Consider the following 56,284-nt stretch of genomic DNA (forward strand, 5'->3'; position numbering starts at 1 on the left):
CGTACCTCCGGGGCTTCGTCCGCCGCGCGGGCGGCGTCCCACACCAGGGCGCGGGCCGGTGGTCGCGGCCACGGCCACTGCCGTGCCGCCGACCAATTGCGCGGCATTCATCCGGCCGATGCCGCCGAGATCACCCTGTACACCGTTCGGCGCGATCGCCGTGGAGCCGGGGGTAGAGGCGGAGATCGCGAGATCGATCTCCGCCGTGGAGGTCGGCGATGTATTGCAAATGAACGACACTTCATAGGAAGCGCCGGGTTTTGCATCCCAGTCGACCGTGGCCGAGGCGCTGCCTCCTCTGGGAATAGTGACGCTGTCGAAGATGCCCGAGCTGGCCGTTGCTGTTGTTAGGCACCCCCGTGCGGCCAGGGTGACCTGGCCGCCCGGCGCGATCACCGACGGAGCAACGGTGTATCCGGTCGCGCGCGGCGCGCCCCCCGACGTCACGGCGTACGCGGTCGCAGCCGGAGCGGTCAGGGCGAGAGTGGCGGCGCCGAGCAGGGCGACGGGTGCGACACCTATGGTGCGCATGATGAATCCTCCAGTTCCCCGAGGAGCAACTGCGGAACGAATATCCACAAAGCATCAAATATGCACCTCGATGGAGGAAACGTTAGAAGTGCTGTATATCGCTCGCGATCGGGGACAGGCGAATGGGGCACCGGTGTCCCCCGGGCGGCGCACCAACGGGACGTCAGGCCGTCAGGGCGCCGGTCAGCCCGACACGTTGGGAAAGAGGTCGAGGAACGGCGCGGCTGTGGCCGAGATGCCGCGGCCGAAGGGGGAGTCGAAGTCCCAGATCAGGAAGAGCAGGAAGGCGATGAGCACACTGAACAGCCCGGCCAGCAGGAGTTCCCGGAATGTTCGGCGGATCTGCAGGGTGAAGATCAGCCCGACGGTCACCAGCGCCCCGGTGATCAGACCGAACCAGACCACGCCCGGCATCGTGGCGCCGGCGCTCTGGGCGCGGGCACTGCGTGCATCGTCGGCCGCGGCGACCTGGTCGACCAGTGGCTGATACGCCTGCCCTTCGTGGTCGTTCCTCGGCCGGTAGTCGGTGACGTCGGCACGTACCCGGCCGAGGAGTTCGGCACCCTTGTCGGTGAGGCTTCCGTGCTCCGTCATCGCCCTCCACTCGTCGTGGACGACATGACCGACGTACGCGTCGACGTCGGCGCGGATCCGGGTACGCACCTCGGCGGGGTAGACCGACGAGCGGGCGTTCACCTCGTGCAAGGCCTGGGCCTCCTGGCGGACGTACTCCTGGGCGGCGCTGCGCCCCTCCCAGACGCCCGCGATGGCGAGGCCGAGCACGATGGCGTACACCACGCCGATCATCATCGTCATGTATTCGATGACGTCAGGGGTTTCGGACGGGTCGTCGTCCTCCCCGACACGGCGATTCTTGAGGACGGCGATGGTGAGCACGACGGCGCAGGCCGCGGCCATGGCGAGGGTGAGAACGAGCCATTCCGACATGGGCTTCTCCGTAGGTCATCGGGAGCGGGGACGTAGCACGGCGACGGCGAACACTGCGGGAGCGGTGATCAGCAAGGTGAGGGTGACCAGGGAGGGACCTCGCTGGGGGACCTTGCGGGGCGGCTTGCGGTAGGTGGGGATCGCCACTGGCTTGGGCGGGGGTGGCGTGGGGCGTACGGAGGGCGTGGGCTCCGGAGGAGGCGGTGTGGGCGCCGGTGGTGGTGGCGGCGGGGGCGCCGGTGCCCGGGGTGGTGGCGGAGGGGGAGGTGGAGGCGGCGGGGGTGGTGGTGGCGGAGGAGGCGGGGGAGGGGGAGTCGGCGGTGGGGGTGTCGGCCGCGGGGTCGGTCTGGGCGCCGGGCCCGCCTGGCAATGACCGTCGTCCGATGTGGCGACCGCCGAGTTCCCGCCGCCGTCCCCGATCGAGGCGTACGAGCAGTTGTCGGCCACCGCGGGCACCGGGGCGGTCAGGAGCCAGCTGAGTGCGACGGCTGCGGTGAGCCGCCCGAAGAGGGATCCGTACACGACGGGGAGCATGTTCCGGCCGGTCGGACGGCACGCGGACCACGGTCCTGATTCCCCTGATGGAGGGGACCTGGGGCGCTGAGGGTTTGCGGATCGGGAAAATTCTGCGAACGCGTTGAACAAAGAAGCTCCGACCGCCCGTACCTGGTGCCGTGACCGGCAATGTTTGCCCGATGAGGAGCGTCGTCCGGAGTGTGCGTGCTGGCCGGGCGACGGGGCAAAGCTTGCCGGGAGGGGCACTGGGCCATGAACGACGCGGTCTCGCGTCACAACGGGCGTTAGAAGCACGGAAGTTGGCGTGCCCGCCTGGCGGAACGCCTCGCGTGCGGTCACCGCGGCAGCCCTGTTGGCGCTGACGACGGCGTGCGGTCAGGAGCAGGGCACGGATTCACCCAACGGTCAGAACGTCGGCAATGCCAGCCCGGCCGGTCAGGCGGGCAGCGGCTACGGCGCGGGCAACGGATACGGCTCCGGCAGCGACTACGGATCCGATTCCGGGGCCCAGGCGGGCAAGTCCAAGCAGGCGGGACAGCTCGCGGTATGGGACAGCAAGAAACTCGGCAAGGTCGTGACGGACAGCGAGGGATTCACTCTCTACCGTTTCGACAAGGACACCGCGAGCCCGCCGAAGTCGAATTGTGAGGGCGACTGCGCGAAGACCTGGCCGGTCGTTCCCGCGGGCGATGTGACGGCCGCCGCCGGTATCGATGGAGCCCTGATCGGCAAAGTCATCCGTGCGGACGGCACCCGGCAACTCGCCATTGCGGGGTGGCCGATGTGCCGGTACGCCAAGGACACCAAGCCCGGAGACGCCCGTGGTCAGGGAGTGGGAGGCACGTGGTTCGCCTCTGCGCCGGACGGCAAGAAGGCCGCGTCGAACGCCGACGGTCCGAGCGGTGGTGAGCAGGCTGATCTCGCCGGGCTTTCGGTCCGCAAGGACCCGAAACTCGGAGGCATCGTCGTCGACAAGCGCGGCATGACGGTCTACCGGTTCAAGAAGGACACGGCATGGCCGATGAAGTCGGCCTGCATCGGAGCCTGCCTCTCGAAGTGGCCGGTTGTCGCCCCGTTGGCCAAGAATGATGTGAAGGGTGTGACTACCAAGGGCTTTGTCACTTTCCATCGCCCCGACGGTCTCAAGCAGCAGGCCGTCGACTGCTGGCCCCTCTATACCTTCTCCGGTGACGCGAAGCCGGGTGACACCAACGGCCAGGGTGTCGGGGGTACATGGTACGCGTGTCCCTCGACGCAAAGCTCGTCGGCGCCCCGAAGTAGCCCCACAACAGCCGTTCCTGACCGGCCCGTCGCTGAATGTCACCGATAGCGACGGGCCGGTTGCACATGCCACTGGTGTGTGACCAATAACGGACCGCTAATTTCCGTTTCCGCTCGCTCTCCTGGCGGTCGGTCAGTAGCCTCTGGTCAACACTGACCATGAACATGGCCGGATCGCCGTGGCGACTTGTTGGAGACATCGATGGAGCGTCCCGCCTGGGCACCGCAAGGCATTGACATTTCAGTGCCGAGCGTTTCACGCATGTATGACTTCTATCTGGGCGGATCGCACAATTTCGAGGTGGACCGGGAAGCGGCCCGCAAGGCCATGGAGTTCATGCCGGGACTCCCCAAGATCATGCAGGCCAATCGTGCCTTTATGCGCAGGGCAGTGCGCCATGCGGTGAGTGAAGGTGTCACTCAGTTCCTGGACATCGGTTCCGGCATACCGACCTTCGGCAATGTCCACGAAGTCGCCCAGGCCGCGGACCCGGAGGCGCGGGTGGCGTATGTCGACCACGACCCCGTTGCGGTCGCGCACAGCCAGGCGGTACTCGAAGGAAACGATCGCGCGGTCATCGCCACCGCCGATCTGCGTCGCCCGCAGGAGATTCTGAAGAGTCCCGAAGTCAGCGAACTCCTCGACCTGGAACGCCCGGTGGCGCTGCTGCTCGTCGCCGTCCTCCACTTCATCGAGGACGCCGACGACCCGCAGGCAGCCGTTGCCGCCCTGAGCGAGTCACTCGCCCCCGGCAGCCTGCTCGTCATCACCCACGCCTCGTACGAGGGCATCCCGCTCACCAGGGAGGAGGCGGGCGGTGCGGTCGGTGTCTACCGGAACATCCGCAACCCACTGATCATGCGGTCACGCGACGAGGTCAGCCGGTTCTTCGACGGGTACGAGATGGTCGAGCCCGGGCTCGTGGCCATGCCCAACTGGCGTCCCGAGACCCCCGCGGTGCATGAGCAGGAAGACCCGTATGCCTTCTCGGGCTTCGGCGGAGTGGGACGCAAGGCGTGAGCATTCCCGCCCAAGCGTCCGAAGCACCGGACGCGGAGCCCGACGACGCCGAGGACCGGCTCCGGAGATTCGCCACCATCTGGAGCCGGGCCATCTTCCCCTCGACGGCCACTTCCATGACCCGTCCGGAGTTCGAACAGCATCTGCTGCCGCTGGCCCGCAGGTTGAGCGACATCCTGCACGCGCGTCCCTTCGACCCGGCGCCCGCCAACAAGGTGGGAGCCGCGCTCGTCGCCGCGCACTGCACGGACCCGGACGCGCTCAGCTCCACGCTCGGCGTCGTCGACTCGTACCTGGTGCTCTACTGCGGCGGCAACGGCCCGGTGACCCTGTCGACTGAGGACAGCAGGGCCCGCTGTGCCCGCATGCAGCACGCCCTGGCGGCCGGCTTCACCCAGGCGCTGCGCGAGCGGACCCTGGCCGAACAGGAGGCCATCGCCCGCTCGGCGCTCACCGCCCGCTCCAACGCCGAGCAGGCCTTGCACGCCACCGAGGCGCGGTTCCGTGCCGTCTTCAAGGACGCGGCCATCGGCATCGGGATCGCCGACCTGGAAGGCAATGTGCTGGAGGTCAACGACACGCTGACCCGGATGTTCGGCGGCCTCGACCACCATGTCCGCAGCCACAAGGTCAACGAGTGGGTCCACCCCGAGGACTCGCCGCACGTGTGGAAGTACTACGAGGAGCTGGTACGCGGCGAACGCGAGCACTATCGCGTCGAGAAGCCGTACTACCGCAATGACGGCACCGTCCTGTGGACCAACCTCACGGTGTCGCTGCTCCGCGACCCCGAGGGCCGGCCGCAGTACCAGCTGGCGCTCATGGAGGACACCACGGAGCGCAGGCTGCTGAATCTGCGGCTGCGGTACGAGGCGACCCACGACGCGCTCACCGGCCTGCCCAACCGCACGCTGTTCTTCGAGCGGCTGGAGAAGGCGCTCTCCGCCGACGACGGCAGCCGCTTCGGGCTCTGCTACCTCGACCTCGACGGCTTCAAGGCGATCAACGACAGCCTGGGCCACGCGGCGGGCGACCGGCTGCTCGTCGAGGTCGCCGACCGGCTGCAGAGCTGTGCGACCGCGCCGGGCGAGATGGTGGCACGGCTCGGCGGCGACGAGTTCGTGGCGCTGACCACCGGCCCGCACACCGAGTCGGAGGTCGACGAACTGGCCTCCCGGATCCTCGGTGTGCTCGCCACGCCGATCCGGCTCGACGGCCGCGAACTGACCGTACGAGGCTCCATCGGCGTCGTCGAGGGACCGGCGGGCGAACGCAGCGCCGCCGAGGTGCTGCGCAGCGCCGACATCACGATGTACCGGGCCAAGTCGGCCGGCGGCAACCGCTTCGAATTCGCCGACGCCGAGGCGGACGCCCGCGCCATCACCCGGCACGGGCTGACCACCGCGCTGCCCGCCGCCCTGGAGCGCGGCGAGTTCTTCATCGAGTACCAGCCGCTCGTGCACCTCGGCGACGGCACGGTCCACGGCGCCGAGGCCCTGGTGCGCTGGTGCCATCCGCAGCACGGGGTGCTCGGGCCGGACCGATTCATTCCGCTCGCCGAGCACACCGGGCTGATCGTGCCGCTCGGGCGGTGGGTGCTGGAGGAGTCCGTACGGCAGGCCAACTTCTGGAAGGAGCGGCACAGCGACGGGGGTCCGCTGCGGATCAACGTCAACCTCTCGCCGACCCAGCTGCACCATCCGCGGCTGGTCACCGAGATCGTGGACGTGCTGGAATGCTCGGGTCTCGAGCCGGGAGCGCTGTGCCTGGAGGTCACCGAGTCCGCGCTCATCGGAGCCGACGACGACCTGCTCAAGCCGCTGCGGCAACTGGCCGAGATGGGTGTCGACATAGCGCTCGACGACTTCGGTACAGGCTACTCGAACCTGGCCAATCTGCGTCGGCTGCCGGTGAGCGTGCTGAAGCTGGACCGTTCCTTCACCCAGGGCATGCAGCAGCACCCGGCCGACCCGGTCGACCTGAAGATCGTCGAGGGGATCGTCTCGCTGGCGCACAGCCTGGACCTGGCGGTCACGGTGGAGGGTGTCGAGACGGGAGCGCAGGCGGAGCAGCTCCGGAAGCTCGGCTGCGACACGGCCCAGGGGTGGTACTACGCGCGGCCCGGGGCGCCTGACCGGATCCACTCCTTGCTGCTGGCCGACGCGGTCTGAGAGCCTGTCGGCCGCCCGATCAGAGGTCGCCCGACAGGCTCTGAGCGGGGCGGCCCGGCACCGGTTCCGTCCTCAGCTTCCGGACGGGCTCGATTTCCCGAGCCCGTCCGTCCGGCTGGCCAGCAGTACCCGCTGGAGCTCCCGAGCCGCCCGCGGAGGCGCCACGTCACTGCGGTGCGCCAGCGCGATGGTGCGCCGCAGCCCCGGCGGGGCCAGTCGTGTCGTCCGCAGGTCGTGCCCCGCCCGGGTCGCCACCATGCTGGGCACCACCGCCACTCCCAGTCCCGCCCGTACGAAACCGAGCACCGCGTCCATCTCGCCGCCCTCCACGGTGAACGACGGCTCGAAGCCCTCCGCCCGGCACGCGGCCACGGTCAGCTCCCGCAGGTCGTAGCCGTGCCGGAACATCACCAGCGGCTCGCCCTGCAGATCCGCGATCCGCACGCTTGTGCCCTTCCCCGGTCGTGGAGTTTCCGCCGCCGACACCACCACCAGGTCCTCCTGGAGCAGCTCCACCGTGGTCAGCGCAGGCGAGGCGGCCGGCAGCGGCAGGACCACCAGCGCGAGATCGAGCGCCCCCCGCGCCAGCTCCCGGACGAGGTCGTGCGAGCCGCCTTCCTCCAACAGCAGCTGGATTCCCGGGTGCTGGTCGTGGAACGTGCGCAGTACGTCGGGCAGCAGCCCCGTGCACAGGCTCGGCGTCGCTCCGAGCCTGACCCGGCCCCGGCGCAGCTGGGCCAGCTCCTGCACCTCGTGCCGGGCGGTATCGGCATCCGCCAGGATCCGGCGGGCCAGCGGCAGCAGGGCCTCGCCTGCGTCGGTCAGCGTGATGTTGCCGCGGGCCCGGCTGAACAGCTCCGCCCCCAGCTCGTTCTCCAGCGCCCTGATCTGCTGGGAGAGCGAGGGCTGCGAGACATGCACCTCCTCCGCGGCACGGGTGAAGTGCCGTGTCTCGGCGACGGCCACGAAGTACATGAGCTGCTGAAACTGCATACACCCAGCCTAGCTCGCACCATAGTCAGAGGCTATGGATATGAGCCACACCATGTCTTGGACCGATGGGCCCTGTGGTCGTAGCGTCGTGCCCATGGCACTGGCAACCCGGACGGACCGACGACCGTCCATGACGCGTACGCTCTGGGACTCGTCCGTCGGCAAGAAGACGGTCATGGCCGTGAGCGGCCTGATCATGCTCGGCTACCTGGTCGTCCACATGATCGGCAACCTGAAGATCTTCTTCGGGCCGGGGGAGTTCAACCACTACGCCCACTGGCTGCGGGTCATGGGCGAGCCCTTCCTGCACTACGAGTGGGCCCTGTGGATCGTCCGTGTGGTGCTCGTCGTCGCCGTCGTGGCGCACGCCACCTCCGCGTACCAGCTGAGCCGCCGGGACATCAGGGCGCGCCCCAGCAAGTACGTCCACAAGAAACCCCGCGCGAGCTACGCCACCCGCACCATGCGGTGGGGCGGGATCATCCTCGCCCTGTTCATCGTCTGGCACATCCTCGACCTGACCACCGGCACCGTCCACGCCGGCGGCTTCCAGTCCGGGCACCCGTATCAGAACGTCGTCGACACCTTCTCCACCTGGTACGGCAACGTCATCTACATCGTTGCCATGCTCGCTCTCGGACTCCACGTCCAGCACGGGTTCTGGAGCGCCGCTCAGACCCTCGGCGCGGGCAGGGCGAGCCGCGACCGTGTTCTCAAGACCATCGCCAACGCCCTCGCACTGGTGCTGACGGTGGGCTTCATCTCCGTACCCGTCGCCGTCATGACCGGAGTCGTGAGCTGACATGACCGATTACTCGCACTACGAGACCGGCGCACCCGTCCTCGACACCAAGGCGCCCGAGGGCCCCATCGCCGAACGCTGGGACACCCGCCGCTTCGAGGCCAAGCTCGTCAACCCGGCCAACCGTCGCAAGCACACCGTCATCGTCGTCGGCACCGGTCTGGCCGGCGGATCGGCCGGGGCCACGCTGGCCGAACAGGGCTACCACGTCGTCCAGTTCTGCTTTCAGGACTCTCCCCGCCGCGCCCACTCCGTCGCCGCCCAGGGCGGCATCAACGCCGCGAAGAACTACCGCAACGACGGCGACTCGATCCACCGGCTCTTCTACGACACCGTCAAGGGCGGCGACTTCCGCGCCCGCGAGTCCAATGTCCACCGGCTCGCCCAGATCTCCGTCGAAATCATCGACCAGTGCGTCGCGCAGGGCGTCCCGTTCGCCCGCGAGTACGGCGGCCTCCTCGACAACCGCTCCTTCGGCGGAGTCCAGGTCTCCCGCACGTTCTACGCCCGCGGCCAGACCGGCCAGCAGCTGCTCCTCGGCGCCTACCAGGCACTGTCCCGGCAGATCGCCGCGGGCAACGTCGAACTGCACGCCCGTACCGAGATGCTCGACCTGATCATCGTCGACGGCAAGGCCCGCGGTATCGTCGCGCGTGACCTCGTCACCGGGAAGATCGACACGTACTTCGCCGACGCGGTCGTCCTGGCCAGCGGCGGCTACGGCAACGTCTTCTACCTGTCGACGAATGCCATGAACTCCAACGCCACCGCCATCTGGCGCGCCCACCGGCGCGGAGCGTACTTCGCCAACCCGTGCTTCACCCAGATCCACCCCACCTGTATCCCGCGCACCGGCGACCACCAGTCCAAGCTGACGCTGATGAGCGAGTCGCTGCGCAACGACGGCCGGATCTGGGTGCCCAGGGCGAAGGGCGACACCCGCCCCGCCAACGAGATCCCCGAGGACGAGCGCGACTACTACCTGGAGCGCATCTACCCGGCCTTCGGCAACCTCGTGCCGCGCGACATCGCCTCGCGCGCCGCGAAGAACGTCTGCGACGAGGGCCGTGGCGTCGGCCCCGGCGGACAAGGTGTCTACCTCGACTTCGCTGAGGCCCTCCAGCGCATGGGCCGGGCGAAGGTCGAGGAGAAGTACGGCAACCTCTTCGACATGTACGCGCGGATCACCGCGGAGAACCCGTACGAGACCCCGATGCGCATCTACCCCGCCGTCCACTACACGATGGGCGGACTCTGGGTCGACTACGACCTCCAGACCACGATCCCCGGTCTGTTCGCGATCGGCGAGGCCAACTTCTCCGACCACGGGGCCAACCGGCTCGGCGCCTCGGCACTGATGCAGGGTCTCGCCGACGGTTATTTCGTTCTCCCGTCGACCATCAACGACTACCTGGCTCGCAACCCGCACCACGGCGAGGTCGACGCCTCGCACCCCGCTGTGGAAGAAGCCGTCGCGGAGACCGAGGACCGGCTGAACCTGCTGCTCGCCGTCGACGGCGACCGCACCCCCGACTCCTTCCACCGCGAAATCGGTGAACTCATGTGGGAGTACTGCGGGATGGCCCGCACCGAGGAGGGGCTGCGCAAGGCACTCGGCCGGATCCCGCAGATCCGCGAGGAGTTCTGGCGCCGCATCAAGGTTCCCGGATCCGGCGAGGAGTTCAACCAGTCGCTGGAGAAGGCCAACCGGATCGTCGACTACCTGGAGCTCGCCGAGCTCATGTGTCTCGACGCCCTGCACCGCGCCGAGTCCTGCGGAGGCCACTTCCGCGAGGAGTCGCAGACCCCGGACGGCGAAGCCGCCCGCCGGGACGAAGAGTTCTCGCACGCCGCCGCCTGGGAGTTCACGGCCACCGGCGACGCCCCCGTCCTGCACAAGGAAGACCTCGTCTTCGAATACGTCCACCCCACTCAGCGGAGCTACGCATGAAGCTCACCCTGCGCGTCTGGCGCCAGAAGAACGCCGACGCCCCCGGCGCCATGTCCACCTACCAGGTGGACGGCATCTCGCAGGACATGTCGTTCCTGGAGATGCTCGACACCCTCAACGAGGAGCTCATCCTCGCCGGCGACGATCCCGTCGCCTTCGACCACGACTGCCGCGAAGGCATCTGCGGCGCGTGCAGCCTCGTCATCAACGGCGACGCGCACGGCCCGGAGCGCACCACCACCTGCCAGCTCCACATGCGGTCCTTCGAGGACGGCGACACGATCGACATCGAACCGTGGCGCGCCTCGGCGTTCCCGGTCGTCAAGGACCTGGTCGTGGACCGGTCCGCCTTCGACCGGATCATCCAGGCGGGCGGCTACATCTCCGCCCCGACCGGCACCGCACCCGACGCCCACGCCACCCCCGTGCCCAAGCCCGACGCCGACTTCGCGTTCGAGCACGCCGAGTGCATCGGCTGCGGCGCCTGCGTAGCGGCCTGCCCCAACGGCTCGGCGATGCTCTTCACCTCGGCGAAGATCAACCACCTCAACGTCCTGCCGCAGGGCGCCCCCGAGCGCGAGACGCGGGTGCTCGACATGGTCGAGCAGATGGACAGCGAAGGGTTCGGCGGCTGCACGCTCACCGGAGAGTGCGCCACGGCCTGTCCGAAGGGCATTCCGCTGCCGTCGATCTCGGCGATGAACAAGGAGTGGCTGCGGGCGACCCGGAAGGTCCGACGCTGACGGCCTCCCCACGTGATTGACCGTCAGGTCGACCTGAGAGCGGCCGCCAGGTACGCCGCGGTCCGGCTGTCCGCCGCCCCCGCCACCTCAGCGGGCGTCCCCACCGCGACGATCCGGCCACCCCGGTCGCCGCCTCCGGGGCCGAGGTCGATCACCCAGTCGGCACCCGCGACCACGGCCATGTCGTGCTCCACGACCACCACCGTGCTGCCCGCATCGACCAGCCCGTGCAACTGCCGCATCAGCACCTCGACATCGGCCGGATGCAGTCCTGTCGTCGGTTCGTCGAGCAGATACAGGGTGTGGCCGCGACGGGTGCGCTGCAGCTCGGTGGCGAGCTTGATCCGCTGGGCCTCACCGCCGGACAGCTCCGTCGCCGGCTGGCCCAGCCGCAGGTAGCCGAGCCCCACATCGAGCAGTGTCCCCAGACTGCGCTCGGCGGCGGGTGTCCCGGCGAAGAAGCCGGCCGCCGACTCCACCGTCAGATCCAGCACCTGCGCGATGTTCAGCCCGCGCAGGGTGACCTCCAGCGTCTGCGGGTTGTACCGCGCACCATGGCAGTCCGGGCAGGGTGCGTACGTGCTCGGCAGGAAGAGCAGCTCGACGGAGACGAACCCCTCGCCCTGACAGGTCTCGCACCGCCCGCCCGCCACATTGAACGAGAACCGCCCCGCCCTGTAGCCGCGTTCGCGCGCCGTACCGGTCTCGGTGAACAATTTCCGCACGACATCGAAGAGCCCGGTGTACGTGGCCAGATTGGAGCGCGGGGTACGGCCGATCGGCTTCTGGTCGACCAGGACGAGACGGTCCACCGCCTCCAGCCCCTGCGCCGACGCGCAGCCGGCCGTGGGCCGCTCGACGGGAAGCTCGGTGGTGGCGGACGACTGTCGGTCGGCGAGGGCCCCGGCGAGTACCTGACCGACCAGAGTCGACTTCCCGGAGCCGGAGACCCCGGTGACCGCGGTGAACACCCCGAGCGGGAACGCGGCGTCCACCCCGCGCACATTGTGCCGGTCGACACCGATCAGGTTCAGCCACCCGGAGGGCGTACGCGGCTCCCGGGCAGAAACCGGACCCCCGTCGAAAAGGAACCGCCGCGTCGCCGACTCCACGACGTCCGCGAGTCCGGCCGGGGGACCGCTGTGCAGCACCCGCCCCCCGTGCTCACCGGCCAGCGGCCCCACGTCGACCAGCCAGTCCGCCTGTCGCACCACATCCATCTGGTGCTCCACGACGAAGACCGAGTTCCCGGCCTCCTTCAGCCGGCCGAGGACCGCCAGCAACGACGCGGTGTCCGCCGGGTGCAGACCGGCCGACGGCTCGTCCAGCACATAGACGACCCCGAAAAGCCCCGAGCGCAGCTGGGTGGCGAGCCGCAGCCGCTGCAGCTCGCCGGAGGAAAGCGTCGGAGCCGTGCGGTCGAGACTGAGATAGCCGAGCCCCAGCTCGGTCACCGTCCCGATCCGGGCCAGCAGATCCGTCGTCAGCAGCCGCGCGGTGTCATTGCCGCCCGCAGCCGACAGCACGTCGGCGAGGCGTGCGAGGGGCAGCGAGGCCAGCTCGGCGATCGTACGGCCGGCAAAGGTGACGGCCGTCGCCTCCGGACGTAGCCGAGTGCCGCCACAGACCGGACAGGGGGCGCTGGTCAGGAAGCGCTCGGCCTTGGCCCGCAGGGTGCGGCTCTTGGAGTCCGCGAAGGTGTGCATCACATAGCGCCGCGCACTCATGTACGTGCCCTGGTACGGGCGTTGGATCCGGCCCGCTTCCCGCACCGGGTGGACCGTCACCACCGGATGCTCGTCGGTGAAGAGGATCCACTCCCGGTCCTGCGCGTCCAGCTCTCGCCACGGCCGGTCGATGTCGTACCCCAGTGTGTCCAGCACGTCGCGCAGGTTCTTGCCCTGCCAGGCGCCCGGCCAGGCGGCGATCGCGCCGTCCCGGATCGACAGCGACGCGTCCGGGACGAGAAGTTCCTCGGTGGTGCGGTGGATACGCCCCAGACCGTGGCACTCGGGGCAGGCCCCGGCGGCGGTGTTCGGCGAGAACGCGTCGGAGTCCAGCCGCTCGGCCCCCGCCGGATACTCCCCGGCGCGCGAGAACAGCATCCGCAGCGAGTTGGACAGCGTGGTGACCGTACCGACCGAGGAGCGGGCACCGGGCGCCGAACGCCGCTGCTCCAGCGAGACGGCGGGCGGCAGACCGGTGATCTCGCCGACCTTCGGCGCGCCGACCTGGTGGATGAGCCGCCGTGCGTACGGGGCGACGGACTCGAAGTACCGGCGCTGGGCCTCGGCGTAGATCGTTCCGAAGGCGAGGGAGGACTTCCCGGAGCCCGAGACGCCCGTGAAGACGGTGAGGGTGTCGCGCGGGATGTCGACGTGGACGTCCTGCAGATTGTGCTCACGGGCGCCGCGCACTCGGACGTACGGATCGTGGGGGGTGGGCATGCGCGCGGGACTCCGTACGGATGGGGGCAGGGCCGACAGTTGAGGACAAGCAGTCGGATTCTAGGCGCCGGCGGTGCCTGGGTCTGCAACGCTGACGCCGTTGTTCCCCTCCATACACCCCCAGGTCAGGGAGGGGAACGCCGCCTCCGCTCGCCGGCGGGCGTTGCGCCGTGCCCGCTTGATGGGGCCGGGGACCACCCGGCGGGCGCGCTGGTACGGCCGTCGCCCGGGGCTCACCGGCTGAGAGCGGCTTCCTTGACGACCGTCGCCCGGCCCGCCACACCAAGCTGGAGATCCTGAAGCGGCTGGGCCGGGAGCGTCAGGTGCGGATGCTGGTCGATGACGACGAGCTGGTCTGCGACGCGGCCGAGCCGGCCGGTTTCACCGTGGTGCGAGCTCGCTGGGCAGTGGCCTCACCCGCGTTGAAGGACGCTCAGGAGCGTGCGGGGCGTACCTGACCGCGGCGTACCGCGTCAGGTGGTCTCGTCGAGCCGGAAGCCGACTTTCAGGCCGACCTGGTAGTGCTCGATCCGGCCGCCCTCGATCTGCCCACGCACCTGGGTGACCTCGAACCAGTCGAGATTGTGCAACGTTTCCGCCGCCCTTGCGATGCCCCGGCGGATGGCGTCGTCGACGCCCTCATGGGAGGTTCCTACGATTTCGGTGACCCGATACGTGTTGTTGGACATCATGCGTCCCCTTTCGTCCATACCACGGTGCCCCACTCGGCGCGGGTACGCGAGAGGTCGACGTGGAGAACGCGGCACGAACGGCCCTTGACCAAATGATTGGTCCATACCAAAATCCAGCCACGCCCGTGCGAGCACCGCCCGCATTCCCCCACACCGGGTCCTGATTTCGTCGTGCCCTTTCGCAGAAGGTGACCCAGTGAAGAACCGCGTACTCATAGGAGCCGTCACGCTCGTTTCCACCGTCGCGCTGGGCGGCTGCGGCTACCTCTCGGGCTCGGGCGGCCCCGGCGACAGGACGGTGACGATCTGGCTGATGAAGGACAGTGTTTCCGCCGATTTCCTGGACCGTTTCAAGAAGTCGTACGAAGAGGAACACCCCTCCATCCACCTGGAGTTCAAGATTCAGGGCTGGAGCGGAATCGGCCCCAAGGTGTCCGCGGCCCTGAAGGGCGACGACACCCCGGATGTCATCGAGGTCGGAAACACCCAGGTCGCCCAGTACGCGGAGAGCGGCGGGCTGCGCAATCTGACTCTCGAGTCGATGCGCGATCTCGGCAGCGAGGAATGGCTGCCCGGCCTCGCCGATCCCGGCAGCATCGACGGCGTCCAGTTCGGCATTCCCTGGTACGCGGCCAACCGTGTGGTGATCTACAACAAGGACCTCTTCGAGCAGGCAGGTATCAAGAGCCCGCCGAAGACCCGGAACGAGTGGATCGAGGACAGCCGGCTGCTCAACCGGAACGGCAATCAGGGCATGTATCTCGCGGGCCAGAACTGGTACGTACTCGCGGGATTCATCTGGGACGAGGGCGGCGAGCTGGCCGATGACAAGGGCGGCGACTGGGAGGGGGCTCTCGACACGCCGGCCGCGATCAGAGGCATGGACTTCTACAAGGAGATCCAGTCGTTCGGCGACGGCCCGAAGAACGCCGACGAAGAGCATCCTCCGCAGACCGATGTGTTCGCCAACGGCGATGTCGCGCAGATCATTTCCGTACCGGGCAGCGCCAAGCTCATCGAGCAGAAGAATCCCGAACTCAAGGGAAAGCTCGGCTACTTCCCGATACCGGGCAAGACCGCGAAGAATCCCGGGTCCGTTTTTATCGGCGGCTCCGATCTGATCGTTCCGGAGAAGGCGGACAACGGTGGCGCCGGTCTCGAGGTGATCAAGGCGCTGGCCGGCGCGACGTGGCAGGCGGACCTCGCCAGAACCATGAGCTATGTGCCGAACAAGGCGAGCCTCGCACATGCCATCGAGGGCCAGGAGGGCACCGCCGCGATGGCCGAGGGAGCCCGGCGAGGTCGCGCGACCCCCAACTCGCCGCAGTGGGCGGCGGTCGAGGCCGAGAACCCGATCAAGCCGTACATGTCGGCCGTTCTGCGCGGGGGTGACCCGCTGGCCGAGGCGAAGTCCGCTTCGGAACGGATCACCGCCCGGCTCGCGGGCAGCTGACCGGTCCGGGCCGCCGGGCGGCCCATCGGGTCCGCCCGATCCGCCACCCGACACCTCGGGATTCAGCCGTCGCACATCCAGGCTCTCCACGGCGGTCATGTCGAATCCAGCCGGTCACGGAAGAAGTAAGGGGCCGGGTCGTCGCAGCAGTGCGGCAGCCCGGCAGTCGCCCTTGCCGATCCGTCCCCGGAGACCGCCATGAACGCGCTGCCCACCTCTCCGCTCGTCGCCGGCCCTCTCACATCCACCTCCGTCGCGCCGGAGCAGCCCGCCCCGGCACGGTCCGCAGCTCCCGCGCCGCCGCTCTACCGCGTCTCCCTCGCCGTCACCCAGGACGAGGTGCGGGCCGCCCAGCGGCTGCGCCACCAGGTCTTCGCCGGTGAACTCGGCGCCCGGCTGGACGGGCCGGAACCCGGTCTGGACAGCGACGCCTTCGACGCGTACTGCGATCACCTGCTGGTACGGGAACTCGCGACCGGCGACGTCATCGCCACCTACCGTCTCCTGCCGCCCGACCGGGCCCGCGTCGCCGGACGTCTCTACGCGGAGAGCGAATTCGATCTCGGCCGGCTCGGACCGATCCGCGACGACATGATCGAGGTGGGCCGCTCCTGCGTCCACCCGGCCCACCGGGACGGCGCCGTCATCGCCCTCATCTGGGCGGGGCTCGCCCGCTACATGGAGCGCAGCGGGCGCAACTGGCTGGCCGGCTGCTGCTCGATACCCCTGGCCGACGGCGGCGTTCTGGCCGCAAACTCCTGGGACACCGTACGGGCGAAGTACCTGGCCCCCGAGGAGTACTGGGTCACCCCGCACCGCCTCTGGCAGCCCCATGCCACCACCCCTCCCGGCGGAGCCGCCGGGACCCGCGCGCGCACCGGACTCGCCGCCCTCCCGCCGCTGCTCCGTGGCTACCTCCGGCTCGGTGCCTGGGTCTGCGGGGCGCCCGCACACGACCCCGACTTCAACGTCGCCGACCTCTACGTCCTGCTCTCGCTGCGCCGCACCGACCCGCGCTACCTGCGCCACTTCCTGTCGCTCGCCCCGCTGACATGAGCGCCTGGCTGCCCACCGCGCCCTGTACGCCGCACGCCTGCGCCGGTCACGACGGCCCGGTGCGCGGCGCCCTCCCGGCCACGGCCCTGCTGCTCGCCGGGTGCACCCTCGTCCTCGCCGGCGCGGTGTGCGCCGCTCCCGTGCTGCTCCTCGGCGCGCGGCAGCGCGACCGGCTGATCCGGTGGTGGGCGTACGCCGTCGTGCGGGCGTTCGGAGTACGGGTTCAGGTGACCGGCGACCCTGCGCCGACGGCCGGGGCGGATCGCGCCGGTGCTCCCGGTGCGCTGGTCGTCGCCAACCACATCTCATGGCTGGACATCCCGCTCGTCGCCGCCGTGTTCCCAGGCCGGATGCTCGCCAAGAGCGAGATCCGGCGCTGGCCGGTACTCGGCCCGCTCGCCGCGCTCGGCGGCACGCTGTTCGTCGAGCGCGACCGGCTGCGGGCACTGCCCACGACCGTGCGCACCATCGCGGGGGCACTGCGCGGCGGGTCACGGGTGGTGGTCTTCCCCGAAGGCAGCACCTGGTGCGGCCGTGGATCCGGTGGCCGGTTCCGGCCCGCTGTGTTCCAGGCGGCGATCGACGCGGACGCCGCGGTCCGTCCGGTACGCATCACCTACCGCACCGCGCGGACGGACGGGCGGGTGGCCGGTGCCGCCGCGTTCGTCGGTGACGATCCACTCACCGCCTCGCTGTGGCGGGTGGTCACGGCGGCCGGGCTGACCGCCGAGATCCGCGTCCTGCCGCCGATCCCCGCGGGCACCCGTCCCGGCCGCCGTGCTCTTGCCCGTACCGCTCAGACCGCCGTGGCCAGCGACACCGCGAACCGGTCCGCTGAGTCCGTCCACCACTGAGTCAACGTGAGGCCGGCCGAGGCGAGTTCGCTCCGGATCCCCTCCTTGCGGAACTTCGCCGAGATCTCCGTACGCAGCTCCTCACCCGCCGTGAACGGCACCACCAGATCCAATTCCGGGATCTTCACCGTGAGCGTTCTGCGGGCCCGCAGACGCATCTCGATCCACTCCCGCTTCGGGTCCCACAGCGCCACATGGTCGAAGTCCGCCGGGTCGAAGTCAGCCCCCAACTCCCGGTCGACGACCGTCAGTACGTTCTTGTTGAACGCCGCGGTGACCCCGGCCGCGTCGTCGTACGCCGCGACGAGCGTCTCCTCGTCCTTCACCAGATCGGTGCCGAGCAGCAGCGAGTCGCCGGGCGAGAGTAGCGACCGTACCGACTTCAGGAACACCGCCCGCTCGTCCGGCAGCAGATTGCCGATCGTGCCGCCCAGGAACGCGACGAGCCGCGGGCCCGGCGTGTCCGGCAGGGTGAGCTCATCGGTGAAGTCGGCGATCAGCGCGTGGATCGACAGGTCCGGCCGCTCCGCGAGCAGGGTCCCGGCCGCGCCGCGCAGCGCGCTCTCGCTCACGTCGACCGGCACATAGCTGTGCAACGCGGGCAGCGCATCCAGCAGATGCCGGGTCTTGTCCGACGAGCCGGAACCCAGTTCGACCAGGGTTTGTGCCCCGGATGCCGTGGCGATCCCGGACGCGCGGGCGACCAGGATCTCCCGCTCGGCGCGGGTCGGGTAGTACTCGGGCAGCCGGGTGATCTCCTCGAACAGCTCACTGCCGTGTGCGTCGTAGAACCACTTGGGCGGCAGGGTCTTCGGGTGCCGGGTCAAGCCGTGCAGCACATCGGCGCGCAGCGCCGCGTCCGTCGCGTCCGCCGGCAGGGTGCGGGTCAGCTGAATGGGACTCACTCGGTTGGCTCCTTGAGCGGGGTGAGCAGGACGTCGGTGCAGGTCGCGACAAGCAGGGTGCGGTCGGGGACCGTGCGCCAGTGCGGATCGTCGTCGTACGGCTCCGAGGCCACGACCGCGCTGCGGCCCGGCTCGGTGAGGTACCAGAGGGTGTCTCCCCAGGCCGTCGCCACGATGGTGGTGCCGTCGGTGAGCAGCAGGTTCAGCCGCGAACCGGGCGCCGCCTCCGCGATCTCGCCCACGATGTCCGCGACGGCCTGCGGTATGTCGTCCCCCTGGGCGATCCGGTGCTGCACGAGTGCCCAGACCAGGGCGGAGTCGCAGCGGGCGGTGAGGGTGAGGAGATCGGCCGGGGGCAGCGCGGCGGCGAGCGGCGCCAGCGATCCGGGCCATCCCTTCACCGCACCGTTGTGGCTGAACAGCAGCCGGCCCGAGGCGAACGGCGCGGCCGCCGCCTCGCCGTCCGCCCCCGGCTCGGTGGCGTCGCGTACGGCGGCCAGCAGTGCCGTGCTCCGCACCACCCTGGCCAGATCGGCGAAGGACAAGTCGGCCCAGATGGGCCCCTGGCGCCGGTAGCGACCGGGCACCGGGTCGCCGTCCGCGTACCAGCCCACCCCGAAACCGTCCGCGTTGACGGTCCCGTACTTCTGCTGCCGGGGCTGCCAGGACTGCCGGACCAACGCGCGGGACGGCTGCGCCAGCACCGCTCCGAGCGCAACCGGTGGCCCGACATAAGCAATATGACGGCACATCAGAGACCCCTCGCGGTCCGGAATCCGGAGAAGATCTGGCGCCGCACCGGCAGATCCCAGTTGCGGAACGTGCCCCGGCAGGCCACCGCGTCCACGGCGAACGAACCACCGCGCAGGACCTTGTGGTCGGGCCCGAAGAACACCTCCGAGTACTCCCGGTACGGGAACGCCGCGAAGCCCGGATAGGAGAGGAAGTCGCTCGACGTCCACTCCCACACATCGCCGATCAACTGACGTACGCCGAGAGGCGATTCACCCGCCGCGTACGCGCCCGCCTGCGCCGGACGCAGATGGCGCTGGCCCAGATTGGCCCGGTCCGGGGTCGGGTCCTCGTCGCCCCACGGGTAGCGGCGCGAGCGGCCCGAGCCCGGGTCGTGGCGCGCCGCCTTCTCCCACTCGACTTCGGTGGGCAGTCTGCGCCCCGCCCAGCGGGCGTACGCGTCCGCCTCGTACCAGCTCACATGGAGCACCGGCTCGTCGGCGGGCACCGGCTCGGTCACCCCGAACCGGCGGCGCAGCCACTGCCCGGCGTCCCGGTGCCAGAAGAGTGGGGCGGTCAGCCCGTGCTCGCGGACCATGGCCCACCCCTCCGGCGCCCACCAGCGCCGTTCGGTGTAGCCGCCGTCCTCGATGAAACGCTCGTACGCGCCGCAGGTGACGGGTGTCGTGTCGATGAGGAAAGCGGGGACGTCGCGCACATGGGCGGGCCGTTCATTGTCGAGGGCCCAGGGTTCGGTGGACGTTCCCATGGTGAACGGGCCGCCGGCCACCAGGACCTCGGCGGGCAAGGCGGCCGCGTCGGTGGGCCGCGGCGGTTCCGGTGCGGTGAGTACGGCCGGACCCGACCTCAGCTGATGAGTGATCAGCATCGTCTCGTCGTGCTGCTGTTCGTGCTGGGCGATCATCCCGAAGGCGAAGCCCGCGTCCACGAGCGGGCGGCCGCCGGTCAGGGCGGTGCTGTCGAGGATGTCCAGGGCCCGGCCCCGTACCTCCGCCGCGTAGGAGCGGGCCTCGGCGGGCGGCAGCAGCGGCAGGGACGGACGGCTGGCCCGCGGATGTTCGAAGGCGTCGTACAGCCCGTCGATCTCGGGCCGCATCGGCTCCCGCCCGGCGACGCCCCGTAGCAGCCACAGCTCCTCCTGATTGCCGATGTGCGCGAGATCCCACACCAAGGGCGACATCAACGGTGAATGCTGGGCGGTCAGTTCATGGTCGTCCACGCTGTCGGTGAGGAGCGTGGTGCGTTCCCGCGCGGCGAGGAGCGCCGCAAGAGCGCGCCGGCGGAGCACCTCGGTGTCCAGGCCGGTGGCCGAGGGGGTGGGGGAGTGGGTCATGAGCCTGCCTTCCTTCCCGGTTCCGGACGGAGCGCCACCGCGGGCATCGCATGCACCGCCGGCCTCGACAGCAGTCCGGACAGATCATCGGCCGGACATCGTCCCCGGGCGACATAACGGTCGTGGAAATTCGCCACCGCCTCCTGCACGGCCTCGCTCGCGCCCATCCGGGGCAGCGCTTCGCGGGCCAGCTGGAAGCAGACGGCGGCCACCGCCCGCAGTTCGGGGTCGGCGAGGCCGTCACGGGCGGCGCCGGTCCAGAGCGGGTTGCGGGGTGCCGACTGCGGGCCCGCCGTCTCGGCCAGCGGCTTGACGGTGCGGTACACGGTCTCGGCGGCCCCCGGATCGTCGAACAGAGCGGTGGTGACGGCGAGCGGCACGAGCCATCCGTCGTCACCCGGCTGCGCGTCGATCATGCGCAGTTCGAGATGTCCGCGCGGGCGCACCGGCGGAAAGAGCGTGCTGATGTGGTAGTCGAGATCGGAGCGCACCGGCGGCCGTGGCGCGCCCGTACGGATCCAGTCGCGGAAGGTCAGATCCTCCGGGACGGCCCATGGCCCCTCGCCGCCCCGTATGCACATCACCGGGGTGTCGAGCACATGCGTGGCCCAGGCGTCGCGCGGGGCCAGATGGCCCGGCGGCGCCAGACTCCGTACCGGATCGAGATCCGCCCAGATCGACTGGCGGGTGGACCGCAGCCCCGTCGGCCGGCCGTGCCGGTACGGCGAGTTGGCGAACGCCGCCACCAGCACCGCACCCAGCAGATGCGACAGCTGCCAGCGCCGCCCGTAGCCGAGTGGCCCCGGCTCCTCCTCGCCGGCGTCCAGACAGACCTGGACGGACGCGGTGGTGCACATCATGGCGCGGCCGGCCGTACCCGACCGGTCGAGCGAGACCTCCATGGCGTCGTAGCGGGGCTCGTGCAGCAGACGGTGCGGCGGATGCCAGGGGTCGACGCCGACACCGACCGGCGCGAGGCCCTCCGCGTCGAGCGCGGCACGTACGGCGGCCAGATCGGTGGTCATGGCATCGACGCAGGCCGTCAGGGAGTCGGCGGGGCGCGAGCTGAGCTCCAGCTGGCCGCCGGGTTCGAAGGTGAGTGCCGCACTCAGCGGCAGCGCGCGTACAGCGGCGACAGCCGCGTGGAGACGGTCGTGCGGGACCGGGGTCCGGGGATGGTCACGGTCGTGGATGAGCCATTCGAGCTCGACACCGACCGCGCGGGGCGGGCCCGTCTTGAAGCAGATACATCGCAGCAAATCCTCCGCCTCCCCCTCGCCGAGGGGGAGGTCGTACTCGGCCGGACCGTGGCCGACAGGTGCGTCCGGTGACATTCCGGGGCCTCCTTCTTCGGTGCGTCCGTACCACCCAAACCCGTGCCGGGAGATCGCACAAGAGGGCCCTTGCGCGACAGGAATTCGGTTGCATCCGGGCCTCGGAAGCACCGACCATGCCCCGTATGCACCACACGGGGGAGTATTGATGAGCGCACGGCTTCGCGCCATCGCAAGAGAGACCGAGACCATCGTCGAGCAGGGGTTCTACCGCACACCCGCGGGGCGTGAGGTGAGTATCGAGCGTGCTCTGGCCGCCGCGCTCTCCGGGATCCGGCTGTACGGGCCCGAGCCGGTGCCCGTCGCCGTTCTGGACTCCGACCGCACCACGGTTGTCGAGGTCACCGGCGAGAGCAGCCTGCAGGCGGCGCGCCGGATGACGGGCGAAGGGCCCGACAAGGTCGCCGTGCTGAACTTCGGCTCCGCCCGCAACCCCGGCGGCGGCTATCTCAACGGCGCGCAGGCCCAGGAGGAAGCGCTCTGCCGCAGCTCGGCGCTCTATGCCACCCTGCTGCGCGCCCCCGGCCACTACGGCCACCACCGCTCCGAACGCAGCGCCTTCTACACCGACCGGGTCATCCACTCACCCGGCGTACCGGTGTTCCGCGACGACCGGGGGCGGCTGCTGGAGATCCCGTACACCGTGGGCTTCCTCACCTCGCCCGCACCCAACGCCGGAGTGATCCGCAGCCGGACCCCCGAGGACGCCCCTCGCATCCCCGCCGCGCTCGCGTCCCGCGCCGAACGGGTGCTGGAGGTCGCTGCGGTGCGCGGATACCGCAGGCTGGTGCTCGGTGCCTGGGGCTGCGGCGTGTTCCGCAACGATCCGGCGGAGGTGGCAGGTGCCTTCCGCGCGCTGCTCACCGACGGGGGCCGGTTCGCCGGGCACTTCGAGCAGATCGTCTTCGGTGTCCTCGACCGCGATCCCGAATCGGCCACGCGTACCGCATTCGCTCGCGCGTTCGAAAAAGGGCTGCGGCCGTCCGGCCCGGACACTCCCTGACCCTGCCGTTGAGCCAGAGGGGTGGACACCGACCGACACGGTGACGTTGAGCCAGTGGGGTCAACGTCAGCCGCAAGGGCCGCCTCCCGGCTCCGTTAGTCAGTTCCAGCCGTAACGCTCCCGCAGGCGGCCGGCGACCAGATCGAACCGGTCCCGGTCCAGCGCACACGCCTCGCGCCGCATCCCATCCTCATGCACCCGCAGCACCCGGTCCAGATCGACCCAGGACGGTCGGCCGGAGCTGTCCCACGGCCCGGCGCCGAGGGCCACCCACTCGCGGTCCCGGTCGTGCTGCTTGCTGGAGAGCTGCACGGCGAGCAGCGTTCCCGCCGCCTCCCGGGCCACCACCAGTACCGGGCGGTCCTTGCCGCGCCCGTCGTCCTCCTCGAAGGGCACCCAGGTCCAGACGATTTCGCCGGGGTCGGGATCGCCGTCGCGGTCGGGCGCGTACGAGGTGCGGACCGGGCCCACGTCGTGCGGGTTCGCCTCGGCGGTCGCGGCGGGGCCTGAGCGCCCAGGGAAGTCGGCCGGGCCGTCGGCGGCGCGGGTGGAGTCCGAGAGGTACGTGCTGTCTGAACGGTGAGGGATGGTCATCGGAACACCGTAGGGGCTGTCCGGCCCGTTCCGTGGACCGGGCCCGCCGCACGGGCAGCAGTATCGGACCGTGGTCGTCGGACACGCGCCCGCGGACGTGTGTGGCGCACCCCTCGGCACGCTCGCACGCCCGTGCCCGGCGTTCCGGGCGCAGGGCACGGTGTGCGGCCGCCGGACTGGTCGTGGCGCCGTTCTCCAGGCCGCGCCTGCCGGGGCGTCAGCGCCCTCATACTCACCGGTCTCGACGTCAACCGAAGGTTCAGGGCCGGCCCTCGTCGCCGCGTTCGTCCAGCTGCCCCACCGGAACAGGAGCGCGCCTGCCGGAGCGCCCTCTGCCACGCCGGCCACCCGCGGCGCCAGGGCCGGCGGCGCCGTCTGCCGGTGCTGCGTCGGCGCGGGGTGGCCGAAACGGAACTGTGGGCGCGGCATGTCGAGGGCCCGGAACAGCGGCCGGTCCTCGCCCGTGGCTGACGGACGAGGACCGGCCACACCTACCGGGAGCGGTCAGGAGGGTGTGCTCCCCTCTTGATCATCCGTCACCGGAATGCGCTCCTTGCGCGGCGACGGCGGCACGGCGGGCGTGACACCGTTGACCGGCGCCGAGGATCCTGCCGTCTCGCCCTTCTCGCTCATCGCGGACAGCAGCTGCCGGGCCAGACCCAGCCCCGTGCCACCCATCGTCAGCGCCTTCGCGAACATCTCCGACATCCCGTCGGCGCCGTTCAGCAGCACCATGTGGTCCACACTGCTGAAGGCACCCGCGCCCGCCTCGACGATCTCCGGCCACTTCTCTGCCAACTGCTGGGCGACAACGGCTTCCTGATTTTCGGCGAGGGCGGCGACACACCCCTTGATCGCTTCGGCCTCGGCCAGTCCCTTGGCCCGGGTCGACTCGGCCAGCGCCAGCCCAAAAGGAAAGAGTGAGGGAATCGGTCACCCCTGGCAATCGCGCCTGTGGGACGCCGACGCGTGGCCCGCCATCGTGGCGCACCTCAACAAGCGTGGCAGAGGAACCGTCGTGCCTCCGGCCCGAGTTGTGGTAGGCGTACGAGCCTCAACAGGCCGATCAACACAGTGATGGCAGCGAGTACGAGACCCGCCGTGACGCCGATGACCATCGGCATGCGCGCCCTTGTCGCAGTACCCCGTCGGTACTGCTGAACAGAGGGAGTCTTCTCCTGTGCGCGACGGCGGAGAAGAGGTGTGCGCAACCTTGCCGCAATCTTGACTGCCGCACCCGGAACGCCGGTCCTTCACACACCTCAACTGTCTTAAGCAGGAGCCACATAGACCGTGCGCGGCGGCAGATACTCGATCACCGTCACCACCGTCCCCGGCTCGATACGGGCCCCCGGCGAGGCGGGATGGGCGAGGAAGTGCTCGGCGCCCCCACGGATCGATACGATCACCTCACCGACCAGCCCGGCCCCACCGTCCCCGTCACCCTGCCGAGCAGCCCCACCATCGACGAGTCATCCATGCCCCGGAGCGTACCCACCTCCAAGCGGTCTGGAAGACTGCCCGACGCCATGAGCCAGTTACCCAAGCAGCCCACCGAAGGCCCCGTCCCGACCAGCGCCGACGTGGCGCGGCTCGCCGGGGTCTCACGGGCCACCGTGTCGTACGTACTCAACAACAACCCGACCGTCCAGATCAGCGAGCCCACTCGCCGCCGGGTCAGGGAGGCGGCCTCCGAACTCGGCTATGTGCCGCACGCGGCGGCCCGGAGCCTGCGCGCCGGACACACCCGGACGGTGCTGATGCCCACCGGGAACCACCCGATCGGTCCGCTCCACCACCGCTTCCTCCACGAACTCGAATCCGGGCTGCGCCGCCTCGACTACACCGTGGTCCAGCACGGAAGCCTCGGACTGGGCGCCGACGACGCCGCCCGGGCCTGGGCCGAACTCCGTCCCGTCGCCGTGATCGCACCCGGCGGGGTCGCGCTCACACCGCAGGGCATAGCCGTACTGCGGCGCTCCGGCGCCAAGGCGGTGATCACGCTCGGCCCGCAACCGGTGGACGACGCCCACGCCCTGGTCATGGACCAGCGAGAGGTCGGCAGTTGCGCGACCGGACATCTGCTGGAACGCGGACGACGCCGGATCGGCGTCGTCATGCCCGAGGAACCGGGCCTCGACCTGTTCGCCGAACCGAGGCTGTCCGGAGCCCGGCGGGTGGCGGCCGATGGCGGAGCCCTCATCGAACCGTTGCCCCTGCGGTACGACGAGGAGTCGGCCGGCGCGCTCGCCGCCCGGTGGCGCACGCTCGGACTCGACGCCGTGTTCGCGTACAACGACGCCTACGCGATGCTCCTGATGCGGGCCCTCCAGGACGCGGGCATCGAGATACCGGGCGAGACGGCCGTGGTGGGCGCCGATGACCTGCTGCTCGGCAGGCTGCTGAGGCCCCGGCTGAGCAGTGTGCGGATGGAACTGGCCACGTCGCAGCCGCTGGCGGACATTGTCGACCGGCTGGTGCGGCATCCGGGAGGCCAGCCGGAGCGCCATGACCTGCTGAGGGCGCGGGCGATCCCCCGCGAGTCCAGCTGAGGGGGTTCAGCGCGGCAACGTGCGCGTCGCGCGTCGCTTGCTTAGCGTCATGACCATGAACCATCCGCAGAGTTACGAGATCCTGCTGGTCCCCGAGTTCACCGAAGGCCCCACTGAGGCCCCGAAGGCCAAGGGCGCCTCGGAGGCCTCCGGAACCCCCGAGTCCGCCGGTGCCGGCGGTGTCCGGCCCGCCGGCGCCCCTATTCGCTCCGCCATCGTGACAGCCACCGGCGAGACGGGGGCGTCGGGCTACCCTCGGTACGCCGGGGAGGGCATGGTGGCGGACATCGATCCGGCGACCCGCACTGTGGAGGCCCTCCTTGTCGACGGTGCCGAACTGGACTACGGGCTCTCGGTCAGGATCTCGGAGCGGGCCGACGACAGCTGACCATCCGTGCTGACAACTGTCTTGCATAAGGCTGGAGTTGGGAAACCCGCTCGCGCGTGACATCCGTACCGTTCCGCGCATGCAAAAGGGAGCAGCAGTTCGATCAATTCCCTTTTCGATCGGTGCGGCGTGACTACGATGTTGCAGGTTCAACCGGGCGAGATCACGTTCGATGGCCGAACGCAGCTCGCACGGCTGCGCCGGATCGCGCGGTACCGCGAGGCCGCGGCCGCACACCCCGCGCGCCCCACCGCATGGGACCACCCCTCGAACCGATCGACTGGAGAGTCTTCATGTCCCTGCTCGACCCCAAAGCCTGGCAGTCCCGCACACTCGCGGGGGGTGAGTCGGATGTCGTCGAGCCCGCCACCGGAGAAGTCCTCGGACACGTCACCCTCGCCGCGCCCGAGGACATCGCGGCAGCCGCCGAGGCCGCGGCCGCCGCCCAGTCCGCCTGGGCCCGCACCCCGCACTTCGTGCGCGCGGCCGTCCTGCGCCGGGCCGGTGACCTGTTCACCGCCCACGCGGACGAGCTGCGCGAATGGCTCGTACGGGAGTCCGGATCGATCCCCGGCAAGGCCGACTTCGAGCTCCACGTCGCCGCCCAGGAGTGCTACGAAGCCGCCGCGCTCGCCTCCCGGCCGGCCGGTCAGGTCCTGCCCAGCGAGGACCAGCGGCTCTCCTACACCCGCAGGGTCCCGGTCGGGGTGGTCGGCGTCATCGCCCCGTTCAACGCGCCGTTGATCCTTTCCATCCGGTCCGTCGCGCCCGCACTGGCCCTCGGCAACGCGGTGCTTCTCAAGCCCGACCCGCGCACCGCGGTCTGCGGCGGGCTCTCACTCGCCGCAGTCTTCGCCGAGGCCGGACTCGGCGAGAACCTCCTGCATGTCCTGCCCGGCGGCGCCGAGGCCGGACAGGCGCTCGTCGCCGAACCTCGCGTCCCGGTCATCTCCTTCACCGGCTCCACCACGGCGGGCCGCGCCGTCGGCGAGGCTGCCGGGCGGCTCCTCAAGCGTGTGCACCTCGAACTCGGTGGCAACTCCGCCCTCGTCGTCCTGGAGGACGCCGACCTTGAGGGCGCTGTGGCGCAGGCGACCTGGGGCTCCTTCTTCCACCAGGGCCAGATCTGCATGACCACCGGTCGCCACCTCGTCCACGCCTCGCTGCACGACGAGTACGTCGAGCGGCTCGCCGCGAAGGCGGACGCGCTGGTTGTCGGCGACCCGCACCGTGAGCAGGTCCACCTCGGCCCGGTCATCGACCGCGGCCAACTCGGCAAGATCCACCGGCTGGTCGAGTCGAGCACCGCACGGGGCGCGAAGCTCGCGGCGGGCGGCACCCACCGCGACCTGTTCTACCGGCCCACCGTCCTCACCCACGTCGACGACCGGACACCCGCCTACGCGGAGGAGGTCTTCGGTCCGGTCGCCCCTGTGCGGTCCTTCGACACCCTGGATGAGGCCGCGGCACTGGCCGCCGACAGCCCGTACGGACTCTCGCTGGGCATCGTCACCCGCGACACCGCCCTCGGCCTGGAACTCGCCGACCGGATCCCGACGGGCATCGCGCACATCAACGACCAGACGGTGAACGACGAGGCGGTCGCACCCTTCGGTGGCATCGCCGCGTCAGGCACCGGGGCGCGCTTCGGGGGCGAGGCCAACCTCGAGGCCTTCACCGACCTGCGCTGGACGACGGTCCGCCGCGAACCGGCCGGCCACCCCTTCTAGGGCGTGTTTCGAAAGTAGCGTCGTCCGCCCGTAGGGCGGGCCTGGCGGCGTCTGGTGCGTGCGATCGCAAGGCGGAGGGTCGCCCCGATACTGGGCGTATCGGGGCGAGCCCGACAACGCAGCGAGCGTGCGTGCCAGGCGTCGCCTGGCAGGCGGGACGTTCGAAACACGCCCTAGTCCAGGTACTGACTGGTGGCGCGCGGGGTGTAGATGCCGTGGCCGGCGCGCCCGGTGAACTTCCGCCGGTCGATGACGACTTCGCCGCGCGAAAGAACGGTCTCGACCTGTCCGGTGATGCGCTTTCCCTCGTACGCCGAGTAGTCGACGTTCATGTGGTGCGTCTCGGCGGAGAGGGTCTGCTCGGCGTGCGGGTCGTAGATGACGACATCGGCGTCGGCGCCCGGGGCGATGGTGCCCTTCTTCGGGTAGAGGCCGAACATCCGGGCCGGGGAGGCGCAGGCGATCTCGATCCAGCGGCGGCGGGAGATGTGGCCGTCCACGACCGCCTGGTGGAGGAGGTCCATCCGGTTCTCCACGCCGGGCATGCCGTTCGGGATCTTCGAGAAGTCGCCGCGCCCCATCTCCTTCTGGCCGGAGAAGCAGAACGGGCAGTGGTCGGTGGAGACGACCTGGAGCTCGTTGTTCCGCAGGCCGCGCCAGAGCGCCTCCTGGTGCTCCTTGGGCCGCAGCGGGGTGGAGCAGACGTACTTCGCGCCCTCGAAGTCCGGCTCGGCAAGGTTGTCGGTGGAGAGGAAGAGGTACTGCGGGCAGGTCTCACCGAAGACCGGAAGTCCCTTGTGGCGGGCGGCCGCCAGCTCGGCGACGGCCTCGTCGGCGGAGACGTGCACGACGTACAGCGGGGATCCGGCGACCCGGGCGAGCTGGATGGCACGGTGAGTGGCCTCGGCCTCCAGTGCCACCTTGCGGACGTCGCCGTGGTAGCGCGGGTCGGTGCGGCCCGCGGCCAGTGCCTGTTCGACGAGGACATCGATCGCAATGCCGTTCTCGGCGTGCATCATGATCAGCCCGCCGTTCCCTGCGGCCCGTTGCATGGCGCGCAGGATCTGGCCGTCGTCGCTGTAGAAGACACCGGGGTACGCCATGAACAGCTTGAAGGACGTGACGCCCTCCGAGACGAGGAGGTCCATCTCCTTGAGCGAGGACTCGTTCACATCGGAGAGGATCATGTGGAAGGCATAGTCGATGGCGCAGTTGCCGTCGGCCTTCGCATACCAGGCGTCGAGTCCTTCGCGGACCGCGCGCCCCACGGTCTGGACGGCGAAGTCGACGATCGTGGTGGTGCCGCCCCAGGCGGCAGCCCTGGTCCCGGTCTCGAAGGTGTCGGCGGCGTAGGTGCCGCCGAACGGCATCTCCATGTGCGTGTGCGCGTCGACACCGCCCGGGATGACGTACTTGCCGGTGGCGTCGATGGTCCGGTCGGCGGTCCAGCCCGTGGCCGCGTCGGTGCCGTGCGCGGCGAGCGCGGCGACGCGGCCGCCCTCGATGAGTACGTCGGCGTGGAGTTCGTCGGACGCGGTGACGACGAGGCCGCCGTGGATGACGGTGCGGCTCATGTACCCCTCCTCACTCTGGCGGAATGGGTCTACGCACGTAGACGTGGTGCGTGGTGAAGAACGTAGAAGTGGGTTACCCACTGTGGCAATACCGCTGCGGCCAACCGCTGAAGACGTTTCCGTTTCCGGGCATGCCGTACACCGTCGGCCCAAAGCCGGCGCCGCGTCTCGTCGTATACATCGGTACAAACCGCAGGAAGGCCCCGCGCTCTCGCACTTTGAGCTGCCATCAGTATGTCCGCCCTGCGTGGAGCCGATGCAGGGTCAGCCGCGGCGCTTTCGAACGCGTACGGCAGGATGGGCGATCACGTCGGATCCCCGTCCGCACATCCGTGTCTCCCGACGCGAATCGCACACCCGAGAATCGAACAGGTAAAACGGTGACGAAGCATCCCGTCCGGCGCCCGGAAACGGCGGCGGTTCCCCCCATCAGTCGTGTTCCCCGGACCGCGGGGGTGCAGCGGTGAACCGGGCCCTCACTCTGCACGACTTGATCGTCGCCGGTATTGCGGTGGCTGCCGGCATCGCAGCGGGCCTCCTGCTGCGCGTGACGCTGCGATGGCTGGGAGAACGAGCCAGCAGGACGCGATGGAGCGGTGACGACGTCATCGTCGACGCCTTGCGGACCCTGGCCCCCTGGGCTGCGCTGGCCGCCGGCGCGGCGGCGGCAGCCACGGCGCTTCCGCTGACCGCCAGAGTCGGGCACCACGTCAATATGACGCTGACCGCTCTGCTCATCCTGGCCGCGACGCTCACGGCGGCCCGGGTGATCACCGGCCTGGTGCGGTCCGTGGCGCAGTCCAGGTCGGGGGTGGCCGGATCGGCCACGATCTTCGTCAACATCACGCGCGTCGTGGTGCTGGCGATGGGCTTCCTGGTCATGCTCCAGACGCTGGGCGTCTCCATCGCGCCTATGCTCACCGCGCTGGGCGTGGGCGGTCTGGCGGTCGCTCTGGCGCTGCAGGACACCCTGGCCAATCTGTTCGCGGGCGTGCACATCCTCGCTTCGAAGACGGTGCAGCCCGGCGACTACATCCGGCTCAGCAGCGGCGAGGAGGGCTATGTCGTCGACATCAACTGGCGGAACACCGTGGTGCGTCAGTTGTCGAACAACCTCGTGATCATCCCGAACGCCCGGCTCGCCGGCACCAACATGACCAACTTCAACCGGCCGGAACAGCAACTTTCGATCACGGTCCAGGTGGGTGTCGGCTACGACAGCGACCTCGAACACGTCGAGCGCGTCACGACCGAAGTCGTCGAGAACGTGATGACCGACATCACCGGCGCCGTCCCCGACCACGAACCGGCTGTCCGGTTCCACACGTTCGGGGACTCCAGGATCAACTTCACGGTCATTCTGGGGGTCGGCGAGTTCAGCGACCAATACCGGATCAAGCACGAGTTCATCAAGCGCCTGCACGAGCGATTCCGGGCCGAGGGCATCACGGTCCCCGCTCCGACGCGCACCGTGACCGTGCAGCCGGGAGCGACGCCGGTCACGATCCCCCACCAGCGCGAGGCGACGCGGTCGATGTCGTAGCCGCAGTCGCGTCGCCGTCATGCGGCCGATCGCGACTGCCTGGTCACACCACGCCCGCCCTCGGCTGCGGGTGGTGGATGACGACATCCACGTCGGCGCCGGGGGCGATGGTGCCCTCCTTCGGGTGGATGACGACATCCGGGCCGGGGAGGCGCAGGCGACCTCTCCACGGAGGTGGGAGCGCATCGCCGTCGCCGAAGGCGCCCCGTAGAAGGTCACCGCGGATGGCGTGGTGAGGACCGCGCAGGGCGTACCGGTGCGGGGTGCGAAGGTCGTCGCCGAGCTGCGGTACGGCAACCGGGTGCAGAAGCTGACCGGCACGACGAAGGAGGACGGCTCCGTCCGCTTCCGGACGACCGTGCAGCAGGGCAACGCCGAGGCCACCCTCACCGTCACCGACGTGCACTACCAGCACCTCGGGTACTACGGCGAGCTCGACCCGGTCCGCACCCTGGAGCTCACTCGCCCCACTGGTCACAAGGGCTGACCGGCCGGGAGCTGTGCGCCGCGCACCGGGCAGCCGGCCCGTCGGTGCGCGGCGCACTGGATCAGCTGGTGGGGCCCGCCTGCCGCACGTCCTCGTGCAGGTGGACGATCCGCCAGGACTCGCCGGTCCGGTGCAGGATCACGGTGTTCCGGACCAGCTCCGGGCGGTTCGGGGTGCCGTCGGCGGCAGGGGCGAAGCCGACCCGCAGCCAGTAACGCAGGACCGCGACGTCCTCGAACACGTCGACGGTCCAGTCGTACGCGGTCAGGCCGGTCTCCTGCGGGCCCTCACCGGCGGCGGGGCGGGCGTCACGGATCCGGTCGAGGTCGGTTCTGCCGAACAGCAGCGGATCGGCGGCGGAGTCCCAGATGGTCGCCTCGGGGTCAAGCACGGCGTCGATCCTGGCGCGATCGCCCGCGTCGTACGCCTCGTACATGCCGGTGACGACGGCCCATACGGCTTCGGTGTCGGCGAGCGAGACAACCGGGGCGGGCAGTGGACGGGAGGGGGTCTCAGACATGGTGGAGCTCCTGAGCCGGTGAACGGGGGTTGCGAACTGCTGCCGGTTTGCTGCACTGAAGTGGGTTGTGGTGAGCGGGAGTGAGTCCTGTCGGCGGGTTCGTGGGGTGGGAGCGGAAGTTCTGGGGCCGAATGGGTGACCTTGGCGGGCGTTGCTCGTTGGGCTGGGTGGCAGGTGCCCGGCCTGGTGGGAGGGGGTGATGTGGTGGGTGGTGTGCGGAAGTTGGCCGCATCCTTCGTGGTGCCCGGGCCTTGCGGGGTGGCGGTCCGGGACCGTCTCAAGCACCTCACGTCCCAGGACGAGAAGGTGCTGCGCGCGGTCGGTGAGCATCAGGGTGCGCTCGCTTCCCGTGACCTCAAGGCCCGCTGTGCGGACGGACACGATCACAGCACCGATACGTGGGCGGCACGCAAGCGGGACCTGACGGCACTGTCGTCGTCGCGGATCGCCGGTGCGATCACCAAGGCCACGCACGATCAATGGGCGCTCGCGCGCCGCTGCCAGGCGGCACATATCCAGACACTGGCAGCCGGGATCAACATGCTGCGGCACCGCCTGTCCCTCCCGCTCGGGGAGAAGGGCACCAAGCGCGCGGCGGGCGGCTACCGGTCCAAGGGCGAGTGGTTCCGCAAGTCCCGTCGCCTCGCGGCGCTGGAAGACCGGCACGCGGCTGCCGTCTCCGAGTGGCAGGCCGGGCGGGTGCGGGTGGTGCGGGGCGGTAGACGTCTCCTCAACACCCGCCACCACCTCACCCAGGCCCAGCTCACCGAGGAGCAGTGGCGGGAACGCTGGGAGGCGGGGCGCTGGTTCGTCGGTGCCGATGGCGAGTCGGGGAAGCGGTTCGGGAACGAGACGATCCGCGTCACCCCGGACGGCGAAGTGTCCATCAAACTGCCCGTCCCGCTCGCGCACCTGGCCAATGCCAAGCACGGCCGGTACATCCTCACCTCCCGTATAGCCTTCGCGCACCGGGGCGCGGAGTGGGCCGACCGCATCGAAGCGAACCGGGCCGTCGCCTACCGCATCCACCTCGACACCCGGCGTGGCCGCTGGTACCTCACCGCGTCCTGGCAGCGCCCCGTCGTGAAGACCATCCCGTTGGCCACCGCCCGTGCCCGGGGCATGATCGGTGTCGACACCAACGCCGACCACTTCGCCGCCTACCGGCTCGACCGGCACGGCAACCCGATCGGTGACCCGCACCGCTTCCCCTATGACCTGTCCGGAACCGCCGGCCACCGCGACGCACAGATCCGCCACGCGCTGACCCGGTTGATCCGCTGGGCGGGGCGTGTCGGTGTCGCCGCGATCGGGATCGAAGACCTCGACTTCACCGCCGAGAAGACCCGTGAGAAGCACGGCCGCCGGAAGCGGTTCCGGCGTCTCATCTCCGGCATGCCGACCGGCAGGCTCAAGGCCCGGCTCATCTCCATGGCCGCCGAACACGGCCTGAGCATTGTCGCGGTCGACCCCGCCTACACCTCCCTGTGGGGTGCCCAGCACTGGCAGAAGCCACTGGTCACCCCACGCCGAAAGATGTCCCGTCACGATGCCGCCGGTATCGCGATCGGACGACGCGCCCTCGGGCACCCGGTCCGGCGTCGGACGGCACCGCCCCCACACGACCGGAGTGATCGTGCGGGGCATCGGACCGCCCAGGCCGGACCAGGCACCCGGGGGCGTGAGGGAACCCGCCCACCCGCGACGGACCGGCCCCTTGGAGGGCCGTCGCCGAGCGGGACGCGAAAGCGGGAACCCAGTGCATCCAACACCGTTCGGGATGCGCCCAGTACACAGCAGTGGGTCCAGCACTCACTCATGCGCACTGGATAGGAACGGTGTGATGGCGGCCAAGCTACACAGGCACGACCGACCGGCCCGCACACCCCCGTCGCGTCACCCCACCGCCCGCAGTGCGGCGGCGAGGATCTCCGCGCCCTCCTCCGCCTCGGCGATGGACAGCGACAGCGGCGGGGCGATCCGGAGCACGCTGGTGTTGTGCGCGCCGCCCTTGCCGATGAGCAGCCCGCCCTCGCGGGCCGCTTCGAGCACAGCGGTTGCCGCCTCCGGGTTGGCCTCGTCGGTGCCGGGTTTCACCAGCTCGATGCCGATCATCAGGCCCCGGCCGCGCACCTCCCGCACGCACTCCGAGCCCGCGCCGATCGCCCGCAGCCGCTCGATGAGCAGCCCGCCGACGCGTCGGGCGTTGCCCTGGAGGTCGTGGTCCAGCAGGTACGACAGGTTGGCGAGGCCCGCCGCCATGGTGACCGGGGAGCCGCCGAACGTCGAAATGGAGTTGGCGTCCAGGCAGTTCATGACGTCGGCGCGGGCGACGACGCCACCGATCGACATGCCGTTGCCGATGCCCTTGGCGAAGGTGAGGATGTCCGGCGGGCCGTTCCGGGAGTGCGCCTGCCAGCCCCAGAAGTGTTCGCCGGTACGGCCCCAGCCGGTCTGCACCTCGTCGGAGATCCACAGGATGCCGTGCCGGTTCAGGACTTCGCGGAATGCCGCGAACAGGCCGTCGGGCGGGGAGGTGAACCCGCCGACACCCTGGATGGGTTCGGCGATCAGCGCGGCGGCGCCGCGGGTGTGCCCGAGCAGGTCCTCCAGATCGGCCACGCACGCCTTGATGAACTGTGCGTCGCCGAGTTCCGCGTACGGGCCCCGGGTCCGGACCCCGCCGTGGACATACAGCGTCTGCAGCGGGGACAGACTCGTCGGCGACCAGGCCTTGTTGCCGGTGATGGCGACGGCCGAGAACGACCTGCCGTGGTAGCTGTTGCGCATCGCGAGGATCTGGTTCGACCTGCGGTACGTGGTGGCGAGCAGCAGCGCCGTGTCGTTGGCCTCGGTGCCCGAGGTGGTGAAGAAGACCCGGGCGTCGGGGATGCCGGACAGCGTGGCGATGCGCTCGGCCAGTTCGACCATCGGCCGGTTGAGGTACAGCGTCGAGGTGTGGATGATCCGCCCGGCCTGCTCGGTGACCGCCTTCGTCACTTCGGGCAGCGCGTGAGCGGTCATCGTGGTGAGGATGCCGCCGAAGAAATCGAGGTAGCGCTTGCCGTCCGCGTCCCAGACGTGGCGGCCCTCACCGTGGGTGATCTCCAGCGGATGCCGGTAGTAGAGCGCGAGCCATTCGGGGCTGACGGCGAGGTGGCGGTGGTGCAGACTGCTCACGGCTCCACCAGTCCCTCGTACGCGTCGGGGCGGCGGTCCCGGTAGAACGCCCACTGCTGGCGCACTTCCTCGATGAGACCGAAGTCGAGGTCCCTGACGAGGAGTTCCTCCTCCTTGTCGCTGGCCACCTCCCCGACGAACTGGCCGCGCGGGTCGACGAAGTAGCTGGTGCCGTAGAAGTCGTTGTCGCCGTACTCCTCCTGGCCGACGCGGTTGATCGCGGCGACGAAGTACTCGTTGGCCACGGCGGACGCGGGCTGTTCCAGCTGCCAGAGGTAGCTGGAGAGGCCGCGCGAGGTCGCGGACGGGTTGTACACCAACTGGGCTCCGTTGAGTCCGAGTTGACGCCAGCCCTCGGGGAAGTGCCGGTCGTAGCAGATATAGACACCGACCTTGCCGACGGCGGTGTCGAAGACCGGCCAGCCGGCGTTTCCGGGCTTGAAGTAGTACTTCTCCCAGAACCCCTTGACCTGCGGGATGTGGTGCTTTCGGTACTTGCCGAGGTACGAACCGTCGGCGTCGATCACCGCGGCGGTGTTGAAGTAGAAGCCGGACTGCTCGATCTCGAAGACCGGTACGACGATCACCATGCCCGTCTCGCGGGCGAGCTCCTGCATCCGCCGGACGGTCGGCCCGTCCGGGACGGCCTCGGCCCAGCGGTAGTGCTCGGGCTCCTGCACCTGGCAGAAGTAGGGCGCGTTGAACACCTCCTGGAAGCCGATGATCTTCGCCCCCTGCCGGGCGGCCTCGCGAGCATGTTCCTCATGCTTGGCGATCATGGATTCGGTGTCGCCGGTCCAGGTCGCCTGGACGAGTGCGGCGCGTACGACGTGGGACATGAGCTGCTCCTTCGACGCGGCGTCAGAGAGCCTCTACGCGTTTTCTACGCACGTAGATTCGATGCACAGGAGGAGAACGTAAGCCCCGCCACACGGCGGGGCAAGACCGTCGCCGTGAACCGGTCGATTCGATCATGTTTCGTACCCGTGCGGTTCACACTCTCTCTTCCTTCCCCCGGGGAGAGCAGATGCCACGCCGACAGGCCAACCCGGCACGAAAGCAGGTTCGGGTGCCGGCTCGTGGACCGTGCTCCACACCGTGCCACCGGTGCTCGCCGTAGCGGCGTTCCAGGACAGCGCCCCGCCGGCCGTCGCCGCCGTTCAGAAGGTGACAGCGATCCCGGTGTGCGGCCGCCTGCCGAGGCGTACGACCATGGCCGGCCAGTCGACCAGCCAGAACTTCCAGGTGTACTTGCGGGCCAGCAACCCGCGTACGGCACGCGTCCCCGCCTCATCGAGCAGCCGCGCCGTACCCTCGGCGCTCGGCGCGCCGTCGGCGATCCGGCCACGCACGTCGCAGACGGTCACCGTGACCCGGCTGTTGTTCCGGATCCTTTTGACCTTCCACGAGTCGCTCCGGGTCCAGATGAACAACTCCTCGCCGTCGGCCGCCGCCCACACGGGCGTGGCGACGGGCGTGCCGTCCTTCCGGTACGTGGTCAGGCTGACGTACTCGCCACGGTCGAAGTCCTGGAGTGTCTGAGGAGTCACGGGCGTGACCCTACGCGTCCTGTCCACCGGACACGTACGCCGCACGCGCGCTCACCAGCTCCGGAAAATGCTCCCGGGTCCACGCGCAGGCCATGTCGAGCGGGCCGAGCAGGGAGCGGCCCAGCGCCGTCAGTTCGTACTCGACCCGCGGCGGCCGCTCGTCGTGGACGGTGCGGATGAGGAAGCCGTCCCGCTCCATGGCCCGCAGCGTCTCGGTGAGGACCTTCGGAGTGACCCGGTGCAGCGGGACTCGCAACTCCGAGAAACGGCGCGGGCCGTCCTGCAGGCAGCGCAGCACCATGCCGGTCCATTTGTCGCCGACCCGGAACGGTTGGACCCGTTGCACGCAGTCGGGGTCGTCGAACAGGTCGGCGGCCAGGGGTTCTCTCATCCTCCCGACGCTAACGCACTCCCCCGCGGGGAGGCCGTAACCGAGTTCCCTTGAAGTAACCGAGGGGTCAGGTCCTACGGTCGCTCCAGCACCGCAGAGACCGTACGCAGCAGCAGAGAACAGGGGACTTCCATGAGCAGCAGGATCGTCGTCTTCGGGGCCGGTGGCCGGGTCGGTCGCGCGGCGGTCGCGGAGGCCGTCCGTCGCGGGCACACCGTGACAGCCGTGGTCCGCGACCCGGCCCGCTGTCCGGACCTTGCCGGTCCGGGCATCGAGGTCGTACGGGGAGACGCCACCGATCCCGAGTCGGTGGCGGCCGTCGCAGCCGGCCACGACGCGGCGGTCAACGCGTCGGCGCGGCTGGACATCCCGTCCGACGAGTACTTCGTCGCCGCGGCCCAGGCACTGATCGTGGGACTCGGATCGGCCGGGGTGCGGCGACTGGTGGCCGTCGGAATCGGGTCGACGCTGGAGACCGCGCCAGGGGTACGGGTGATGGACGCGCCGGATTTCCCGGAGGCGTACCAGGTCTTCTCGCAGGGCCATGTCGCCGAGTTCGAGACCCTGGGCGCGGCGGGTGAGGAGCTGGACTGGGTCATGGTGGTGCCGCCGATGGACCTGGACGCGGCAGGCCCCCGCACCGGCAGATATCGCAGCGCGGTGGGCACCGTGCTCGACGGCACCGGACACATCTCGCACCCGGACCTGGCGATCGCACTGCTCGACGAGATCGACGCACCGCGCCACCACCGCATTCAGCTGGCGGTCGCCGACTGAGCTGCCCCGGGGCTGCCCGGCGCTACCCGGCCAGCCGGACGACCGTGCCCGGTTCCCCGGCGCAGCGGATCAGCAGATCGTCCATGGAGAGGCCGAGCGCGCCGGCCAGCGCCGCAATGGTGAAGAACGCGGGGGTCGGGGCGCGGCCGGTCTCGATCTTGCGCAGTGTCTCGGCGGAGATTCCGGCGTTCGCGGCGATCTCGACCATGCTGCGCGCACCTCGCGCCTCGCGGAGCAGGCGGCCGAGCCGTTCGCCGCGAAGGCGCTCTTCCGGGGTGAGAGGCGTTCGTACCATGCCCCCATCCTAGTGCCGCCGTTATTCTCGTACCGCCGTTATTCTCATACCGCTTCGACCGGTATAGTAATTGGCATGGTGCAACTCAAGACGGATACATCCATAGAGGCGATGCGCGAGACCGGGCGGGTCGTGGCCCAGGTCCTGACAGCCGTACGGGAAGCGGCGGCGGTCGGCGTGTCGCTGCGCGAACTCGACGAGGTGGCGCGCGGAGTACTGCGCGAGGCGGGCGCCGGGTCGCCGTTCCTGAACTACAGGCCACACTTCGCACCCACTCCCTTCCCCGCGGTGATCTGCACGTCCGTCAACGACGCGATCGTGCACGGCGTCCCGACCGACCAGCGGCTGCGCGACGGCGATCTGGTGAGCATCGACGCGGGCGCGACGCTCGACGGCTGGGTCGGCGATTCGGCCGTCAGCTTCACCGTCGGCCGCGCCCGGCCCGCGGACACCCGGCTGATCGACACGGCGTTCGCCGCACTGGACGCGGGGATCGCGGCGGCGGCCGTCGGCAACCGGATCGGAGACATCGCACACGCGATCGGAACGGTCTGCCGGACCGCCGGATACGGCATTCCGGAAGGGTTCGGCGGCCACGGTGTGGGCCGCTCCATGCATGAGGACCCGGCCGTCCCCAACGAGGGGCGACCGGGCCGTGGCATGCCGTTGCGGCACGGAATGGTGCTGGCGATCGAGCCGATGCTGATCGCCGGCGGGCACGACGCGTTCCATTCGGACCGGGACGGCTGGACGCTGCGCACCTCCGACGGCAGCCGGGCGGCGCACGCCGAGCACACGGTGGCGATCACGGACGAGGGGCCCCGCGTCCTCACCGCCCTCTGAACAACCCGTGCCCATGCCCCCGTCACGGCCACGGGGCCGGTCCATGGCCGCCGTCCGGCCACGAACCTGCCCCGTGGGTCACTTTATTGACGCATGATCACATTCAGTCGCTCGGCGTAACGACCATGGCGGATCCGCCGCCGCGCCGCACCTTCTCCGCCGCCGCGAGCCACCTCCCGTCCGGCAGCCGTTGCACACCGGTGGCAGCACCGATCTCCGGGTTCAGCTTGAAGGCATGGCCCAGCGACTCCAGTTCCGTCCGCAGCGGACTGTTCCACAGCGCGGGTTCGAGCTCGGTCGTCGGCGAGTTGCGCTGACTGGCGCGTGGCGCCGCGATCGCATCGACGAGCGGAAGACCGCGATCGACCGTGCCGATGAGCGACTGCAACACCGTGGTGATGATCGTCGCGCCGCCCGGCGAGCCCAGGGCCAGTACCGGCTGCCCGTGCTTCAGCACGATCGTCGGCGAGATCGACGACCGCGGCCGCTTGCCCGGACCGGGCAGATTCGGGTCGTGCACCGCCGGGTTGGCGGGCGCGAACGAGAAGTCCGTCAGCTCGTTGTTGAGCAGATAACCGCGCCCCGGAACCGTGATTGCGCTGCCGCCGGTCTGCTCGATGGTCAGGGTGTATGCGACGACGTTGCCCCATTTGTCGGCGGCCGTCAGATGGGTGGTGTTCTCCCCCTCGTACGTCGTCGGGGCGGCGGTTCCACGGTTCGCACAATCGGCCGGACGGCGCGGGTCGCCGGGGGCGAGCGGGCTGGCCAGCACCGCGTCGTCCTTGATCAGGCACTCCCTCGAGTCGGCGAACCGCCGGCTCAGCAGTCCGCGCGTCGGTACGTCCTCGAATGCCGGGTCGCCGACCCACCGCCCGCGGTCGGCGAACGCGATCCGGCTCGCCTCGATGTAGCGGTGCAGATACTGGGACTCGCTCGCCCGCGAAAGATCGGTGTTCTCAAGGATGTTGAGCGCCTCGCCCACGCTCGTACCACCGGACGAGGACGGCGCCATGCCGTACACGTCGAGCCCCCGGTAGCCGACCTTGGTCGGCGCCTGTCGCAGGGCACGGTAGGAGCGCAGGTCCTTCGCCGTGAGGTCGCCGGGACGCACCACCCGGCTCGCCTTCGGGTCGACGGGCGGGTTGCGGACGGTCCGGACGACGTCGTCGGCCAGGTCGCCGCGGTACAGCTCGTCGGTGCCGTCGCGGCCTACCTTCTCGTACGTACGCGCAAGGTCGAGGTTCTTGAAGACGGAGCCGACCACGGGCAGTTGCCCGCCCGGAAGAAAGAGCTTCGCGGAGTCCGGGAAGTCGGCGAACCGGGCCTGGTTCCCCTCGGTCTGCGAACGGAAGGTGGAGTCGACGACGAAGCCGTCCCTGGCAAGCCGCTCGGCCGGCTTCAGCAGCGTGCTCAGTGGCTTGCTGCCCCAGGCGTCGAGCGCGGTGGCCCAGGTGGCCGGGGTGCCGGGCGTGCCGACGGCCAGACCACTGGTGACGGCGTCCGCGAAGGCGAGGGGCTTGCCGTCCTCCAGGAAGAGGGAAGAGTCCGCGCTGCGCGGCGCGGTCTCGCGGCCGTCGATGGTCTCCACGGTGTGCTTCTTGGCGTTGTAGTAGACGAAGTAGCCGCCCCCGCCCAGGCCCGCCGAGTAGGGCTCCGTCACGCCGAGCGCGGCCGCGGTCGCCACGGCGGCGTCCACGGCGTTGCCGCCCTTGCGGAGCACCTCGATCCCGGCTGCCGTGGCGTCCGCGTCGACGCTGGCTACGGCGCCGCCGTAGCCCACGGCAACGGGCGACTTGGGGGGCGGCGATATCGGCGGTGCGGACGAGGGCGGTGCGGCCGCCCCGACCGAGACGACAGCGGCGAGAACACCCAACAACGACACATTCCGCGCGACGGAACGTCGCATGCGCACCTCCAGTGAAGGATCGTCCGCGCAGGTTAACTCCGCCTCCTACGTCTCGTCAGGACCGCGGTGAATATGGATCCGAATCACCGATCACATGCCCGCCCATGACCGACCCGGGCCCCGGCCGGGGGCACCCGGCCCGGCGGTCTCGTCCCGGAGTCCGCCCGCGAATGGTCAGACGGTGCAGTGAGTGGGCCCGACGGAGCCGTCGGTGCCGGACAGCGTCACCGCCGCACCCGGATCGGGCACGCCGGAGTGGACTGCCGTGCAGATCAGCTGCTGCTGGGCGAGTCCGGAAAGTCCGGTGACAGGGATGTCCAGTCGGACCAGCACCCCGCTCCGAGTCACGGTCATGCTCAACCCGACATGCCCCTGGGGTAGTTCCGTCGCCAGCCCGGCATCCATCTCCGCTCTGGAGGGGCCGCCGAACAACAGGACGAGCGGCTTGCCCGCCAAGCTCTTCAGATCCCCCGTGCCCGAGGACGGGGCCTCCATCGGTACGTCGAACTGCCGTACGACGGGCAGCAGCGTGCCCGGGGAGGACGAGGAGATGAAGTACAGCAGCGTGCCCTGCCGGCTCCCCGGGGCGTCCACGGTCGCCGGATCGCCGACCTCGACCACGTCCGAGGCCCGGATGCCGCACCCGGTCACCAACAGCACGAACGCCATCAGCGCGACCAGGGCGCGTTTCGAAAGTAGCGTCGTCCGCCCGCAGGGCGGGCCAGGCGGCGCCTGGTGCGTGCGATCGCAAGGCGGAGGGTCGCCCCGATACTCGGCGTATCGGGGCGAGCCCGACAACGCAGCGAGCGTGCGGGCCAGGCGGCGCCTGGCAGGCGGGACTTTCGAAACACGCCCTAGGGCGCGCAGCCGCCTCACACCCCCTCCCGTGGCAGCTCGACGGTGAACACCGCACCGCCGGACGGGTTGTTGGCGGCGTGGACCGTGCCACCATGCAGCCGTACGTTCTCCTGCGTGATCGCCAGGCCGAGTCCGCTCCCCGCCGACCGGGTACGTGCCGCGTCGGCCTTGTAGAACCGGTCGAAGATGTGCGGCAGCACGGCTGTGTCGATCCCGGGGCCGCTGTCCGCGACCTCGGTCACCAGCAGGTCCTTCCCGTCCCGCCGCTCGGTCCACATCCGCACGGCGACCGGCTCGGCGCCGTGCCGCAGTGCGTTGCCGACCAGGTTGGCGACGATCACGTCGAAACGGCGTGGATCGAGCACCGCCCGTATCCCGTGCGGGAGCTCGGTGTCGACCCGGTCCTCCCAGCGTCTGCTCTGCAAGGTCTTGCGGATCATCTCGGCGACATCGACCTCGTCGGGATGGAGATCCGCGGCCTTCGCGTCGAAGCGGGAGATCTCCATCAGGTCCTCGACCAGTGTGGCCAGCTTCCCGGTCTCCGCGCTGATCAGCCGCACGGCTGCCGCGGTGTCGGCGTTCAGGTGTGCGGCGTCCTCGTCCAGGACCTCGGTGACGGCAAGCATCCCGGCGAGCGGTGTGCGCATCTCGTGCGAGACATCGGAGGCGAAGCGTCTGGCCCGTTCCTCCGCCCGCCGGAGCTCCGCCACGGACTGCTGCAGCTTGGTGGACGACTCGTTGAACGTCCAGGCCAGATCGGCGAGTTCGTCCGAACCCTTCACCTCGATACGGGTGTCGAGCTCGCCGCGGCCGATACCTGCGGCGGCCCGCCGCAGATCACGCACCGGGCGCAGCACACTGCGGGCGGCAAGCAGTGCGGGCACCAGCGCGATGAGGAGGGCGGGCAGGGCTCCGTCGCGGGCCGCGGTGACCATGGCGCTGACATTGGCCTCCTCAGGGGCGAGCGGCATCACGGCGTAGAGGACGAGCCCGGTGGGCTGACGCCCCTGGCCCCGGTCGAACATCACGGGCATCCCGATCGTCAGCCAGGGCTTACCGTCCTTGACGACCCGCTGGAACGAGGCATGCTCGGTGTTCCGGGCCGCATCGCGCAGTTCGCTTGTGATCACGTTCGAGACGGGCCGGTCCGAGGACGAGACCTTCAGGTCCGCGTATTCGGCGAAGACGATCCAGGTGTGCGGCTTGCCTTCGCGGGCAAGGGCCTGGCACATCGTCCGCAGCCGGGTCGCGTCGACGGGCAGGGACACCGCCTGTGCGGTGATCCGGTCCCGGAACTGGGCGACGGCCGTGTCCTGCGCCTGCTGAAGGATCGCGGACCGGGCCTCGCGGTAGGTCAGGGTCGCGGTGGTGGCCGCGCTGATCGCCGCGACCAGCAGAAAAGCGGATATGAGGCGGATGCGCAGGCCGAACCGGGCGGCCAGGAGTCTCATGCGAGCGGCCCGAATCGGTAGCCGAAGCCACGAACGGTCTGGATGTAGCGGGGGCTGCCCGCCACGTCCTCGATCTTCTGCCGCAGCCGCCGCACGCAGGCGTCGACGAGCCTCGCGTCGCCGTGGTAACTGTGCTCCCACACGCATTCGAGGAGTTGCTGCCTGCTGAAGACCTGCTCGGGCGAGGCCGACAGGTACAGCAGCAGCTTCAGTTCGGAGGGGGCGAGCAGAAGGCGCTCCCCCGCCTTGGCGACGGACAGCCCGGCGCGGTCGACGGCGAGTTCGCCGTGGAACTCGATGCCGCTGCGCCCGACCGGCTCGGCGAGCCGTCGCAGCACGGCCCGGATCCTGGCCTCGATCACCTCGGTACGGGCGGGTTTGACGATGTAGTCGTCGGCCCCGGCCTCCAGCCCGACGACCACGTCGAAGTCGTCGCCGCGTGCCGTGAGCATGATGATCGGCAGCTGGCTGGACTCCCTTATGCGACGGCAGACCTGGACGCCGTTCATGCCGGGCAGCATCAGATCCAGCAGGACGAGATCGGGCCGGAACTCCGCCAGCGCACCGAGTCCCGCCTCCCCGCTCTCCACGGCCCGGAGTTCATGCCCGCGCCGACGCAGCCCGAGCTCGACCCCTTCCCGTACGGAGGGGTCGTCCTCGACCAGGAGCACACGCGGCATGGCACCAGTATCCCAACGATCACGATCGAATCTGTCCAGCACCTCATCACGCCCGTCCGGCCAGTCAGAACGGATCGTCGGCCGGACGCGAGCGGCACCCTCTCACCGGGCCCCGGCCCCGCGGATCCGCGCGCGCCCCGCACCCAGCATCGCGCTGACCTCGCTCAACCGCAGCGGCCGGGCCAACACCCCCACCGCTCCCAGCAGTACTGCCGTACCCGCCCCGGCGGCCGCGAAGTCCCCGAATCCGTCGCACGCCCGGGCCACCCCGTACGCCAGTGCCCCTGCCGGCACACACGCCACCACCAGCCGCGCATGCGCCCACAGCCCGGCCGAGCGCCACAGCACCGACCGCGGTCCCCCGGCGCCTTGAGACACCCTGCGATGCAGCACGTACCCGGTGACCGCGAACCCCGCGAAGAGCGCCACCGAGTACGCCCCCGCCATCCCCGTCACCGCCCACCGCGCAGGCAGCATCAGATAGGCGAGTGCCGACAGCCCGGCGTTGAGCGCCGCGATCACCAGGTTCAGGAAGAACGGCGTACGGGTGTCGCTCATCGCGTAGAACCCACGGGACAGCACGTACTGCCCGGAGTACGCGATGAGCCCCGGCGCGAACGCCATCATCATCCCCGCCATCACCGCGATATCGGCGTCGCCGGTCCGGCCGTATCCGAACACGGCCCCCATCACCCACGGCGCCAGCGCGAAAAACACACCCGCTGCGGGCACCACCACCGCGGCCGTGGTCCGCAGCGCGTACGAGACATCGCGGCGCACCCCCGCGAGGTCGCCGTCGGCCGCCGCCCGGCTCATCCGCGGCATCAGCGCCGTGACGAGCGAGACGGTCACGATGCCCTGCGGCACCACCCACAGCTGAAAGGCGTAGCTGTACGCGGTGTAGCCCGCGCCGCCCACCACCCCCTGCTCGACGGCGTGCTGTCCGGTGATGGTGGAGAGCCGGGTCACCACCCAGTAGGCGCCCTGGTTCGCCAGTACCAGCATGACGAGCCATCCGGCCGACCGCAGCGGGCGGGTCAGACCGCTCCCCCGCCAGTCGAACCGGGGCCGCCAGCGGAACTTCGCGGCGCGGAGCGCGGGCACCAGGGCCAGCGTCTGCACGACGATCCCGGCAGTCGTCCCCCAGCCCAGCAGCCGGGCATGGGTGGCGGTCAACTCCCCGCCGGAACCGGATGCGACCACCAGATAGAGCCCGAACACCGCAATGATGACCATGTTGTTGAGGACGGGGGTCCACATCATCGCGCCGAACCGGTTCCGGGCGTTGAGTACTTGGCCGAGGAGGGTGAAGAGCCCGTAGAAGAGGATCTGCGGCAGGCAGTAGCGGGCCAGCGCGATAGTGAGCTCCGCCTGCTCCCCGGAGTAGTCCGTGTAGGTGCCGACGATCAGCGGGGCGCCGACGACCGCGAGCGCGGTGAGGGCGACGAGGCCGACCGTGCAGACGGTGAGCAGCCGGTCGGTGTACGCGGCGCCGCCGTCGCTGTGTTCCCTGGCTGCCCGCACCAGCTCCGGGACGAACACGGCGTTGAGGGCTCCGCCGATCAGGAGCATGTAGAGGATGTTGGGGACGGTGTTGGCGACCGTGTAGCCGTCGGCCGTGAGTCCGGTACCGAGGGCGGCGACGACGACCGCCGAGCGGATGAACCCGGTCGCCCGCGAGACGACCGAGCCCGCGGCCATGACGGCGCCGCTGCGCAGCACCGACCCCGGCTTCTGCCGTCCCTCCGGCCCCTCCTGCACGACCGTCCCGGTCGTCCGCGCGGCGGTCACCGGCGGGCCAGGTACGCCTGGAACGCCCTGTACAGCGTGTTGTTGGCGGCTCCGCCCACCGATGTCTCCCACTCCCCGAGGGTCTCGACGACCTGCCCACCGGTACCGAGCTTCCAGCGCAGCAGTCCGAAGGAGCGGTCGTCGGGGTCAAGGGTGGAGGGTACCCCGCGCATGTCGTACAGCTCGGCGCCGAGGGCGTGCGCATCGAGCATCATCCGCCACTGGAGGGCGTTGCTGGGGCGGACCTCGCGCCGGTGGTCGGCGGACGCGCCCGTCTGGTACCAGACCCGCCGCCCGGCGCTGATCATGGTGTGCGCGGCGAGGATCTCGCCCTCGTGGACGGCGAGATAGAGCTGCATCCGGCCGGGCTGTTCGGCGTTGAGCACGGCGTACTGACGCTGGAAGTAAGCGAGGGAGCGGCCGAGCCGGAAGCCGTCACGCTCCTCGGTGATCCGCAGCAGCCGGTGGAACTCGGGCAGCTCCGCCGCGCCACCGACGACGATCCGGACACCGGACTTCTCCGCCTTGCGGATGTTGCGACGCCACTCCTGGTTGAGCCCCGCCCACAGATCGTCAGCGCTGCGTCCGGCGAGCGGCACCTGGAAGACGTAGCGCGGCTGCGCGTCGGCGTCGTTGCCGGCGTCGCCGTCCCCACCGCACCGCCGCCAGCCGCGCGCCCGGAGCCGGTCGGCGACTACGGTGCCGAGCGGGTCCACCTCCGCCGCCAGCACATCGCGGACCTTCCGGCCCGGCCCGGTGGCCGCCTTGAGCCGGACGGTGTCCCAGCGGCGGTACGCCGGTGACGGCCCCATCCGCACGGCGAAGGCGCCCGCCTTCCGCAGATGCGCCATCAACGGCCGCAGCCAGCGGTCGATCTCCGGATCGGTCCAGTCGGCCACCGGCCCTTCGGGCAGATAGGCAAAGTATTTACGGGTGCCCGGGAATTGCCGGTAGAGGACCAGGGCACTGCCGGCCAATTCGCCGTCTGCGCCGTGCCATCCGACCATTTCCGACGTCCATTGGTCCTTCACTCCGGCCCAGGACGGATACTGCAGAAAGCTCGCCCCCGGCCGCGCGGTCACAGCCGTCCGGTGCTCGGCGGCGGTGAGGCTGCGTATCCGCATCCCTTGTTCACCTCTGCGGTCACCGGTCGCGAGCAGCGCTGACATGTCCGTGGCCTCCCTGGTCCCGCCCCTCCATTCGGCTCGGCGGGGCTGCGCAGGATGCTCACAGCGGTCCATGACGGGTCCGAGCGGTGCATGTGACCGGACGGTGACAGTTGCGCTCCATTCCTTGTCACACAACGGAATCCATGGCTCGTCAGGGATTCGAGGAACCTAAAGTCTGGTGAATGCCTCTCAAATGGTGAGAAGCACAGCCCTGGAGGTTTTTCGTTGTCCGCTGCACGCCGGCACATACGCCGTACCGCACCGCTGGCCCGCCCGGCCCGACTCACCCTGATAGCCGGAACGGCGGTGCTCGGCGCCACCCTGACCGCCTGCTCCGGCGGCGCTGCCGCATCGGACGCCGGTTCCGGTCACGCCGCCGGGACCTCGCAGGCTCCGGACACCAGGATCTCGGTGAACCTCCAGGGCACCAGCGCCACCGCGGGCAAGCCGGTGAAGGTGACGCTGGCCGACGGAAAGCTGAAGACGGTGAAGGTGAGCGCCGCCGAGGGTGACGCGCTCACCGGCCGGATATCCGGCGACGGACGCAGCTGGACCTCGGACCGGGTCGCCGCACCCGGCACCGAGTACCGCGTCGAGGCGACGGACACCAGGGGTGGCACGGACCGCGCCGGCTTCTCGACAGCCGAGGCCGACAAGGTCAACAAGCTGACGCTCGCCCCCGGCAAGAACACCACGGTCGGTATCGCCCAGCCGCTGTCGATCGTCTTCGACAACCCGGTGAAGGACAAGGCGGCGGTCGAGAAGGCGCTCAAGGTGTCCACATCGAACAACACCGAAGGTTCCTGGGGATGGCTGCAGGACTACTCCGGCAAGGAGCGCGTCGACTGGCGGCCCAAGGATTACTGGAAGCCCGGTACCCGCGTCACGCTCGACGCCGATCTCAACGGCATCGACTCCGGAACGGCCGGCGGCTGGTTCGTGCGCGACTACCGGACGACCTTCACCATCGGCCGCAACCAGGTGGTCAAGGTCAACCTTGACCGTCACCGGCTGGCACTGCACCGGGACGGGAAGACGGTCATGGACGTGCCGATGTCGGCGGGCACACCGGGCGGCCAGAAGGCGTCCTGGCGCGGCACGGCCGTACTGATGGCGAAGGAGGGCACCATCAACATGCGCTCCGAGACGGTCGGTCTGGGCGATGCGTACGACAAGATGGTCGACTCGTCGATGCGGCTGACCTGGTCGGGGATGTACGCCCATGCCGCGCCGTGGAACGCCGCGTACTTCGGGGTCGCCAACCACAGTTCCGGCTGCGTGGGAATGAGCGATGCGAACGCCGCGGAGCTGTACAAGGAGGCCCAGGTCGGCGACCCGTTCGAGATCACCGGCGCGGACGCCAAGGGGACGGTCGCGGAGGGCAACGGCTACGGGGCGTGGAATGTGTCCTGGTCCGACTGGCAGGCGAAGAGCGCGCTCCACTGATCCCTTTCGAGCCGCTGTGGTGCGGGGGCGCACCGAGGTGCGCCGAGCTCCGCCCTACGCGCCCTTCCCCACAGGTTCACCGGCCCCGCACGCTGAAGGGCGCACGGCGAAAGGAGCCGGGCGCGGCGTATCGGCCCGGACCGGTCCGCGCAGGGAGGACGTCATGGAGCAGGCAGCGGATCAGGGGCCTTCCGTGCAGGAGGTCGGAGCGTGGTACGACCGCTTGGGGAGTCTGTACAGCCTGACGATGGGTGACAGCATGCACCTGGGCATGTGGGACGACGGGGTGCGCCCGGATCCCGGGCGGACGCTGTCGGCGGACGAGGCGTGGCAGGAGCTGACAGCGGCGCAGGACCGGTGGACCGACGAACTGATCGACGAGCTCGCCCTCGGGCCCGGGCAACGGGCGCTGGACGTGGGCTGCGGCACCGGACGGCCCACGGTGCGTCTGGCTCACGCCTCTGGCGGGCAGGTCCTCGGCATCACCGCCAGCAGCGCCCAGGTCGAGCAGGCCCGCGACCGCGCCGCCCGCGCCGGCGTCGCCGACCGCACCGAGTTCCTGCAGGCCGACGCGATGAACCTGCCGTTCGAGGACGCGTCGTTCGACGCCGTGTGGGCGATCGAGTCGTTCGCCCACTTCGCCAACCGCCCCCGTGCTCTGCACGAGGCCAAGCGCGTCCTGCGTCCCGGTGGCCGGCTCGTCCTCGCGGACTGCTTCGAGCACGTACCGTTCACCGACCAGGATGTGGCGCTGTTCCGCGCAGGCTTCGCGCTCGCCCGCCTGCCCGGCTCCCTCGACGACTACCCAGCCCTCGCCCGGCAGGCCGGCTTCACCATCGACCGCGTGCGTGACAGGACCGGCGACTTCACACCCACCTACCACCTGATCCCCCAGATCTTCGCGGCACGTCGCCAGCAGATCGAGGAACTCCTGGGCGCGGACATGGCCACGCAACTGGACTCGGCCTATCCGCTGATCCTCGGCCTGTGCCGGGACAAAATGGGCTACGTCATGGTCCGTGCCGGCAAACCTGCCCCGTGACCGCCACGCTCGCCGACCGCCTGTCCTGGCAGCGAGGTGCCGCAGCTGTCGTCGTGCGCCCGCCAGGGATGACGGGACAGCCCTTAGGGTGTGTCGTGCCTGCTCGTGGGGCTCCGCATCGGACGGATAACCGCCTTGCCCGAATCGAGGTCAACGGAGCTCGGCGGTGCACCGGATTCGGCGTCGTCTCGGAGGACGAGTTGGCGTTCCCGCTCCTGCTGGACGTGTCGCTGTGATGGATGGAAGAGCTCACTCCACGCCTCAGCGGTTGATGCTCCGCCGCCGCCACGCTTGCGCCGACGCCAGCCGACCCACATAAAGAGGACCAACCATAAGGCGATGACGACGCTGCCAGCCACAAGCAGCAAGGGCTCTCTCCTCTGGGCACCGTTGTTTCCTGCCAGCAGTCTGCTGACCACCGGGCAGCATGTTTTCGGCAGCAGCATAGAGCTGTCCGGGAATTCGGTAAGGAGAGGCGGCTCAGCCGCCGCTGTCTCATGAGACACCTCGCAGTCTGGAGAACGACGGTGACATCAAAAGTCGCGCGAAAAGCCGAAGGCAAGCTCCCCGCCGCGGAGGCTTGCCCAGAGTCCCGCCGCCAGTAGCTCGTTCGGAGTACGGCCCGGCCGGCGACACTCGTTGAACCGGCACGACCACAGCGCCTGCTCACGCCGCCGTTCCCCATGCCCATGGCTGCTCCGTCGGTGCGAAGTCGGGCCGGCGCGACCGTGTCTCGCGGCCGCAGCTCGGGACGCGGCGGATCATGGCACAGCGGGCATCCGGATCCACCGGCATGCACGCCGTCACGTCGCCGTGAACAAAGCCCCCCTCCCGCAGGCCCCATGTCTTTGTCGTGCTGTCACACTTGGGGGGATCCTCATGCGTACGCTCCACAACCGTCACCACGCCACCCTCATCGGCGCCACCGCCACTGCGGTACTCGCTCTGGCATCGACCGCCTGCGGTGGGGAGGGAATCGGCACGAAGGCCGCCGGCTCGGCGGACAGTTCCGTAGCCGCTGCGGCTGCGGAGGGGTCCTCGCGGTCCACCGGGTCGGTGAAGACCAGCGACGCCGTGCAGAACACCGGCACCACGAACGCCGTCACCGTGAACGCCGGCAGCGCGAAGGCGGCCGGCGGCAACGCCAACAGCGACAGTGACGCCTACCCGCACCCGTGCGAGATGCAGAAGCTGTCGGTACACGTGGCCCGCCGGGCCGGTGCGCCCACCCAGCGGGTGATCAAGGTGCGCAACGTCGGCGCGAACACCTGCGGCCTGAGCTACTACCCACGGGTCAGCCTGGGCAACTCGAAGTCCGCGGACCACAGCCACGATGTCAGGCCACTGATCCCCAGCGGCCTCGGTGGGGCACCCGCATACCCGGTCCGGGCCGGACACACCGCCTACGCGGTGATCGACCTCAATCCGAGCGGCGCGACCACCGGAACCGTGCCCGAGATCGACGAGATGAATGTGCTGGCCGACGGCAACCATATGCCCAACGCGGACACACTCAACTTCCCGCTCGGCACCGGCACGAAGGTACTCAAGCCCAAGCTAGGCCTGTACAGGAACACGATCGCGGACGCGGTCAGTTCCATGACCCGGGCCGACACACAGTCCTGAACGCGCCCCACAACAGCCAGCCCCGCCTGCGGCGTGCGTTCCCGCATGCTGCGGACGCTCGCTCGCGGGCGCGTGGCCGTCCGGGGCCTGGTTGGGACGGTTTCGACGCGCTTGCCGGGCGGGCTCTGTAGCGCGGACGTTGCGAAACCCCCGGCGGACCCGGGCAGGGGTGAGGCGGTTCGGAACGGCGCTTTCCGGCCGCGGATGCCGGTGTCAGGAAATGGACCGGAGGCGGCCCAAGGGGCGGCGCTGGAACCGGTTCAGGGCCTCGGCAGTGGCGTCGTCCTCGGGGAGGAAGATCACGAGCTGCTGTGAGTCGCCGGGCAGTTCGAGGATCTCGCGGAGCAGCCGGAGCTGATGCCCTCCGGGGTGGTTGAGCCGGAGGACGCCGCGGCGCGGCACCTTGTCCCGGTTCAACCGGCGGGTGAACTCGTCGCCGGCGACGGGGGTCAGCTCGGCGGTGAGCCACTCCAGGTTCTCCAAGGACGGCGCCTGCCACAGGTCGAAGGTCTGCTCGTCCGCGATGTCGTCCCAGTCGGCGAAGAAGGTCCGGGCCCGCGGGTCGGTGAAAAGGTAGTGGTTGAGGTTGGGACGGTCGGCATCGAGCAGCCCGGTCCCGCCGGTGACCGCCCGGTAGCCGGAGGTGTGGGCGAGCACGTCGCCCAGCCGGTTGGTCACGATCGCCACGCCCGGCTCGAGGAGTTCGAGGGTGCGCAGGACGGGCGCGCGCACCCGCCGGGAGGGTGGCACGGGCCTGATGTCGATCGTGCAGGCATCGCTGGTGATCTTGGCGAGGTATCGCAGGTGGTTGCGCTCCGATGTGTTCAGGCACAGCGCGTCGGCGAGCGCGTTGACCACCGCTGATGAGGGGTTGCGGTCGCGGCCCTGCTCGATCCGGGCGAGGTACTCGACGCTGACGTCGGCCCGGTTGGCGAGGTCCAGCCGGCGCAGCCCCGGCGACCGGCGGCGTTGCCGCTCCGGCAGCCCGAGGGGCCCCGGTTGGACGGCGTCCCGCTTGTCTCGGATGAAGTTGCCCAATGGTGTGCCCACGTTCTGAGGGTAGGGGCCCTGCTGCCGATCGCGAGGAGCCAAGGGTGGCCCTGCGGGGGCTAGCCTGAGGAGGATCTGGATACCGGCCGTCCCGCCGACCGATGGTCAGGGCATGGAGAACACGTCGACGCGACGCGCCGGTCAAGTGCTGTTGGTGTGGGGGCTGCTGGTGGTGGCCGCCAACCTTCGGGCGAGTCTGACCGGTGTCGGGCCACTCTTGAACCGCGTACAGTCCGACCTGGGCCTGGCTCCGGCCGCCGCGGGCCTGCTGAACACACTGCCTCTGCTGGCGTTCGCGGCCCTGTCGCCGCTGGTGCCAAGGCTGGCCGCGCGGTGGGGGGAGGAACGGCTCCTCGGCGGCGCGCTGGTGGTGCTGACCATCGGCATCGCGGTCCGATGGATCCCCACGGTGGCAGGCCTGTTCATCGGCACCGTGCTGATCGGCGCGGGCATCGCGGTGGGCAATGTACTGCTGCCGGGCCTCATCAAGCGCAACTTCCCGACCAAGATCGGCCTGCTGACCAGCGCCTACGCCATGGTGATGGGAGTGGTAGCAGCGGTGGCCTCCGGAGTGGCGGTGCCGATCGCCGAGGCCGCTCCCGGTGGCTGGCACACTGCGCTGGGCTTCTGGGTGGTCTTCGCCCTGGTGTCGGTGCTGGTGTGGCTGCCGCAGATGCGGACTCCCCGGCCGGCCGGGCCGGCGCGGAGCGGGCAGCCCTGGAGCTCCGGACTGGCCTGGGCGGTCACTGCCTTCATGGGACTGCAGTCGCTGGGCTTCTATGTAGTCGTGACCTGGCTGCCGCAGGTTCTCCAGGACAACGGGGTCAGCCAGGCGACGGCCGGCTGGCTGCTCTTCGGGTTCCAGGTCGTCGCCGTGCTGACCGGCCTGGCGGTGCCCCGGGCGATGCGCTGGGCGCGGGACCAACGGGGGTTGGCGACGGCCTGTTCCGTGGTCCTGCTGGTCGGCTATATCGGCCTCTTCGCTGAACCCCGGTGGGCACTGCTGTGGACTGTGGTCCTCGGCCTCGGCGGAGGCGCCTGCCTGGTGCTCGCCCTGGCGTTCATCAGCCTGCGGGCCCAGGACGCGGCCTCGGCCGGCGGGCTGTCCGCGATGGCGCAGTCCGTCGGCTATCTGCTGGCGGCCGTCGGGCCGGTGGTCTTCGGCCTCCTCCACTCGCTCAGCTCCGGCTGGAGAGCCCCGCTCCTGCTGATGGTCGTCGTCGCGGCCGCCCAGACGGTAGCGGCCCTGGTGGCCGGGCGCGGCACGGTGGCCCCAACGCGGAGGCCGGGGCCCGAACTCGCCGCTCAAGCGGCTGAACATAGCGCGTCAACCGGACGTTGATCGCTGCGCGGGGTGCGGGGCCGATGCTGCACACCGAGGACACGGGGGTGTGTCAACTTGGCGCCGAGAGTCACCGCGTGCGGCACCGGGCGGGAGAGTCGGTCGAGGCGGGTCACCCTCAAGGCGTTGCCCTCACGCAGCAACTGCATGACGAGGTCGAGCTCCGGCCGGGACGCCTTCGCGCCACCGGCAGCGTCGACATGGCTGTTGTCGCGTTCCCCTCCGTGGCGGAGTAGGGCCTCTGCCTGATGATCCGAGTGCTGGTCGGCCGTCGATGTGCGGCAGTAGCCGGCGAGCATGTGCCGGAATCCATCGGCCGGACCCTTCATCGATGTTGATTCCCAGGTGAGTTGCCGACACTGCCCGCCTGCGGGTTCGTGATCGTGCCCCCCAGTGTCGGCAGACGGGTCGTCTGCCGACACTCACGAGTCGATGCGGCCGGCCGAATAGGAGGTTTTGCGGTCAGGACTCCGCTGGTGCTTGCCTCACGTGGCCGCCCGGCCGGCCCATCTTGCTGCTCGGTGTGGTAGCGCCGCCTATCGTGCGGCAGTCAGGACTTCAGAGCGTGGGTCGATCGGTGTGAGCACGCCGAGGCGGTCCTCGACCTCCTGGGCAGTGGTCAGGCACAGGTCCTCCCGGAACGCGCGCCCGATGATCTGCACGCCGGACGGCAGCCCGTCGGCCACTCCGGTCGGTACGGCGACGCCGGGCACGCCCACGAAGCTGGTCACCGTGCACAGGCGCATGCCCGCGCCGACCCGTTCCTGTCCCTCGCGGTCGCGTGACTCCAGACCCGGCTCGACAGGCGGCTCGGTGAACACCGGTCCGAGCAGCAACGGGTACTCGTCGAGGAACTCCGCCCAGGAACGGCGGATGCCCAGCCAGGCTCCCATCAGCTTCATGAACTCCGCGGCGGTCACGGGCGGAGTCTTCTCCATCGCCATCTCGATGTAGCGGTCTCCGCCTTCGCCGAGCAGTGTGCGCACCACTGGCCACGTCGGGGCGAATTCGGTCGCGGTGATCCGGCGGTACGCCTGGAGTGCCTCGTCCAGCCGCGGAACATCCGCTACCTCCCGCACGTCGTATCCGGCGTCTCGCAGCGCGTCGGCCGCGGCGGCAACGGCCTCGCGACGTCGCCGCCCGCGCGCAGGTCTCCCTGGGTGCGGTTCAGCGCTGCTTCCGCGGCAAGGAGGAGATGCTCCTGTTCGCCGTCGACTACGTCGGCGAGCGCATCACCGAACGCGCGCGGGCCCGACTGGCCCGGAGCCCGGCCCAGTCGGCCGCCACCGCCCTGGGCGACACGGCCACCGAGATCGCCCTGCTCCGCGAAGAACACCGCGCCGAAGCACGGGTCTGGCTCGCGTTCGTCGCCCAGGCCGCCGTCAGCGAGCCGCTCGCCGGCCCGCTGAGAACCAGCTACGCGGCCCTCGAGGACCTCCTCGCCCGCCTCATCACGGAGGCCACCGAGAGCGTCCCGGCCGACGGCGGCGCTGCGCCGCCCGACCCGCAGCGCGAGGCTCGCACCCTGCTCGCCCTCACCGACGGCCTCACCAGCCAGGTACTCATAGGCCACCTGACCGCAGAGGAGGCCGAAGACGTCCTGCACGCGCATCTGGTCGGCCTCTGGGCGCGCCTCTACACCACGGGCCCGCTCAATGATCTGCCGGGGCCGACCATCTCACCGCCCCGCCGCACTGGTTAAAGATCAAGTCAGTGCACTCCCGGCAGCACCGTTCCTGGTTCGGCCGGTGCGACTTCCACGGCCTCCGTCTTCGGACTGCGCCGCTCCCGCTTGGCCACCCAGGTGGCGAACCAGGAGAGCAGCATGCACATCCCGATGTAGATCGGCGAGATCACCATCACGACGGGGATGAAGGGAAGATCGTAGTCGAGGTTGGACGCGATGAGTTTGCCCGCGTGGAGGAACTCCTCGTACGTGATCAGATAGCCGAGCGAGGTGTCCTTCAGGGCCACCACCAACTGGCTGATGATGGTGGGCAGCATGGCACGAACCGCCTGCGGGGCCAGCACGAAGGTCATGACCTGCGTCTTGCGCATCCCCAGTGCGTACGCGGCCTCGCGCTGGCCGCGCTCCACCGAGTTGATGCCGGTACGGAACACCTCGGCGAGCACCGAGCCGTTGTAGAGGGTCAGTCCGGCGACCAGCGCGGGCAGCGGCTGAACCTTCAGTGCCACGAAGATGAAGAAGATCATCACCAGGACGGGCATGGCCCGGAAGAACTCCACGACGAGCGTCGCCAGCCAGCGCACCGCCCGGTGTTCGGAGAGCCGTCCGACGGCCAGGACCGCCCCGAGGGCCAGTGAGAGCACCGCCGCGCAGGCGAACGCCTTGAGTGTGTTGCCGAGTCCGCGCAGCAGGAGTTCCTGGATGCCCTTGTACTCGAAGGGCGTCCACTTGGCGCTGGTGAACTGTTGTGTCTCGAAGAGCTGATAGACGATCCAGCCGGCCAGGGCAATGATCACGGCCGTCGAGACGATTCCGTACACGAAGTGGCGTTTACGGGTCCGTGGGCCCGGGATGTCGTAGAGCGCGGTGGCGGCCTGCGTCTGGGTCATCGGGCCACTCCGTAGCGCTTCTCCAGCGCGTTGAAGAGCGCGCTGATGGACAACGTGATGACGAGGTAGCCGACGGCGATCCAGACGAAGGTCCAGATGATGCTGTAGCCAAGCTCGTTGAGGGTCTTGTAGGTG

Annotated in this window: 50 protein-coding genes and 5 pseudogenes (1 of these 55 cut by a window edge); 24 read left to right on the forward strand and 31 right to left on the reverse strand. The window is 69.9% G+C overall.

The features are described from left to right. Both AB0915_RS07475 and AB0915_RS07480 read right to left on the reverse strand, forming a co-directional pair. The coding region (locus AB0915_RS07475; protein ID WP_366690169.1) for a hypothetical protein at window positions 1-531 on the reverse strand (531 nt) is incomplete at its 3' end. 183 nt (window positions 532-714) lie between these two features. Then, the gene (locus AB0915_RS07480) at window positions 715-1,479 is read right to left on the reverse strand and encodes a hypothetical protein (RefSeq protein WP_366690170.1); all 765 of its coding nucleotides are present in this window, start codon (window positions 1,477-1,479) and stop codon (window positions 715-717) included. Between the two features lie 820 nt (window positions 1,480-2,299). Here AB0915_RS07480 and AB0915_RS07485 point away from each other — a divergent pair. From AB0915_RS07485 to AB0915_RS07495, 3 genes are all read left to right on the forward strand, one after another. After that, the gene (locus AB0915_RS07485) at window positions 2,300-3,325 is read left to right on the forward strand and encodes an SCO0930 family lipoprotein (protein WP_366690171.1); all 1,026 of its coding nucleotides are present in this window, start codon (window positions 2,300-2,302) and stop codon (window positions 3,323-3,325) included. 153 nt (window positions 3,326-3,478) lie between these two features. Next, the gene (locus AB0915_RS07490; RefSeq protein ID WP_366690172.1) at window positions 3,479-4,297 is read left to right on the forward strand and encodes an SAM-dependent methyltransferase; all 819 of its coding nucleotides are present in this window, start codon (window positions 3,479-3,481) and stop codon (window positions 4,295-4,297) included. Then, the gene (locus AB0915_RS07495; RefSeq protein ID WP_366690173.1) at window positions 4,294-6,468 is read left to right on the forward strand and encodes an EAL domain-containing protein; all 2,175 of its coding nucleotides are present in this window, start codon (window positions 4,294-4,296) and stop codon (window positions 6,466-6,468) included. Before AB0915_RS07490 ends, AB0915_RS07495 begins: the two co-directional genes overlap by 4 nt. 72 nt (window positions 6,469-6,540) lie before the next feature. Here AB0915_RS07495 and AB0915_RS07500 read toward each other — a convergent pair whose 3' ends face one another. After that, window positions 6,541-7,461: a LysR substrate-binding domain-containing protein gene (locus tag AB0915_RS07500; RefSeq protein ID WP_366690174.1), complete on the reverse strand. Its 921-nt coding sequence runs from the start codon at window positions 7,459-7,461 to the stop codon at window positions 6,541-6,543. A 94-nt stretch (window positions 7,462-7,555) separates the two neighbouring features. Between AB0915_RS07500 and AB0915_RS07505 the strand changes: the two genes are divergently transcribed. The 3 genes from AB0915_RS07505 to AB0915_RS07515 are packed head-to-tail and all read left to right on the forward strand — an operon-like array spanning window position 7,556 to window position 10,957. Then, window positions 7,556-8,263, forward strand: coding sequence for a succinate dehydrogenase (locus tag AB0915_RS07505; protein ID WP_366690175.1), 708 nt, complete (start codon window positions 7,556-7,558; stop codon window positions 8,261-8,263). Between the two features lies 1 nt (window position 8,264). Further along, on the forward strand, window positions 8,265-10,214 hold the full coding sequence (locus AB0915_RS07510; protein WP_366690176.1) for a fumarate reductase/succinate dehydrogenase flavoprotein subunit: 1,950 nt from the start codon (window positions 8,265-8,267) through the stop codon (window positions 10,212-10,214). Further along, window positions 10,211-10,957 carry a succinate dehydrogenase/fumarate reductase iron-sulfur subunit gene (locus AB0915_RS07515; RefSeq protein WP_366138676.1) on the forward strand — a complete coding sequence of 249 codons (747 nt, stop codon included), beginning with the start codon at window positions 10,211-10,213 and terminating at the stop codon, window positions 10,955-10,957. The genes AB0915_RS07510 and AB0915_RS07515 overlap by 4 nt, the downstream gene beginning before the upstream one ends. 23 nt (window positions 10,958-10,980) lie before the next feature. On the opposite strand, the gene AB0915_RS07520 is transcribed toward AB0915_RS07515, so the two are convergent. Then, window positions 10,981-13,404, reverse strand: a complete 2,424-nt coding sequence (locus AB0915_RS07520; RefSeq protein ID WP_366690177.1) for an excinuclease ABC subunit UvrA — start codon at window positions 13,402-13,404, stop codon at window positions 10,981-10,983. 257 nt (window positions 13,405-13,661) lie between these two features. On the opposite strand from AB0915_RS07520, the pseudogene AB0915_RS07525 reads away from it, so the two are divergent. Then, window positions 13,662-13,862: pseudogene (locus tag AB0915_RS07525) on the forward strand (hypothetical protein); the annotation flags it as partial. Between the two features lie 15 nt (window positions 13,863-13,877). Here AB0915_RS07525 and AB0915_RS07530 read toward each other — a convergent pair. Beyond that, the gene (locus AB0915_RS07530; protein ID WP_366690249.1) at window positions 13,878-14,093 is read right to left on the reverse strand and encodes a dodecin; all 216 of its coding nucleotides are present in this window, start codon (window positions 14,091-14,093) and stop codon (window positions 13,878-13,880) included. 199 nt (window positions 14,094-14,292) lie between these two features. On the opposite strand from AB0915_RS07530, the gene AB0915_RS07535 reads away from it, so the two are divergent. From AB0915_RS07535 to AB0915_RS07545, 3 genes are all read left to right on the forward strand, one after another. Then, a complete protein-coding gene (locus AB0915_RS07535) occupies window positions 14,293-15,549 on the forward strand; it encodes an extracellular solute-binding protein (RefSeq protein WP_366690178.1) in 1,257 nt (418 codons plus the stop codon). 198 nt (window positions 15,550-15,747) lie between these two features. Then, window positions 15,748-16,605, forward strand: a complete 858-nt coding sequence (locus tag AB0915_RS07540; protein WP_366690179.1) for a GNAT family N-acyltransferase — start codon at window positions 15,748-15,750, stop codon at window positions 16,603-16,605. Continuing rightward, window positions 16,602-17,459, forward strand: coding sequence for a lysophospholipid acyltransferase family protein (locus tag AB0915_RS07545; protein WP_366690180.1), 858 nt, complete (start codon window positions 16,602-16,604; stop codon window positions 17,457-17,459). Before AB0915_RS07540 ends, AB0915_RS07545 begins: the two co-directional genes overlap by 4 nt. On the opposite strand, the gene egtD is transcribed toward AB0915_RS07545, so the two are convergent. The 4 genes from egtD to egtA are packed head-to-tail and all read right to left on the reverse strand — an operon-like array spanning window position 17,402 to window position 21,784. Continuing rightward, window positions 17,402-18,364 carry an L-histidine N(alpha)-methyltransferase gene (gene egtD / locus AB0915_RS07550; RefSeq protein ID WP_366690181.1) on the reverse strand — a complete coding sequence of 321 codons (963 nt, stop codon included), beginning with the start codon at window positions 18,362-18,364 and terminating at the stop codon, window positions 17,402-17,404. The two genes, AB0915_RS07545 and egtD, sit on opposite strands and share 58 nt — an antisense overlap. Further along, entirely contained in the window at window positions 18,361-19,116 is a 756-nt protein-coding gene (gene egtC / locus AB0915_RS07555) for an ergothioneine biosynthesis protein EgtC (RefSeq protein WP_366690182.1), read from the reverse strand. Before egtC ends, egtD begins: the two co-directional genes overlap by 4 nt. Continuing rightward, window positions 19,116-20,450: an ergothioneine biosynthesis protein EgtB gene (egtB, locus tag AB0915_RS07560; protein WP_366690183.1), complete on the reverse strand. Its 1,335-nt coding sequence runs from the start codon at window positions 20,448-20,450 to the stop codon at window positions 19,116-19,118. The genes egtC and egtB overlap by 1 nt, the downstream gene beginning before the upstream one ends. Beyond that, window positions 20,447-21,784, reverse strand: coding sequence for an ergothioneine biosynthesis glutamate--cysteine ligase EgtA (gene egtA / locus AB0915_RS07565; protein ID WP_366690184.1), 1,338 nt, complete (start codon window positions 21,782-21,784; stop codon window positions 20,447-20,449). The genes egtB and egtA overlap by 4 nt, the downstream gene beginning before the upstream one ends. Window positions 21,785-21,932: 148 nt before the next feature. On the opposite strand from egtA, the gene AB0915_RS07570 reads away from it, so the two are divergent. After that, entirely contained in the window at window positions 21,933-22,787 is an 855-nt protein-coding gene (locus tag AB0915_RS07570; RefSeq protein ID WP_366690185.1) for a TIGR02452 family protein, read from the forward strand. A gap of 99 nt (window positions 22,788-22,886) precedes the next feature. On the opposite strand, the gene AB0915_RS07575 is transcribed toward AB0915_RS07570, so the two are convergent. From AB0915_RS07575 to AB0915_RS07585, 3 genes and pseudogenes are all read right to left on the reverse strand, one after another. Then, a complete protein-coding gene (locus AB0915_RS07575; protein WP_366690186.1) occupies window positions 22,887-23,381 on the reverse strand; it encodes a type II toxin-antitoxin system PemK/MazF family toxin in 495 nt (164 codons plus the stop codon). A 504-nt stretch (window positions 23,382-23,885) separates the two neighbouring features. Continuing rightward, a pseudogene (locus tag AB0915_RS07580) lies at window positions 23,886-24,290 on the reverse strand (flotillin domain-containing protein); the annotation flags it as partial. Window positions 24,291-24,652: 362 nt separating this feature from the next. Further along, window positions 24,653-24,861, reverse strand: a pseudogene (locus AB0915_RS07585) (hypothetical protein). Window positions 24,862-24,910: 49 nt separating this feature from the next. Between AB0915_RS07585 and AB0915_RS07590 the strand changes: the two are divergent. From AB0915_RS07590 to AB0915_RS07600, 3 genes are all read left to right on the forward strand, one after another. Further along, window positions 24,911-25,933 carry a LacI family DNA-binding transcriptional regulator gene (locus AB0915_RS07590; RefSeq protein ID WP_366690187.1) on the forward strand — a complete coding sequence of 341 codons (1,023 nt, stop codon included), beginning with the start codon at window positions 24,911-24,913 and terminating at the stop codon, window positions 25,931-25,933. Between the two features lie 55 nt (window positions 25,934-25,988). After that, window positions 25,989-26,321, forward strand: a complete 333-nt coding sequence (locus AB0915_RS07595; protein ID WP_366690188.1) for a hypothetical protein — start codon at window positions 25,989-25,991, stop codon at window positions 26,319-26,321. Between the two features lie 293 nt (window positions 26,322-26,614). Further along, complete coding sequence (locus AB0915_RS07600; RefSeq protein ID WP_366690189.1) at window positions 26,615-28,051, forward strand: aldehyde dehydrogenase family protein; 1,437 nt, start codon at window positions 26,615-26,617, stop codon at window positions 28,049-28,051. A gap of 173 nt (window positions 28,052-28,224) precedes the next feature. On the opposite strand, the gene hydA is transcribed toward AB0915_RS07600, so the two are convergent. Further along, the gene (gene hydA / locus AB0915_RS07605; protein ID WP_366690190.1) at window positions 28,225-29,625 is read right to left on the reverse strand and encodes a dihydropyrimidinase; all 1,401 of its coding nucleotides are present in this window, start codon (window positions 29,623-29,625) and stop codon (window positions 28,225-28,227) included. Window positions 29,626-30,088: 463 nt separating this feature from the next. Between hydA and AB0915_RS07610 the strand changes: the two genes are divergently transcribed. Next, entirely contained in the window at window positions 30,089-31,168 is a 1,080-nt protein-coding gene (locus AB0915_RS07610; protein ID WP_366690191.1) for a mechanosensitive ion channel family protein, read from the forward strand. A 232-nt stretch (window positions 31,169-31,400) separates the two neighbouring features. Beyond that, window positions 31,401-31,655 carry a hypothetical protein gene (locus AB0915_RS07615; protein ID WP_366690192.1) on the forward strand — a complete coding sequence of 85 codons (255 nt, stop codon included), beginning with the start codon at window positions 31,401-31,403 and terminating at the stop codon, window positions 31,653-31,655. Between the two features lie 61 nt (window positions 31,656-31,716). On the opposite strand, the gene AB0915_RS07620 is transcribed toward AB0915_RS07615, so the two are convergent. After that, on the reverse strand, window positions 31,717-32,175 hold the full coding sequence (locus AB0915_RS07620) for a nuclear transport factor 2 family protein (protein WP_366690193.1): 459 nt from the start codon (window positions 32,173-32,175) through the stop codon (window positions 31,717-31,719). 204 nt (window positions 32,176-32,379) lie between these two features. On the opposite strand from AB0915_RS07620, the gene AB0915_RS07625 reads away from it, so the two are divergent. Then, complete coding sequence (locus AB0915_RS07625; protein ID WP_366690250.1) at window positions 32,380-34,008, forward strand: IS200/IS605 family accessory protein TnpB-related protein; 1,629 nt, start codon at window positions 32,380-32,382, stop codon at window positions 34,006-34,008. A 63-nt stretch (window positions 34,009-34,071) separates the two neighbouring features. Here the strand turns inward: AB0915_RS07625 and AB0915_RS07630 are convergent, their stop codons facing one another. From AB0915_RS07630 to AB0915_RS07645, 4 genes are all read right to left on the reverse strand, one after another. Continuing rightward, window positions 34,072-35,355 (reverse strand): aspartate aminotransferase family protein, encoded by a 1,284-nt coding sequence (locus tag AB0915_RS07630; protein WP_366690194.1) that lies wholly within the window; start codon window positions 35,353-35,355, stop codon window positions 34,072-34,074. Continuing rightward, window positions 35,352-36,194 (reverse strand): nitrilase-related carbon-nitrogen hydrolase, encoded by an 843-nt coding sequence (locus AB0915_RS07635; RefSeq protein WP_266979781.1) that lies wholly within the window; start codon window positions 36,192-36,194, stop codon window positions 35,352-35,354. Before AB0915_RS07635 ends, AB0915_RS07630 begins: the two co-directional genes overlap by 4 nt. 321 nt (window positions 36,195-36,515) lie before the next feature. After that, complete coding sequence (locus AB0915_RS07640) at window positions 36,516-36,905, reverse strand: PPOX class F420-dependent oxidoreductase (protein WP_366690195.1); 390 nt, start codon at window positions 36,903-36,905, stop codon at window positions 36,516-36,518. Between the two features lie 10 nt (window positions 36,906-36,915). Beyond that, window positions 36,916-37,296, reverse strand: a complete 381-nt coding sequence (locus AB0915_RS07645) for a helix-turn-helix domain-containing protein (protein ID WP_366690196.1) — start codon at window positions 37,294-37,296, stop codon at window positions 36,916-36,918. Between the two features lie 132 nt (window positions 37,297-37,428). Between AB0915_RS07645 and AB0915_RS07650 the strand changes: the two genes are divergently transcribed. Beyond that, on the forward strand, window positions 37,429-38,073 hold the full coding sequence (locus AB0915_RS07650; RefSeq protein WP_366690197.1) for an NAD(P)H-binding protein: 645 nt from the start codon (window positions 37,429-37,431) through the stop codon (window positions 38,071-38,073). 22 nt (window positions 38,074-38,095) lie between these two features. Here the strand turns inward: AB0915_RS07650 and AB0915_RS07655 are convergent, their stop codons facing one another. Next, window positions 38,096-38,368 (reverse strand): helix-turn-helix transcriptional regulator, encoded by a 273-nt coding sequence (locus AB0915_RS07655; protein ID WP_366690198.1) that lies wholly within the window; start codon window positions 38,366-38,368, stop codon window positions 38,096-38,098. 75 nt (window positions 38,369-38,443) lie between these two features. Here AB0915_RS07655 and map point away from each other — a divergent pair, with 75 nt between their 5' ends. Then, window positions 38,444-39,211, forward strand: coding sequence for a type I methionyl aminopeptidase (gene map / locus AB0915_RS07660; protein WP_366690199.1), 768 nt, complete (start codon window positions 38,444-38,446; stop codon window positions 39,209-39,211). 103 nt (window positions 39,212-39,314) lie between these two features. Here map and ggt read toward each other — a convergent pair whose 3' ends face one another. From ggt to AB0915_RS07690, 6 genes are all read right to left on the reverse strand, one after another. Beyond that, a complete protein-coding gene (ggt, locus tag AB0915_RS07665; RefSeq protein WP_366690200.1) occupies window positions 39,315-41,117 on the reverse strand; it encodes a gamma-glutamyltransferase in 1,803 nt (600 codons plus the stop codon). Between the two features lie 174 nt (window positions 41,118-41,291). Continuing rightward, window positions 41,292-41,786, reverse strand: a complete 495-nt coding sequence (locus AB0915_RS07670; RefSeq protein WP_366690201.1) for a hypothetical protein — start codon at window positions 41,784-41,786, stop codon at window positions 41,292-41,294. A gap of 203 nt (window positions 41,787-41,989) precedes the next feature. Further along, the gene (locus AB0915_RS07675; protein ID WP_366690202.1) at window positions 41,990-43,426 is read right to left on the reverse strand and encodes a HAMP domain-containing sensor histidine kinase; all 1,437 of its coding nucleotides are present in this window, start codon (window positions 43,424-43,426) and stop codon (window positions 41,990-41,992) included. Further along, complete coding sequence (locus AB0915_RS07680) at window positions 43,423-44,106, reverse strand: response regulator transcription factor (RefSeq protein WP_366690203.1); 684 nt, start codon at window positions 44,104-44,106, stop codon at window positions 43,423-43,425. The genes AB0915_RS07675 and AB0915_RS07680 overlap by 4 nt, the downstream gene beginning before the upstream one ends. 102 nt (window positions 44,107-44,208) lie before the next feature. After that, on the reverse strand, window positions 44,209-45,867 hold the full coding sequence (gene murJ / locus AB0915_RS07685; protein ID WP_366690251.1) for a murein biosynthesis integral membrane protein MurJ: 1,659 nt from the start codon (window positions 45,865-45,867) through the stop codon (window positions 44,209-44,211). Between the two features lie 26 nt (window positions 45,868-45,893). Continuing rightward, window positions 45,894-47,066, reverse strand: coding sequence for a peptidoglycan bridge formation glycyltransferase FemA/FemB family protein (locus tag AB0915_RS07690; RefSeq protein ID WP_366690204.1), 1,173 nt, complete (start codon window positions 47,064-47,066; stop codon window positions 45,894-45,896). A 225-nt stretch (window positions 47,067-47,291) separates the two neighbouring features. Between AB0915_RS07690 and AB0915_RS07695 the strand changes: the two genes are divergently transcribed. Continuing rightward, window positions 47,292-48,512, forward strand: a complete 1,221-nt coding sequence (locus AB0915_RS07695; protein WP_366690205.1) for an Ig-like domain-containing protein — start codon at window positions 47,292-47,294, stop codon at window positions 48,510-48,512. A 163-nt stretch (window positions 48,513-48,675) separates the two neighbouring features. Further along, window positions 48,676-49,554 (forward strand): methyltransferase domain-containing protein, encoded by an 879-nt coding sequence (locus AB0915_RS07700; RefSeq protein ID WP_366690206.1) that lies wholly within the window; start codon window positions 48,676-48,678, stop codon window positions 49,552-49,554. Between the two features lie 83 nt (window positions 49,555-49,637). On the opposite strand, the gene AB0915_RS07705 is transcribed toward AB0915_RS07700, so the two are convergent. Further along, window positions 49,638-50,000, reverse strand: a complete 363-nt coding sequence (locus AB0915_RS07705; protein WP_366690252.1) for a DUF6191 domain-containing protein — start codon at window positions 49,998-50,000, stop codon at window positions 49,638-49,640. 433 nt (window positions 50,001-50,433) lie between these two features. On the opposite strand from AB0915_RS07705, the gene AB0915_RS07710 reads away from it, so the two are divergent. Further along, the gene (locus AB0915_RS07710; RefSeq protein ID WP_366690207.1) at window positions 50,434-51,180 is read left to right on the forward strand and encodes a DUF4232 domain-containing protein; all 747 of its coding nucleotides are present in this window, start codon (window positions 50,434-50,436) and stop codon (window positions 51,178-51,180) included. Between the two features lie 213 nt (window positions 51,181-51,393). On the opposite strand, the gene AB0915_RS07715 is transcribed toward AB0915_RS07710, so the two are convergent. Continuing rightward, on the reverse strand, window positions 51,394-52,230 hold the full coding sequence (locus tag AB0915_RS07715) for a helix-turn-helix transcriptional regulator (protein WP_366690208.1): 837 nt from the start codon (window positions 52,228-52,230) through the stop codon (window positions 51,394-51,396). 112 nt (window positions 52,231-52,342) lie between these two features. Here AB0915_RS07715 and AB0915_RS07720 point away from each other — a divergent pair, with 112 nt between their 5' ends. Then, window positions 52,343-53,572 carry an MFS transporter gene (locus AB0915_RS07720; RefSeq protein WP_366690209.1) on the forward strand — a complete coding sequence of 410 codons (1,230 nt, stop codon included), beginning with the start codon at window positions 52,343-52,345 and terminating at the stop codon, window positions 53,570-53,572. Here the strand turns inward: AB0915_RS07720 and AB0915_RS07725 are convergent. After that, window positions 53,536-53,901, reverse strand: a complete 366-nt coding sequence (locus AB0915_RS07725) for a recombinase family protein (RefSeq protein WP_366690210.1) — start codon at window positions 53,899-53,901, stop codon at window positions 53,536-53,538. The two genes, AB0915_RS07720 and AB0915_RS07725, sit on opposite strands and share 37 nt — an antisense overlap. A gap of 207 nt (window positions 53,902-54,108) precedes the next feature. Then, window positions 54,109-54,702: pseudogene (locus AB0915_RS07730) on the reverse strand (amidase family protein); the annotation flags it as partial. Between AB0915_RS07730 and AB0915_RS07735 the strand changes: the two are divergent. Then, window positions 54,699-55,274 (forward strand): annotated as a pseudogene (locus AB0915_RS07735) (TetR family transcriptional regulator C-terminal domain-containing protein); the annotation flags it as partial. The pseudogenes AB0915_RS07730 and AB0915_RS07735 sit on opposite strands and share 4 nt — an antisense overlap. 8 nt (window positions 55,275-55,282) lie before the next feature. On the opposite strand, the gene AB0915_RS07740 reads toward AB0915_RS07735, so the two are convergent. Next, window positions 55,283-56,149, reverse strand: a complete 867-nt coding sequence (locus tag AB0915_RS07740; protein ID WP_366690211.1) for an amino acid ABC transporter permease — start codon at window positions 56,147-56,149, stop codon at window positions 55,283-55,285. Continuing rightward, window positions 56,146-56,284 carry the final stretch of an amino acid ABC transporter permease gene (locus AB0915_RS07745; RefSeq protein WP_366690212.1) on the reverse strand. Its footprint extends 506 nt past the window's final position, so only the last 139 of its 645 coding nucleotides appear in the window; the start codon falls outside the window, past its right edge; it ends in the stop codon at window positions 56,146-56,148. Before AB0915_RS07745 ends, AB0915_RS07740 begins: the two co-directional genes overlap by 4 nt.

Origin of the sequence: Streptomyces sp. NPDC048411 (genome assembly GCF_040704695.1) — a bacterium.
Lineage (GTDB): Bacteria > Actinomycetota > Actinomycetes > Streptomycetales > Streptomycetaceae > Streptomyces.

Excerpts from the sequence above, each read along its gene's own strand:
- AB0915_RS07480 (WP_366690170.1), bottom strand. The coding sequence starts at position 1,479 with ATGTCGGAATGGCTCGTTCTCACCCTCGCCATGGCCGCGGCCTGCGCC.
- AB0915_RS07490 (WP_366690172.1), top strand. The coding sequence starts at position 3,479 with ATGGAGCGTCCCGCCTGGGCACCGCAAGGCATTGACATTTCAGTGCCG.
- AB0915_RS07500 (WP_366690174.1), bottom strand. The coding sequence starts at position 7,461 with ATGCAGTTTCAGCAGCTCATGTACTTCGTGGCCGTCGCCGAGACACGG.
- AB0915_RS07505 (WP_366690175.1), top strand. The coding sequence starts at position 7,556 with ATGGCACTGGCAACCCGGACGGACCGACGACCGTCCATGACGCGTACG.
- AB0915_RS07510 (WP_366690176.1), top strand. The coding sequence starts at position 8,265 with ATGACCGATTACTCGCACTACGAGACCGGCGCACCCGTCCTCGACACC.
- AB0915_RS07515 (WP_366138676.1), top strand. The coding sequence starts at position 10,211 with ATGAAGCTCACCCTGCGCGTCTGGCGCCAGAAGAACGCCGACGCCCCC.
- AB0915_RS07520 (WP_366690177.1), bottom strand. The coding sequence starts at position 13,404 with ATGCCCACCCCCCACGATCCGTACGTCCGAGTGCGCGGCGCCCGTGAG.
- AB0915_RS07530 (WP_366690249.1), bottom strand. The coding sequence starts at position 14,093 with ATGTCCAACAACACGTATCGGGTCACCGAAATCGTAGGAACCTCCCAT.
- AB0915_RS07540 (WP_366690179.1), top strand. The coding sequence starts at position 15,748 with ATGAACGCGCTGCCCACCTCTCCGCTCGTCGCCGGCCCTCTCACATCC.
- AB0915_RS07545 (WP_366690180.1), top strand. The coding sequence starts at position 16,602 with ATGAGCGCCTGGCTGCCCACCGCGCCCTGTACGCCGCACGCCTGCGCC.
- egtC (WP_366690182.1), bottom strand. The coding sequence starts at position 19,116 with ATGTGCCGTCATATTGCTTATGTCGGGCCACCGGTTGCGCTCGGAGCG.
- egtB (WP_366690183.1), bottom strand. The coding sequence starts at position 20,450 with ATGACCCACTCCCCCACCCCCTCGGCCACCGGCCTGGACACCGAGGTG.
- egtA (WP_366690184.1), bottom strand. The coding sequence starts at position 21,784 with ATGTCACCGGACGCACCTGTCGGCCACGGTCCGGCCGAGTACGACCTC.
- AB0915_RS07570 (WP_366690185.1), top strand. The coding sequence starts at position 21,933 with ATGAGCGCACGGCTTCGCGCCATCGCAAGAGAGACCGAGACCATCGTC.
- AB0915_RS07575 (WP_366690186.1), bottom strand. The coding sequence starts at position 23,381 with ATGACCATCCCTCACCGTTCAGACAGCACGTACCTCTCGGACTCCACC.
- AB0915_RS07590 (WP_366690187.1), top strand. The coding sequence starts at position 24,911 with ATGAGCCAGTTACCCAAGCAGCCCACCGAAGGCCCCGTCCCGACCAGC.
- AB0915_RS07595 (WP_366690188.1), top strand. The coding sequence starts at position 25,989 with ATGAACCATCCGCAGAGTTACGAGATCCTGCTGGTCCCCGAGTTCACC.
- AB0915_RS07600 (WP_366690189.1), top strand. The coding sequence starts at position 26,615 with ATGTCCCTGCTCGACCCCAAAGCCTGGCAGTCCCGCACACTCGCGGGG.
- hydA (WP_366690190.1), bottom strand. The coding sequence starts at position 29,625 with ATGAGCCGCACCGTCATCCACGGCGGCCTCGTCGTCACCGCGTCCGAC.
- AB0915_RS07620 (WP_366690193.1), bottom strand. The coding sequence starts at position 32,175 with ATGTCTGAGACCCCCTCCCGTCCACTGCCCGCCCCGGTTGTCTCGCTC.
- AB0915_RS07635 (WP_266979781.1), bottom strand. The coding sequence starts at position 36,194 with ATGTCCCACGTCGTACGCGCCGCACTCGTCCAGGCGACCTGGACCGGC.
- AB0915_RS07645 (WP_366690196.1), bottom strand. The coding sequence starts at position 37,296 with ATGAGAGAACCCCTGGCCGCCGACCTGTTCGACGACCCCGACTGCGTG.
- AB0915_RS07650 (WP_366690197.1), top strand. The coding sequence starts at position 37,429 with ATGAGCAGCAGGATCGTCGTCTTCGGGGCCGGTGGCCGGGTCGGTCGC.
- AB0915_RS07655 (WP_366690198.1), bottom strand. The coding sequence starts at position 38,368 with ATGGTACGAACGCCTCTCACCCCGGAAGAGCGCCTTCGCGGCGAACGG.
- map (WP_366690199.1), top strand. The coding sequence starts at position 38,444 with ATGGTGCAACTCAAGACGGATACATCCATAGAGGCGATGCGCGAGACC.
- ggt (WP_366690200.1), bottom strand. The coding sequence starts at position 41,117 with ATGCGACGTTCCGTCGCGCGGAATGTGTCGTTGTTGGGTGTTCTCGCC.
- AB0915_RS07670 (WP_366690201.1), bottom strand. The coding sequence starts at position 41,786 with ATGGCGTTCGTGCTGTTGGTGACCGGGTGCGGCATCCGGGCCTCGGAC.
- AB0915_RS07675 (WP_366690202.1), bottom strand. The coding sequence starts at position 43,426 with ATGAGACTCCTGGCCGCCCGGTTCGGCCTGCGCATCCGCCTCATATCC.
- AB0915_RS07680 (WP_366690203.1), bottom strand. The coding sequence starts at position 44,106 with ATGCCGCGTGTGCTCCTGGTCGAGGACGACCCCTCCGTACGGGAAGGG.
- AB0915_RS07690 (WP_366690204.1), bottom strand. The coding sequence starts at position 47,066 with ATGTCAGCGCTGCTCGCGACCGGTGACCGCAGAGGTGAACAAGGGATG.
- AB0915_RS07700 (WP_366690206.1), top strand. The coding sequence starts at position 48,676 with ATGGAGCAGGCAGCGGATCAGGGGCCTTCCGTGCAGGAGGTCGGAGCG.
- AB0915_RS07705 (WP_366690252.1), bottom strand. The coding sequence starts at position 50,000 with ATGCTGCTGCCGAAAACATGCTGCCCGGTGGTCAGCAGACTGCTGGCA.
- AB0915_RS07710 (WP_366690207.1), top strand. The coding sequence starts at position 50,434 with ATGCGTACGCTCCACAACCGTCACCACGCCACCCTCATCGGCGCCACC.
- AB0915_RS07720 (WP_366690209.1), top strand. The coding sequence starts at position 52,343 with ATGGAGAACACGTCGACGCGACGCGCCGGTCAAGTGCTGTTGGTGTGG.
- AB0915_RS07725 (WP_366690210.1), bottom strand. The coding sequence starts at position 53,901 with ATGAAGGGTCCGGCCGATGGATTCCGGCACATGCTCGCCGGCTACTGC.
- AB0915_RS07740 (WP_366690211.1), bottom strand. The coding sequence starts at position 56,149 with ATGACCCAGACGCAGGCCGCCACCGCGCTCTACGACATCCCGGGCCCA.